Below are 56249 nucleotides of genomic sequence, written 5' to 3'. Positions count from 1 at the left end.
GGGAGCGGGCTTGCTCGCGAAGGGGCCAGTCCAGTCAGTGCAAGTTTCAGCCCAGCCCACTAAACTCCACCACCGGCATCGTCCGCTTCATCAACACCTTGCCCTCGCGCACCGAGTACAGCGGCAAGCCCTGGCTGCGGATCACTTCGTAGTCGCTGTCCGCCGACAGAATCAGCAGATTCGCCGGCCGCCCGCGCTCCAGGCCATAACGCTCGCCGAGGTTCATGGCCCTGGCGCTATTGTCCGTCACCAGGTCCAGCGCGCTTTGCAGGTTGCGATAGCCGAGCATGTGGCAGATGTGCAGCCCGGCCTCCAGTACCCGCAAGATGTTGCCGTTACCCAGCGGGTACCACGGATCGACGATCGAGTCCTGGCCGAAGCACACGTTCATCCCCGCTTCCAGCAACTCGTTGACCCGGGTCACGCCCCGGCGTTTCGGGAAACTGTCGAAGCGACCTTGCAGGTGGATGCTTTCAGTGGGGCAGGAGACAAAGCTGATCCCCGAATGCCCGAGCAAGCGAAACAGTTTGGCGCAGTAGGCGTTGTCGTAGGAACCCATGGCCGTGGTGTGGCTGGCCGTGACCCGCGAGCCCATGCCGCGGCTGCGGGCCTCTTCGGCGAGCACTTCGAGAAAGCGCGAATGCGGGTCGTCGGTTTCGTCGCAATGCACGTCCACCAGGCAGCCGCTGCGTTCGGCCAGGTCCATGAGGAACTTCACCGAGCTGACGCCCTGATCGCGGGTGTATTCGAAATGCGGAATGCCACCGACCACATCGGCGCCCATGCGGATCGCTTCTTCCATCAACTCGCGGCCATTGTGGTACGACTCGATGCCTTCCTGAGGGAACGCGACGATTTGCAGGTCGACCAGGTGCCGGCTTTCCTCGCGCACTTCGAGCATGGCCTTGAGCGCGGTCAGTTGCGGGTCGGTGACGTCGACGTGAGTGCGCACATGCTGGATGCCGTGGGCGGCGAGGGCCTGGATGGTTTTCTTGGCCCGGGCCTTGGTGTCTTCCTGGGTGATGGTCGCCTTGCGCTCGCCCCAGCACTCGATGCCTTCGAACAGCGTGCCGCTCATGTTCCAGCGCGGCTCGCCGGCGGTCAGGGTTGCGTCGAGGTGGATGTGCGGCTCGACGAAGGGCGGCACCACCAGATTGCCGCCGGCATCCAGATCGCCAGGGCCCAGGGTCGGGGCCTCGGTCTGGCGGGCGATGCTGCTGATCAGACCGTTTTCCAGGTTCAACTCATGCAGGCCTTCCTGGTTGCGCAGACGGGCGTTGATGATGTGCATCGGGCAGATCCTTTTGGCGAATCGTTTAGGCAATCTCCTTACGTTAGCTCGGTGGCGGCGGTCCCCGCCAGTTCAAAATGTGGGAGCGGGCTTGCTCGCGAAGACGGTGTGTCAGCTACATAGATGCCGGATGTGCTGGCGCTTTCGCGAGCAAGCCCGCTCCCACAGGGGGTTGGGTTTGTTCAGGTAGATAGTTGGAGGGGCAAAAAACGCAGCAGAGCGGCAACGACCGCTTCGGGCGCATCTTCCTGGACCAGATGACCGGCGTTGGCAATCGGATGAAACTGCGCGCCGGGAATCATCTGCTGCAAGGCCCGTCCGCGTTCGATGGGAATCCACTGGTCGTCTTCACCCCAGAGAATCTGCACCGGGCAGCGAATCGCCGGATACAAACGTTCGGCCTCGCGGGTATAACGCTCGTCCATCTGCGCGATCTGCCGATAGAACCCCGCTTGCCCGGGATCGCCCAGCCACGGCAGAACGTAGGGGGCGAGTTCGGCGTCGGGGATTTCGCGCTTGATCGCCCCGCGAATATAGGTCGGTACGATGGCTCGCTGAATGTAATCGGGCAGTCCGCTGAACGCCGCTTCATGCTGACGCACATGCTGCACGAACGGTGAACCCCAGGGCGTCAGCGCTACCGGGTCGATCAGCGTCAGGCTGCGGTAATCCTTGCCGTCGAGCAGGTGCGTGCGCAGGGCAGTAGCGCCGCCGAAGTCGTGGGCCACCACGTCGGGGCGATCCAGGCGCCAATGCTCCAGCAGTTGTGCCAACAACTGGTTTTGCACACCGAGCGAGACATCGGCGTCGGGTTGTGCCGACTGCCCATAACCCAGCAGATCGAAGTAGTAGACGCGGTGAGTCGCCGTGAAATACGGCGCGATCCGGTGCCACACGTAAGAAGAAAAGGGTGTGCCATGCACGAACACCAGCGGCGGGCCGTCGCCGTGTATGGCATAGCGCACCTGATGTCCATTGAAGGCAAAAACCTGATCCAGCGGCCAGTCAGTCATGGACCTGTCCTCTTGGAGGGGGGAGAGGGGAAAAGCATAGGCATAAAAAAACAGCCGATGAAGGCTGTTCTTTATTTCTCTGACCAACTGTAGGAGCGAGCTTGCTCGCGAAGAACGTCAACGATTACGCGTGGTATCTGGCAGCCAGCGGTGCTCTGGCGTCCATCGCGAGCAAGCTCGCTCCTACAAGGGGGCGGTGTCTTTATTCGCCGCGATAGATGCAACCGCTGGTGCACGTCTCGTGGATGCGGATCGCACTGAGCTCCGGCAGCAGGGGCTTCATCTCATTCCAGATAAACTTGGCCAACACTTCACTGGTCGGGTTTTCCAGGCCGGGAATGTCGTTCAGGTAGTTGTGGTCCAGGCGCTCGTACAGCGGCTTGAAGATTGCCTTGATTTCCGAGAAGTCGCGGATCCAGCCGGTGTGCGGGTCGAGGTCGCCGCTCAGGTGGATTGCCACTTTGAACGAGTGACCGTGCAGGCGCCCGCACTTGTGGCCGTCCGGTACGTGGGGCAGGCGGTGGGCGGATTCGAAAGTAAATTCCTTGAAGATTTCCACAGTGTTTTCAGCTCTGTTCAGGTGGCGTTCGCCGCAGCGATTCGGGCAGGCGGCGAGTTTACCAGCTTGTCCTGACTAAAGGGTCAGCAAGTGCTCGCCGAGGCGACCGTTGGCGGCCAGTTCGAGGAATTCGTCGCCCATGCGGCGGCTTTCTTCCATGGTCGTGCGCCAGTATTTCTGCCGGCTCGGGGCGTCGCCCATGAAGCGCTTGAAGTCGTTGCGGTCCGGCAGTTTGCCGTAGGGCAGGCGCGCCAGGTATTCCTTCGACGGCGCCAGCAGCAGCACGTTTTGCAGGCGTGTCGGGCAGGCGCGGCGCCACGGCAGGGTCTTGTCGAACCAGCCGGGAATCACCCGGTCGGTGAAATGCGGGTAAAGCACGATGTCGTTGCCGCTGTAAGGCAGGTCCAGGTGGTAATCCAGCAGTCCGCCGTCGCGGAAGGTGCCGGCGCCGGCGCCCGGCAGGTCGCGCACGCCTTGCATCACCATCGGGATCGAGCCCGAAGCCAGCAGGGCCTGGCGCAAATTGCCGGCATCGAGGGCGACGAAGCGCGACGGGAAGTCGTTCAAGGCGTCGACCGGCGGCGCCAGGCGCGGGTCGTGGATGATCAGGCGTTCGAAGTGCCGGGCCAGCCGCGCCCGGCCGCGCAGGTTGTCGGCGATGACCGAGGACAGGCCCAACCCAAGACGTCCGCGATGATCGTCGGCGAGCAGGCCGTGGCTTTTGACCACCATGATGTTCAGGCGGTAATCGCTGTTGGCCAGGATCGAGGCATCGCGACCGTCGAGCAGGTCATCGAGCATGCGCCGGGAGCTCTGGCTGATCTGCGCCATGGTCACGCCCTTGGCGAAATTCTGCTCGGTGTACAGCTGCCCGAGACGCCGGATGCCCTCGGCGGCGTCCGGCAGGCAGGCGCTGGCGAAGCGCCAGGAACCTACCGATGCACCAATCAGCGAGCGCTCCCGCGGTGCGGCTGGCAGCCACTCGCCGAACAGCGCCAGGTCCAGACCCTGAATCCCCAGCGCCTTCGGACCACCGGCCGCGCCAGGCAGGGTGCCGACCTCGGCGGCGTTCAAGCCGTTGTCCCGGATGCGCGCAAAGGCGCGTGGACCGGCCTTGAGGGTCAGGGAGGGGAACTTGATGTGGATGGCGGTCATTAAAGTCTCGAAGTCTGTTCAGCGGGCAGATTATGTGGGAGCGGGCTTGCTCGCGAAAGCGGTGTGACCGTCAACATTGATGGCGACTGACACGGCCTCTTCGCGAGCAAGCCCGCTCCCACAGGGGGTTGAGGTGTCAGCAATGATGGCAATTCAGTTTCAATTAAGTTCAGCGGGTTAAGGTGGCTCGCCTGGCCCCCCGACGCAACGCTGATACCATTGTGGTTTTCGCTCTGGAATTAGACCCGGTCATCGGGTAGTGACTCAAGGATCATCAGGATCGGTAATGAAGGTGTTTCTACTCAATCGATGTGTCGCACGCGGGATGGCGCTGCTGCTTCTGGCATTTTGCTCGGCAGTGATGGCCCGCGACCTGGATCAGGATGAAGCCCTGCGCCTGCGTCAACAGGGGGTGATCCTGCCGCTGGAGCAACTGTTGCAGCAAGCGATGGATCGCTACCCCGGCGCAAAACTGCTGGAAGCCGAACTCGAAGAGAAGCACAACATCTACCTTTATGATGTCGAATTGCTGACCCCCGAAGGCGTGGTCCGTGAGCTGCACATCGATGCGACTGACGGCCGAATATTGAAAGACAAGGAAGACTGATCCATGCGTTTGCTTCTGGTGGAAGACCATGTGCCCCTGGCCGACGAACTGTTGGCCGGCCTCAACCGCCAGGGTTATGCGGTGGACTGGCTGGCCGATGGTCGCGATGCGCTGCATCAGGGCAGTACCGAACCTTACGACCTGATCATCCTCGACCTCGGCTTGCCGGGTGTGCCGGGGCTTGAGGTGCTGGCGCAATGGCGCGCGGCGGGGCTGGCCACGCCGGTGTTGATCCTGACGGCCCGTGGTTCCTGGGCCGAGCGCATCGAAGGCCTCAAGGCCGGCGCCGACGATTACCTGACCAAACCCTTTCATCCCGAAGAGCTGTTCTTGCGCATCCAGGCGTTGTTGCGCCGCTCCCATGGCCAGGTCAACCAGCCGACACTCCAGGCCGCCGGATTGCATCTGGACGAAGGGCGCCAGTGCGTTGTCCGCGAGGGCGCGGATATTCAGTTGACCGCCGCGGAGTTTCGCCTGTTGCGGTATTTCATGCTGCACCCCGAGCAGATCCTCTCCAAAAGCCATCTCGCCGAACACCTCTACGACGGTGAAACCGAGCGCGATTCCAACGTGCTGGAGGTCCACGTCAACCATTTGCGCCGCAAGCTCGGCAAAAGTGTGATTGAAACCCGTCGCGGCCAGGGCTACCTGTTCGGCGGACAAGCCCGGTGAGATCGATCCAGCGTCGCTTGAGCCTGGGCCTGATCAGTGTGATGGTGGTCGTTGGCCTGGTGCTGGCGCAAACCAGCCTGTGGCTGTTCGAAATGGGTTTGCAGCGCTACCTCGAAGCCGGGTTGCGCAATGACAGCGAGAACCTGCTGGCGGCACTGGTGCGCGGGCCGCAGGGCTTGCAACTGGATGAACGACGTCTGTCGCCAGCCTATCAGCGGCCGTTTTCCGGGCATTATTTCCGCATCGATTTCGCCGACGGCCATTGGCGTTCCCGTTCGTTATGGGATCAGGAACTGCCGGCGCTCGATCAACCCGGCCTGCACGACAACCTGCAACTGGGGCCGGAAGGGCAACAGTTGCTGGTATTGCGTACGGACTATCGACGGTTGGGACTGCCGATTTCCATCAGCGTCGCCGAGGATTACACGCCAATACGCGAAAGCTTCCGGCGTATGCAACAGATCGGCTTGGGCCTGGGATTGGCAGGGCTGCTGCTGATTCTGTTGCTGCAACGGATCACCGTGCGCCGTGCCTTGCGCCCGCTGGAACAGGCGCGCGAGCAGATCGCACAGTTGCAACAGGGCCAGCGCTCGCAACTCGATGACCAGGTGCCGGTGGAACTGGAGCCACTGGTGGCGCAGATCAACCATTTGCTGGCCCACACCGAAGACAGCCTCAAGCGCTCACGCAATGCCCTGGGCAACCTCGGCCACGCCTTGAAAACGCCGCTGGCGGTGCTGTTGAGCCTGGCTTCAAGCGAGCAACTGGACGCGCACCCGAAACTGCGCAAAGTCCTCAAGGAGCAACTGGAGCAAGTCCAGCAGCGACTCAATCGCGAACTCAACCGCGCACGGTTGTCTGGTGATGCGTTGCCCGGTGCGCTGTTCGATTGCGCCGCCGAACTCCCCGGGTTGCTGGCCACCCTGAACATGATCCATGGCGAACACCTGGCGCTGAGCTACCGCGCTCCGACCGGCCTGCAATTGCCCTGGGACCGTGAGGACCTGCTGGAACTGTTGGGCAACCTGCTGGACAACGCCTGCAAATGGGCGGATGCCGAGGTTCGCGTGAGTGTGGTCGAAACGGCGGGCGGGTTTGAACTCAGTGTCGAAGATGACGGCCCGGGCATTCCCGCAGAGCGTCGCGATCAGGTGTTCAGTCGGGGAACGCGGCTGGATGAACAAACAGAGGGGCATGGCCTGGGGCTGGGTATCGTGCGCGATATCGTCGATAGCTGGGGCGGCAAACTGTCGTTGCTGGAAAGCGAGTGGGGCGGTCTGAAGGTCGTCATCGAATTGCCCAAACACACCTGAGGCCCCGCCGGGAACCCCACATAGAGCCTCTGCGCCTCAGGTGTGATGAATCTCCCGATCCTTGGTTTCCGGCATGAAGAAAATGCCCAGCACAGCCGTCATCACCGCAATGACAATCGGGTACCACAGCCCGTAGTAGATATCCCCCGTGGCCGCCACCATGGCGAACGCCACCGTCGGCAGGAAACCACCGAACCAGCCATTGCCGATGTGGTAGGGCAGCGACATCGAGGTGTAGCGAATACGCGCCGGGAACAGTTCCACCAACCAGGCGGCGATCGGCCCGTAGACCATGGTCACGTAGATCACCAGGATGGTCAGGAGCAGCAGCACCATCGGGTAGTTGGTCTTGGCCGGGTCGGCCTTCTCGGGGTAACCGGCGTCCTTGAGGGCGGTGGCGAGGGTGGCGGTAAAGGCGTCGTTTTTGGCCTTGAAGTCGGCGGCCGGCATGCCGGTGCCTTCGAAGCTCTCGATCACCTTCTCGCCAATGCGCACCTGCGCAACAGCGCCAGGCTCGGCGTTGACGTTTTTGTAGGGGATGGCCCGTTTCGCCAACACGGTCTTGGCCAGGTCGCAGGAACTGGTGAATTTGGCCTTGCCCACCGGGTCGAACTGGAACGAGCACTGGTCGGCATTGGCGACCACCGTGACCGGGTTCTTCTCCTGCGCAATGAACACGTCGGGGTTACCGTACTGGGTCAACGCATGGAAGATCGGGAAATAGGTCGCGGCCGCCAGAATGCAGCCGGCCATGATGATGCCCTTGCGCCCGATGCGGTCGGACAGGCTGCCGAAAATGACGAAGAACGGTGTACCGATCAGCAGCGAGCCGGCAATCAGCAGGTTGGCGGTCTGCGGGTCGATCTTCAGCGTCTGCAACAGGAAGAACAGCGCATAGAACTGCCCGGTGTACCAGACCACGGCCTGGCCGGCGGTGCCGCCGAGCAGGGCCATGATCACGATCTTGAGATTGTCCCAGCGGGCGAAGGATTCGGTCAGCGGTGCCTTGGACGCCTTGCCTTCGGCCTTCATTTTCAAGAATACCGGTGATTCGCTCAGTTGCAGGCGGATGTACACCGAGACGATCAGCAGCAGGATCGACAGCAGGAACGGAATCCGCCAGCCCCAGGCCTCGAACGCTTCGGTGCCAAGGATGGTGCGACAGGCGAGGATCACCAGCAGCGAGAGAAACAGGCCGAGGGTCGCAGTCGTCTGAATCCACGACGTGAAGAAGCCGCGTTTGCCCTTGGGGGCATGTTCGGCCACGTAGGTCGCCGCTCCGCCGTATTCGCCGCCCAAGGCCAGGCCTTGCAGCAGGCGCAGGCTGATCAGGATGACCGGCGCGGCTACGCCGATGCTTGCGTAGCCCGGCAGCAAGCCCACCACCGCCGTGGAGACGCCCATGATCACGATGGTGATGAGAAAGGTGTGTTTGCGTCCGATCATGTCACCCAACCGGCCGAACACGATGGCGCCGAAGGGCCGAACGGCGAAGCCGGCGGCGAAGGCGAGCAGGGCGAAGATGAAAGAGGTCGTTTCGTTGACGCCGGCGAAGAAGTGCTTGGCGATGATCGCCGCGAGGGAGCCGTACAGGTAGAAGTCATACCATTCGAACACGGTACCCAGGGACGACGCGAAAATGACCTTGCGCTCCTCCCGGGTGATCCCGTGGTTGGGCGCGCTGCCCGTGGTGGTGTTGTCGATGGCCGCCATGAGTGTTCTCCGTTGTTACTGTTGTAGGCCGGAGCACCTCTCAAATGTTGCCGCACCCTGGCCCTGGGGCTGATGTCGTCGGATTACGCAAAGCTTGCTTTGAAGTTGACGTCCCGGATTGTTGCCAGGTTCTCTGAAGCATAATCAGGTTCTGCTAGATATCCACTCGCCATCACTGTAGGAGCGAGCTCGCTCGCGAAAATCGTCAACGATGACGCGGGGAATCTGGTTCCCCGCGGCGCCCTCGGGTTTTTCGCGAGCAAGCTCGCTCCTACAGTTGCAGTTGCGGGTTTAAACGCGGAACTGATCCATCAAGTTCTGCTGCTGGTTCGCCAGGCTGTTGAGCGACTGGCTGACCCGCGCCGATTCATTGGCCTGGCCCGACAGCGACTCAGTCACGTCGCGAATGGTCGCCACGTTGTTGTTGATCTCCTCGGCCACCGCGCTTTGCTCTTCGGCGGCACTGGCGATCTGCATGTTCATGTCGTTGATCACGGTCACCGCGTCGCCGATCTGGCGCAGCGCCGTCACGGCCTGGCCAACCTGCTCGACACTGCCCTGGGCCTGACGATGGCTGTTGTTCATCGAACCCACCACCTCCTGGGTACCGTTTTGCAGTTGCTCGATCACCAGGCGGGTTTCTTCCACGGACTCCTGGGTGCGCCGCGCCAGGTTGCGCACTTCATCGGCGACCACGGCAAAACCGCGTCCGGCCTCTCCGGCACGGGCCGCTTCGATCGCCGCGTTGAGGGCCAGCAGGTTGGTCTGCTCGGCGATCGCGCGGATCACTTCCAGTACCGTGCCGATTTTCTCGCTGTTGGCTGCCAGGCCTTCGACCTGAACCATGGCGGCGCTCATGTCGGCGGCGAGGTTGCCGATGCTGGTGGTGGTGCGGTCGATCACGGTCAGGCCCTGACGGGTCGCCTGATCGGCATCCCGGGCGGCATGGGCCGCTTGCGCGGCGCTGCGGGCGACGTCCTGGGCGGTGGCGCTCATCTCGTGGGAGGCGGTGGCGACCTGATCCACCTGGCGGTATTGCTGCTCCATGCCGGCGCTGGTCTGGGTGGCGATGGCGGAGGACTGGTCAGCGGTGCTGCGGGCGTCCTGCACCGAGCGTTTCACTTCGGCAATGATCGGTTGCAGCTTATCGAGGAAACGGTTGAACCAGCCAGCCAGTTGGCCCAGTTCGTCCTTCTTGTCGTAGGCCAGGCGGCGGGTCAGATCACCTTCGCCGCTGGCGATGTCTTCGAGCATCAGCGCCACGCCGAGAATCGGTTTGGTCACGCTGCGGGCCATCAGCCACACCAGCACCAGGCCGAGCAGCGCGGCGAGTACCCCCAGGCCGAGTTCGACCAGCGTGCCGGCGGTGTTGCTGTCATCAAGTTGCTTTTTCAGGGCTTCGGCGGGGCCGACCAGGACTTTCTCCGGCACGTCGAGCAGCACGCCCCAGGATTTACCGCCGGGAATTGGCTGGAAGGGTGCCAACACTTTCAGTTGCTGATTGCTGTGCAGGCTGGCGGTTTTGCTGCTGGCGCCGAGCATGCGCAGCAGTTCGGCACCGTTGGTCTTGTCCACGGCGTCCAGGTGCTGGCTGAGTTTGCTGGCGTCAGGGCTGTAGCCGGCGAGGAGACCGGCCGGGCTGATGATGCTGACACTGGTCTGGCCGTCGTAGAGCTTCTTGCTGGCGCCCAGACTGACTGCTTGCAGGCTGTTGAGGTTGATGTCCACCGACAGCGAGGCGATGACCTTGCCGTTGACCATCAGCGGGAAAACGATGCTGGTCATCAGCACGTTCTGGCCGTCGATCTCATAGAAGTAGGGTTCGATCACGCATGGCTTGAGCGTGGTGCGCGGGCAAGTGAACCAGGCGTTGGCCGCTTCGCCGCTGGGGCCGGTGCTGGTGTCGGCCATGTCCTTTTCCGGCAGGGCCATCGAGGTCACCTTGCCCGGCGTCGGCTGCGACCAGTAGAGGGCGAAACGGCCCTTGTCGTTGCTGCCCAGTTCCGCTTGTCCGGCGAACAGTTCGTCCTTGCCGTCCAGGCCGTTGGGCTCGAACACCAGGGACAGGCCGAGCAGCTCGGGATTGGCCTGCAGGGCCGACTTGACCTGGCGGGTCAGGTCTTCGCGCAGGTCGAAGGCATCGAGAAAGCGCTTTTCGGCCTGGTCACGCAGAAACAGCACCTGCCGCGAGAATCCGTGGCCGTACTGATAGGCGTCCATGAACTGCTGGCGAATGCCCAGCGCCTGGTTTTCGCCCTGGGACTCGATTCGCGCCTGGGCGGCTTCGGTCAGCATCTCCATGCTCGAGGCTTTCACCAGCGCGGAACTGTGCTCCATGCGATACAGCGAAAGACCCACCAGCAGGGTCACGATGCCCGCCAGGCACAGCCCGGCCAGCAGGGTGATTTTCCATTGGATGGAAAGTTGTCTGAGCGACATGGAGACGTCCTTATTCGATAAATATCTGAGACTTTGCCCTGTAACGGCCGCGATCGGGTTTTCTTTATGTCATCAGCCAAAGCTTTTGTGGCGAGGGGGCTTGCCCCCGTTGGGTCGCGAAGCGGCCCCCTATTTTGTCCGGTCATACCGCGTTGTCTGGATCGCGACTGTTACGCAGCCGAACGGGGGCAAGCCCCCTCGCCACAGGTCATCACATGCAGATACATATCCCCATTGCCCACGAGCTTTGACACCGCGCCCACTCTGCGGCAAAGTGCGCGCCCTCTAATAAGACCCATTCCTTTTATCCGCTGGCGGCTCTCGCAGACTGCCGGCCGGACTCTTTTCGCTTGTCCAGAGGTATGACAATGAATGCAGTAATTGCCGCGGTCGGCATCATGCTGGTGCTCAGCCTGTCCCGCGTGCATGTGGTGATCGCCCTGATCGTCGGTGCGCTGGTCGGTGGTTTGACCGGCGGCCTGGGTATCGAGGCGACGCTCAAGGCTTTCAACAGCGGCCTCGGTGGCGGCGCGACGGTGGCGTTGTCCTATGCCTTGCTCGGCGCTTTCGCCGTGGCCATTGCCAAGTCCGGCATGGCCCATGCGCTGGCCGACAAAGCCCTGGCGATGGTCGATCGCCAGCACGCCAACGGCGGAAGCCAGGTCAAATGGCTGCTGATTGGCCTGCTGTGGGTCGTGGCCATCGCCTCGCAGAACATCCTGCCGATCCATATCGCGTTCATTCCGTTGCTGGTGCCGCCACTTCTATATGTGCTGACCAAACTGCAACTGGACCGTCGCCTGATCGCCTGCGTCATGACCTTCGGCTTGATCACGCCGTACATGTTCCTGCCGGTGGGCTTCGGCAACATCTTCCTCAATGAGATCCTGCTGGCCAACGTCGCCCGCAGCGGGGTGGACATCAGCGGCATCAATGTGACCCACGCCATGGGCATTCCGGCCCTGGGCATGGTGGCGGGCCTGCTGATCGCGTTTGTCAGCTATCGCAAGAAGCGTGTCTACGACCTGGCGAAGATCGAACAGGTCGAGCAAGTGGCGGTGCAATACAACCCGCTAAGCCTGATGGTGGCTGGTGTGGCCATCGCGGCGGCGTTCATCGTTCAGCTGTTGTTGGACTCGATGATTATCGGTGCACTGGCCGGCTTCCTGATTTTCTCGGTGTCGGGCATCGTCAAGTGGCGTGACACCGATGACCTGTTCACCGAAGGCATGAAAATGATGGCGATGATCGGCTTCATCATGATCGCGGCCTCGGGGTTTGCCGAAGTGATGAAGGCCACCGGTGAGGTGCAGACGCTGGTCGAGTCGTCGGCGGCGTACATCGATCACAGCAAGGGCATCGGCGCCTTGCTGATGTTGCTGGTGGGGTTGCTGGTGACCATGGGCATCGGTTCGTCGTTCTCCACCGTGCCGATCCTCGCGGCGATCTTCGTGCCGCTGTGCGTGCAACTGGGCTTCAGTCCGATTGCCATCGTGTGCATCGTCGGTACGGCCGGTGCCCTGGGCGACGCCGGCTCGCCGGCTTCGGACTCGACCCTCGGCCCGACCTCCGGCCTGAACATCGACGGCCAGCACCATCACATCTGGGACACCGTGGTCCCGACCTTCCTGCACTACAACCTGCCGCTGCTGGCGTTCGGCTGGGTGGCCGCGATGGTCCTGTAACCCGGAACCCCCGTGGGAGCGGGCTTGCTCGCGAATGCGGTGTGTCAGACAACCTATATAGTGACTGACACGCCCTCTTCGCGAGCAAGCCCGCTCCCACAGGGGATCTTCTGCGGACCTGATGACCGCGTTCAACTTTTGACCCAGCGTGCCGTTAAAGCGTTTAACCACGCCAACAAAATCAAAAGAGTGAACGTCATGCGCATGAGCCTCAAGGCCAAAGTCCTGTCCCTTGCCGTCCTCCCGGTGTTGCTGTTTGCGCTGGTCATCAGCCTGACCACGCTGTTCATTCTTCAGGATCAGGCGCGCAAGGAAGTCGAGCAGACCCGCGAGCGCCTGCTCAGCGATGCCAAGGCGACCTTGCAAAGCTACGTGGCCGTGGCCATGACCACGATCAAACCGCTCTACGACGCGGCCGCTCCCGGCGATGAGGCGGCGCGGGCCCAGGTGATCAAGCTGCTGTCGAGCATCACTTATGGCAAGGACGGCTACTTCTTCGGCTACGACTCCAACACCGTGCGCCTGTTCAAGGCCAACAGCCCCGAAGGCGTGGGCCAGAGCTTCAAGGACAACCGCGACCCGAATGGTGTCTACGTCAACCGCGACCTGGTGAAGGTGGCGAAGGACGGTACGCACTACCTGCAATACAGCTCGCCCTTGCCCGGCAACACCCAGGTGTTGGTGCCCAAGCTCGGCTACACCGAATACCTGCCGAAGTGGGACATGGCGGTCGGCACCTCGGTCAATCTCGACGGAATCGAAGCACAAGTGGCGGTGGTCGAAGCCAAGGTCCAGGAGCGCATGCAAGGCATGGTGCTGAGCATCGTCGGTGTGGCGCTCGTGGTGTTGCTTGTGATCGCCGCTGCCGGGATGCTGTTGGCCAACACCATTCTGCGTCCGCTGCATTTGATGAAAGCCAACCTCGACGACATCGCCGCGGGCGAGGGCGACCTGACCCGTCGCCTGACCATCACCAGCCAGGACGAACTCGGCGAACTGGCCGGCTCGTTCAACCGTTTCGTCGACAAGATCCACGGCCTGGTACGGCAGATCACCGAAATGACTTCGCAACTGACCGGGCTGGTGAATCAGGTGTCCGACCAGGCCAATCGCTCGGACCAGGCCATGGAACGCCAGCGCCACGAAACCGATCAGGTGGCCACGGCGATCAACGAAATGTCGGCCGCCGCCCAGGAAGTCGCCAAGAGCGCGCAGAACGCTGCGGTGGCAGCCCAGCAGACTGACGAAGAAGGGCAGGCGGCCAAGCGCGTGGTGGCCGGCAGCATCGAGAAGATCCATGCGTTGGTGGACGACATCCGCAGCAGCGGCGTGTCCCTCGACAGCCTGCAAAAAGACGTTTCGTCGATTGTCAGCGTGCTCGGGGTGATCCGCTCGATCGCCGAACAGACCAATCTGCTGGCGCTCAACGCCGCCATTGAGGCGGCCCGTGCTGGCGAGGCGGGGCGCGGTTTTGCGGTGGTGGCCGATGAAGTGCGGGCGTTGGCCAGCCGTACGCAAATCAGCACCCAGGAAATCCAGGGCATGATCGACCGCCTGCAGGCCGGCACCCAGTCGGCGGTGGAGGCGATGCGTCGTTCCAGCGAGGCTGGTGACGGCACCTCGGCCCAGGCCAACGAGGCGGGGGCTTCGCTGGACACCATGGCTCAATTGATCGCCACCATCAATTCAATGAACGCGCAGATCGCCAGTGCCGCGGAAGAACAGACCGCCGTGGCCGAAGAGATCAACCGCAGCGTGCATCAGATTGCCGTGGCGGTGGACAACGTCGCCGACGAAACTCAACTCGGCGCACAGACTTCGCGCAGCCTGGCCGACCTCGGTCAGCGCCTGGGCAGCCTGGTCGGGCAGTTCCGTATCTGAGGTCATATCGGGCTTTTGTGGCGAGGGGGATTGCCCCCGTTTGACTGCGCAGCAGTCACAAGCCCGGTCATTGCCATAAGTCAGGAACAACGCAGTTGCCAGGTTTTGGGGTCGCTGCGCAACCCAACGGGGGCAAGCCCCCTCGCCACAGGGTCGGGTTCGACGCAGCAGCTTTTGTGGCGAGCGAGCTTGCTCGCGCCGGGCTGCGCAGCGGCCCCAAAAATCTGTGAGCGCTACGCACTCAAGCGGGAGCAAGCTCCCTCGCCACAAAAGATCGCAACCTGCGGCAGCTCCTACACTTACGGTGTGCATATGAGCACTGGCGACCATACAAGAGGAGTCAGACCCATGATTGACCGCGAAAGTATCTGCGATTGTCCGAAATGTTCCTGCAAACTCGGTGAACATCCGATTGCCCGTCACGGCAAGCATTACTGCTGTGAGGCCTGCGCCAAGCACCATGAACACGGCGAGGAATGCACCCATAAAGGCTGCAAGTGCGCCCATGGCTGACAACCGCGAATGAAAAGTGGAGCCTAGTCCGGCTCCACTTCCAGCCTGAGGCTGTCATCCTCCAGGCGTTCGCTGTGGCGCACGGTGCCCTGCAAGCGCCGCCCTTCGACCCGCACCACCAGGGTCTTGGCTTGCTCCAGATGTTCCGGCAGGGGTGCGGGGACGCGTATGGCGAAGCAAAATGGGTCATTTTCGACCTGTTCCAGTCCGATCCGGCACTCGACGCTTGTGGTGATGCGGCCTGACGACGTGTCCAGACCGTAGTCCAGTTGCGCAGGGCTGCTGACGGGTGTTGCACTCATTTCCCTTCCCCCGAACCTGATGGTTGCCAGAGATTAGTTCGCCGGCCGCCACTTGACGTTTTCCACGCCGAACTTTTCCGCCATCGGCTTGCTGGTCTTTTGCACCTTCTCGCGTCCAAATCGGGGGATTCGCCCCACCCCCGCGTCACAGCTCGCCCAATGCCAGGCTTCTGCGTTATCCATTTTTTCCAGTCGGATAATGAATGACTTTGGCGCGCCATGGAGGGTGTACTCGATGACGAATAATTTTGCACTGTTCATAAAGCCCCGGTTCCTCCCTGTTGTACATAAAAGGATCGCGCGCCATCGGGAAAATTCACTCGAATTGTCGGAAGGCTGCGGTTGCTGGCGACAAGTTCCGTGCCTCGTTACCATGTGGCTTCCCTGATCCCCCAATGAACATAGACCATGGCCCTCGCTGTACCGCCCGACCTGAGTGACACCGATGTGCCGGTGCAACCGCTGGCTCGCACCTATCCGCGCGGGTTGTACATCGAGCCCCATGAGCACGTCTGGGGCCAGTTGCTGTATGCGATGAGCGGGGTGATGTGGGTCGAGACGCCGCACGAGGCGCTGGTGGTGCCGCCGCAGCGGGCGGTGTGGTTGCCGCCCGGCGTGCCCCACGGGATTCGTGTGGTGTCCGACCTGCAAATGCGCAACATCTACCTGCGGCCGTCCCTGGCCGAGACCCTGGATGACAGCGTTCAGGTGATCGAGGTCGGCGGCTTGCTGCGCGAGCTGATTGTCGGCCTGGTGGAGCAGGGCAACGACGGGCCGCCCGAGTACTACGACGCGCTGGTGGGCCTGGCGCTGCTGGAGCTCAAGCGGGCCAGGCGTTCGCTGCTGAAAATCCCGCTGCCGGACGATTCCGACCGACGGCTGATGAACCTGTGTCAGGCGGTCATGTCCGCGCCCTCGCTGGATATTCCGTTCGAACAACACGCGCAAACCGCTGGTGCCAGCGTGCGGACCCTGGCGCGGCTGTTCAAGGACGGTCTGGGCATGGGTTTCGCTGAGTGGCGGCGTCAGGTGCAACTGGCGACGGCGGTGGCCGAGTTGATCCAGGGCGTTCCGGTCAGCGCGATTGCCCGGGACCTGGGCTATTCGCCGAGCAGCTTCAGTGACATGTTTCGTCGTGAGCTGGGTATTGCCCCCTCGCAGTTTCCCGCGGCGCAACGCCAGGACTGAATTCGCCGGCACCCTGCTTTGGCCGAAATTCAGAAGTACTTGGCCGATGCTCAAAGGCGGCGCCCTCTAAACTCAGCGCATACCTCAATTGCCCTGGAGTCTGCCATGAACCTCCTCATGTCACTGGCCATCGGCCTGGGCGTCGGTCTGCTCTACGGCGCCCTGGACTTTCGTTCCCCCGCACCCCCGGCCATCGCGCTGGTGGGCCTGCTCGGCATGCTCGCCGGCGAGAAGCTCTGGCCGATGGGGCGCGAGCTGGTGGCTGGCTGGATCTCCTGAACCCTTTTTGACTCGATGGATACGCCCATGAAAGCTCTGCAATTCGATAAAACCGGTGATCTCTCGGCCTTGCGCTATGTCGAGGTGCCTACGCCTGTTCCTGGCGCCGATGAAGTGTTGGTCGAGATCAAGGCCGCGGGCCTCAACCCCAGCGATGTGAAGAACGTGCTGGGGCGCTTTCCCTACACAACCTTGCCACGCATTCCCGGTCGTGATTTTGCCGGTGTGGTCGTCGCCGGCCCGCAGGCGCTGATCGGCCAGGATGTCTGGGGTACGGGGCGGGAACTGGGCTTTTTCGCCGACGGTTCCCACGCGCAGTTCGTCAAGCTGCCGGCCAATGGCGTGGCGCTCAAACCCACGCACCTGAGCTTCGCCCAGGCCGCCAGCCTCGGCGTGCCCTACACCACGGCGTGGGATGCGCTGGAGCGCAGCCTGGTGACGGCCGAAACCCGTTTGCTGGTCATCGGTGGCGGGGCGGTCGGCACTGCCGCGTTGGCCCTGGCCAAGGTGCGCGGCGCCCGGGTGCTGGCGGCCGCGCGGCGTGCCGAGCAGGTCAAGGACTTGCAGGACCAGGGTTACCAGACCCTGCAACTGGATAAACCCGAAGACCTCGGGGCGCAGGTCAACGCCGTGTATGCCGGCGGTGCCGACGTGATCTTCGACACCACCGGGTTCTGGCTGCCGGCCTCGGTGCCAGCCCTGGCCACGTTCGGCCGCATCGCGATCATCGCGGCACCCGTGGACGGTCACGTGCAACTGCCGGCCCTGGCGTTGTATCGCAAGGGCGGCTCGGTGGTGGGGATCAACTCGCTGTTGTACGGGGTGCAGGCGTGTGCGGCGATGCTCGAGCAGTTTGGCAATTTCTTCGATCAAGACTTGCTGCCATTGCCCCAGGGCTTGTTCGAATCGCCCTTGTCCGAAGGCCTGGAGCGTTACGCCGAAGTGAACCAGGGCAGCGGCGACAAAGTGATTCTGCTGCCATGACCCATCCCCCTGTGGGAGCGGGCTTGCTCGCGAAAGCGGTGTGTCAGGCAATATTTATAGTGACTGACACACCCTCTTCGCGAGCAAGCCCGCTCCCACAAGGGGCACTGCTTACCAGCGCATCTCCTACAAAGGAAAAGGCGCGTTGCTGTAGGATTGGTTACCTAGACTCCAAGAGGTAACCCCATGAGCGAGCCGATTCGCCTGACCCAATACAGCCACGGTGCCGGTTGCGGTTGCAAGATCTCCCCCCAGGTGCTGGAAGTGATCCTGGCCGGCAGCGGGGCGCAGAACCTCGACCCGAAACTCTGGGTCGGCAATGCCTCGCGCGATGACGCGGCGGTGTATGCCATCGACGAAGAGCGCGGCGTGGTCTCGACCACGGACTTTTTCATGCCGATCGTCGACGACCCCTTCGATTTCGGCCGAATTGCCGCCACCAATGCCATCAGCGACATCTACGCCATGGGCGGCGATCCCTTGATGGCGATTGCGATTCTGGGCTGGCCGGTGAACGTGCTGGCACCGGAAGTTGCCCGGGAAGTGATACGTGGCGGTCGTTCCGTGTGCGATGCGGCGGGCATCCCGCTGGCCGGTGGGCATTCCATCGACGCACCAGAGCCGATCTTTGGCCTGGCCGTTACCGGTCTGGTGGAGAAGCGCCACATGAAGCGCAACGACACCGCCACCGCCGGTTGCCTGCTCTATCTCACCAAGCCCCTGGGTATCGGCATCCTTACGACGGCCGAGAAAAAGGGCAAGTTGCGCAATGCCGACATCGGCCTGGCCCGGGACTGGATGTGCACCCTGAATAAACCCGGCAGCCGTTTCGGCAAGCTCGATGGCGTGACCGCGATGACCGACGTCACCGGTTTCGGCCTGCTCGGGCATCTGGTGGAAATGGCCGACGGCAGCCAGCTCACCGCACGTATCGAGTATGACCGCGTACCGCGCTTGCCGGGCGTCGAGTATTACCTGGAACAGGGCTGCGTACCGGGCGGAACGCTGCGCAATTTCGACAGCTACGCCAGCAAGCTCGGACGCCTTCAGGAGCTGCACAAACGCGTGCTCTGCGATCCGCAGACCAGCGGTGGCCTGCTGGTTGCCGTGACGCCCGAAGGCAACGAGCAATTCCTTGCGGTGGCCGCCGAGCTGGGCCTGAGCCTGGAGCCGATCGGTGAACTGGTCGAGCGACAGACCAACGCGGTCGAGGTGTTTTGATGTCTGTCGACTGCACCGATTACCGCGACATCTTCATCAACGACCGGCCCATGATGGACGCCCGCGCGCCGGTCGAATTCAGCAAGGGCTCGTTCCCCGGCGTGATCAACCTGCCGTTGATGAATGACCATGAGCGCCAGCGTGTCGGCACCTGCTACAAGCAGCACGGCCAGCAAGCGGCCATCGTACTCGGGCATCAATTGGTGTCGGGCGCGGTCAAGGCCGAACGTATCCAGGCCTGGGCCGATTTCGCCCGGGCGCACCCCGATGGCTATCTGTATTGTTTTCGCGGCGGCTTGCGCTCGCAGATTGTCCAGCAATGGCTCAAGGACGAGGCCGGTATCGACTACCCACGGGTGGGCGGCGGCTACAAGGCCATGCGTACCTTCCTGTTGGACACCCTCGACCAGGCGGTTGCCCAGTGCGACTTCGTCCTGTTGGGCGGGATGACCGGCACCGGCAAGACCGAGGTGCTCACGCAACTGAACAACGCCGTGGACCTTGAAGGTCATGCCAACCACCGTGGCTCCAGTTTCGGCAAGCGCGCCACGGGCCAACCTTCGAATATCGATTTCGAAAACCGCCTGGCGGTGGACGTGCTGAAAAAACGCGCCCGGGGCATCGAGCAGTTCGTATTGGAAGACGAAAGCCGTGCGGTGGGCAGTTGTGCGCTGCCGTTACCGCTGTACCAGGGCATGCAGCAGTTTCCGATGGTCTGGCTGGAAGACAGCCTGGAAGGTCGGGTCGAGCGGATCCTGCGCGATTACGTGGTGGATCTGTGCGCCGAATTCATCGGCGTGCATGGCGAGGAGGGCTTTGCGCTGTTTTCCGAGCGGTTGCTGGCGAGCCTGAACAATGTGCAGAAACGCCTGGGTGGCGAACGTCATCGGCGCATGTTGATTTTGATGGAAGAGGCGTTGGCGGAGCAGGCCCGCAGTGGCGCGGTGGATCTGCACCGGGGCTGGATCGATGGTTTGCTGCGCGAGTATTACGATCCGATGTATGCGTTCCAGCGGGAGAAGAAAGGCGCACGGATCGAGTTTGCGGGGGAGCGGGGGGCGGTTCTCGAGTATCTGTGTGAGCGAGTGAATCAGAAGGGTTGAGGGTGTTTTTGCCGGCCCCTTCGCGAGCAAGCCCGCTCCCACAGTAGATCTTCAGTGATCACAGATCCAGTGTGGGAGCGGGCTTGCTCGCGAAGAGGCCCGATCAAACAATGCAAAATCTCAAGTCGGGCAGGTTTCAGCGCCGTTATCCAGGCCCTGCTTGTACACATTGCTCTGCAAGCTGGCCTTGCCGTTGTGCCAGGTCAGGGTCAGCACATACAGCGAATCGTAGTCGCTGGACTCCCAGTCTTCGGTAATGGACATTTTCTTGCCGGTGGCCTCTTCGGCGACCTTGTTGATCAGCTCCGGCAGGTAGCCGTGGGACCAGGCGGTGTAGATGACCGAGTTGTGATACTTGTCGTGGAGCAATTCATCGGCCAGGTCACTGGTGTCATTGGCGGAAAAATTAATGTTCACCGGCAGGCCGAGCTTGATGGCGCTGGGGCTGATGGTCATCAGGGGGCGGATGTAGCTGTAGGAGTTGTCGAACTCGCCTTCCTCGACGTTACGGGTCGGGTTCGCCGCAAACACATAGTTGGCCTTGCCGAATTTTTCCGGCAGCAGCGTGGCCAGGTCGATGGCGCGGTTCAGCCCCTGGCAATTGAGCTGGCCAAGGCCTCCGGCGGGTTTTTCTCCGTGGCGCAGGAACACCAGCGTCTGCGTGCCATCCATCGGTTGGGCGCGGCTCAGGCCGGACTCCAGCAACAGGAACGCCGCGCTGACCACCAGCAAGGCGGGCAACAGCAGGTAGGCGCGATGTTTAAAACGTTTGGCATTGTTGAACAGGGTCATGAATAAAAGGTTCTTCAGCGCAATTCGGTTAAGGCTGACAAACCTTTACACCACGATTTTCCCGCATCGGGTGTTTTCCATGTCGTTGAAACCGGTCCGTTCTCAAAGCGGTGGTCCTCAGAGTCCTCTGAGCCCGTTTGGTTCGATTCCGGTCGAGAGCGCAGCAATGTACCGGTAACCTTCAACGGTTTGCAGTGGAGGTTATCGACAGGATGTTGCGGAATTATGGACAGACTACACCTGATGGTGTTGAAACCGTCGTGATCTCTTTTGATCTCCTCTATCAGCGAGATTGATGGCTCCAGGGGATCGCTGAGCCGATATCTCCATTATGATCGTCACTCTCAATGTCTTCGTGGATCCAGCCCATGACCGATTTGTCCGCATTCCCCATCACCCGCAAATGGCCTGCCCAATACCCTGAGTGGATTCAGCTGTACTCCTTGCCAACTCCCAACGGCGTCAAGGTCTCGATCATGCTCGAAGAGATCGGCCTGCCGTATGAACCGCACCGGGTTGGCTTCGACAACAACGACCAGATGTCCCCGGAATTTCTTTCCCTCAATCCCAATAACAAGATCCCGGCGATCCTCGACCCCCACGGTCCGGACGACCAGCCGCTGGCGCTGTTCGAGTCGGGAGCGATCCTGATCTACCTGGCCGACAAGAGCGGGCAACTGCTGGCCCAGGAATCGGCGGCGCGCTACGAAACGATTCAGTGGCTGATGTTCCAGATGGGCGGTATCGGCCCGATGTTCGGCCAGCTCGGGTTTTTCAACAAATTCGCCGGCAAGGACTACGAAGACAAGCGTCCCCGTGACCGCTACGTCGAGGAGAGCAAACGCCTGCTCAAGGTGCTCGACGGCCGGCTCGAAGGGCGCGACTGGATCATGGGCGAGCGGTATACCATCGCCGACATCGCCACCTTCCCGTGGGTGCGCAACCTGATCGGCTTCTATGAAGCCGGCGATCTGGTGGGCATTCAGAATTTCCCTAACGTCACGCGGGTGCTGGAACGCTTCCTGGCACGGCCGGCGGTGGTGCGCGGGTTGCAGATTCCGAGCCCGGTCGCAGGTTGAACACAATCCACTGTGGGAGCGGGCTTGCTCGCGAAGGCAGTGTGTCAGTCACTATATATGTCGCCTGACACTACGCTTTCGCGAGCAAGCCCGATCCCACAGTGGATCTGTGTTGGATGCAGGGATTGTTGCCCAGCCTGCAAGAGTCTGTTGGTCACCCAGGGTTTGTGCCCCGCTCCACACAGGGCATAAGCTTCGCTTCCCTACGATTTTCGTCTTGTCCTCTGAGATTCAGGAATACCCATGTCCAGTCAGTTCCCCGAAGCACGCCCACGCCGTCTGCGCCGCAATGCGAGCCTGCGCAGCCTGTTCCAGGAGACCGAGTTCAGCCTGAACGACCTGGTGCTGCCGATTTTCGTCGAAGAAGAAATCGACGACTTCGTGCCGATCAAAAGCATGCCCGGTGTGATGCGCATTCCCGAGTCGAAGCTGGCCGGTGAGATCGAGCGCTATGCCCGTGCCGGGATCAAGTCGGTGATGACCTTCGGCGTGTCCCATCAACTGGACAGCAGCGGCAGCGACACCTGGCGCGAGGACGGCCTGGTCTCGCGCATGTCGCGCATCGCCAAGGACGCGGTGCCGGAAATGATCGTGATGTCCGACACCTGCTTTTGCGAGTACACCGACCACGGCCATTGCGGCGTGCTGCACAACCATGAGGTCGACAACGACCAGACCCTGATCAACCTCGGCAGGCAAGCCGTTGCGGCGGCCCGCGCCGGTGCCGATGTGATCGCCCCGTCGGCGGCAATGGACGGGCAGGTCCAGGCGATTCGCCGGGCACTCGATGACGCCGGGTTTACCCAGACGGCGATCATGGCCTATTCGACCAAATTCGCCTCGGCACTCTATGGCCCGTTCCGCGAGGCGGGCGGCAGTGCGCTCGAGGGCGACCGGAAAAGCTACCAGATGAACCCGATGAACCGCCGCGAAGCCGTGCGCGAATCGTTGCTCGACGAACAGGAAGGCGCCGATGCGTTGATGGTCAAGCCGGCCGGAGCCTACCTGGACATCATCCGCGACATTCGCGAAGCCTCGCGCCTGCCGCTGTCGGCCTATCAGGTGAGCGGTGAGTACGCGATGATCAAGTTCGCCGCCCAGGCCGGGGCCATCGATGAAGACCGCGTGGTGCGCGAGAGCCTGGGGGCGATCAAGCGCGCCGGGGCAGACCTGATCTTTACCTATTTTGCGATGGATCTGGCGCTGGCCGGGATCTAAGAACCAACACATTACCCTGTAGGAGCGAGCCTGCTCGCGAAAAACGCAAGGGCAACGCGATTACTCAGACAATGCGCGTTATCGTTTACGACCATCGCGAGCAGGCTCGCTCCTACAGGGGATCTGTGTTGAGTCAGGACGTGCCAAAAAACGAGCGGATCCCGTGATCGCGGAAGTACCGCTCGATCACTTTCGGGTCCGAGCACGTCTCGGCAATCGCTACATAGGTATCGGGTCGCAACAGATAAAAGCCGTTGCGCCCCAGGCCCGCCATTTCGAACGCCGGACGCCAGTCGAATACATGCAACGGCAGATGGTGTTCCTGGCACCAGGCGATCATCTCGTCGCTGGTGTCGCCATAGGCATGCACCTGCCAGGTCAGGCATTTCAGCGATTCAAAGTTATCCCCCTCACTGTCATGGGCCCAGGGCAGGCGATCACCGCCATGCACATGCCCGGCAACGCCCGTGCTCAGCGGCATTCCACGATAATTCAGGGTGATCTGCGACACCGTGCGAAACAGGAACTGGCGGGAGGTTTCGAACGAGGTCATTTTCGGTATCAGGAACGGGGCCAGGCGTGTACGCAGCAGATCGGCAATCGGCCCGTCGGCGGTGACGAAGGTGAAGACCCGGTCGGTGGTCGCCACCAGTTTGCGGGCAAACGCGATGCGCTCGGTTTCATAGGTATCGAGCAGTCTGGCCTCGGCGCCGCCGCTCAATACGGCCGCGAGTTTCCAGGCCAGGTTGATGGCGTCGCCAATCCCGGTGTTCATGCCCTGGCCGCCCGCCGGGCTGTGGACGTGGGCAGCATCGCCCAGTAAAAACGCCCGACCGTTGCGAAAGTGGTCCGCCACCCGGTGATGCACGCGGTAGGTCGAAAACCAGTTCAATTGCTCGATCTTCACCTTCATGTGCTCGATGGCCCGGCTGCTGACGTCCTCGAAACGCAGGGTCTCGGCGTGTTCGGCGCGCTCGTCGCGCACCGTGCCGATCAAGCGCGCGCGACCACTGCCTGCCAGCGGGAACACGGCGAGGAAGTCCGCCTCGTCGAGATCCACATGCAGTTCGCCGTTGAAGGCCGGGCCGCTGCCCTGCACGTCGGCGACGTAGAAAATCTGCTGGTAAGTGCCGCCGGGAAATCCGGTATCCAGGGTCTTGCGCACAATCGACCGCGCTCCGTCGCACCCGGCCAGGTAACAGGCCTGACAGCTTTCCTGCTGGCCGTCGGGCAGATGCAGCGTGGCCGTGATGCCGTCTGCGGTTTGCTCGAAGCCTGCCAGTTCGGTGTTGCGTTCCACCGAGATGCCGAAGGCTTGCAGGCGCTCGATCAGCAGCCGTTCGTGTTCGTCTTGGGGGAAGATCTCGAGAAACGAATAGGGCGTCAGGCCCTCGCCGATCTGAGACAGGGGCAGGCGCGCCACGGGCTCACCCTTGACCCAGAAGTTACCGGCCTTTACTTGATGGCCGTGTTGCACCACGGCATCGTCCAGTCCGAGCTGGCGATACAGCTCCAGCGTCCGCGCCTGGACGGCCAGCGCCCGGGACGTGGTACCGGGCGCCGAGGCCTTGTCGACAATCCGCACGCGAACCCCCAGTTTGCAGAGCCACAACGCCAGGACCAGCCCGGTCGGGCCGGCGCCGATGATCAACACGTCGCTTCTGTGCATGATCCTGTCCTCCTCGCTGGGTAGGACAAGTATGGTCCACTCTCACCGCTCAACGGGAAATCTGTAGGAGCGAGCTTGCTCGCGATGGACGTCAACGATAACGCGTACTTTCAGGATTAACGCGGCGCCCATTCGTTCATCGCGAGCAAGCTCGCTCCTACAGGTAAAGGTACAGGGCAGGGAGGACCTCAATCAGAAATCGATGGTCCCCGACAATTTCGCCGTGCGCGGTTCGCCCTGGGTCAGGTAACCACCCTGGGCCGATTCCCAGTAACTCTTGTTGGCGACGTTTTCCACGTTAAAGCGCACGGTCACGTCCTTTTCCTGGACCTTGAAGGCGTAACGCGCGCCGGCATCGAAGCGGTTCCAGGCCGGCAGGCTGAGGTTGTTGGCCGCGTCGGCGTATTGGCCGCCGGTGCGCAACATGCGTCCATTCAGGGCTACGCCGGGCACGCCCGGTACGTCCCAATCGACGCTGGCATTGAACTGGAAGCTCGGTACGCCGATGGCTCGATTGCCGTCGTTGAGGCCGTCCTGGGTTTTCTTCAATTCGGTGTCCATCACGGTTACACCGCTGAGCAAGCGCAGGCCGTCGATGGGCTCGCCGAACACATTGAGCTCCACACCCTTGTTGACCTGTTCACCGTCATGAATGAACACGGCGGTGGTGTCGTCGATGACCTGGGTGTAGCCGTCAGCCGGTTGTTCGATGCGATACACACCCAGGGTCGCACCATAGGTGCCCATGTCGACTTTGACACCGGCTTCAACCTGTTTGGAACGGGCCGGTGCAAAGACTTCATTGCCGTTGACCACGACCCGGTTGCCAGTGGTCGTCGGGGCCGTCGGCCCTTGGGCCAGGCCCTCGATACGGTTGGCATAGAACGACACGTGGTCCCACGGCTTGAACACGATGCCGTACACCGGCGTAGTGATCGATTTGTCGTAGTTGGCCGTTCGGTTCTGCGTGTTGTAGTCGTACCCTTGAACGACCAGCTGTTGACGGCGCACACCCAGGGTGACCAGCAGGCGATCATCGATAAAGCCCAGGGTGTCGGACACGGCGGCGCTGCGCATGAAGGTTTTGCCGGTGATGCCCGGATCGCCGAGGTCGCCGCCGGAGAAGCCGCCCGCTGGCGCCGGAACGTCAATCGGGTGGTAGATGTTGTTCGGGTACTGGGTCAGGTCGAAATCGAAGGCGTTGCGCTGTTGGGTCCAGATTCCGGCCAGGCCAAAGTTGAGTTTGTGGGTCACCGGACCCGTGGCGAAGCGGCCATTGAGACCGGTCATGGCACTGGTGTTGTCTTCAGCGTGGGGAATGAACGAGCCGCTGGTAATCGAGCTGCCATCGTTGCCCACCAGGGTAGTGGAGTCGTAGTTGCCGACTTCGCGGGTGTGCTTGGCGCCGGCAGCGGCATAGGCGGTCCAGCTGTCGTTGAGGTCGTATTCGGCGCGCAGCATGCCGAAGGTGTCTTCGATCTCGCTGAAGCCCCACTTCTGCGCGTAGTTGGTGTCGGCAGAGGGCGCATCGGGGATGTGCGTGGCGTCGCCAAGGTTGACCGAGCTGCGGCCGCCGTTGACGCGTTCCTTCGAATAGACGAAATCGCCGGACAGGCGTAGCGCATCGCCGCGGTAGTCGAGGCCGAGGGCAAACAGTTTCGAGCGCTGGTTCTCATCGTCGATGGCGGTGTCGCCTTCGCGTTGGGACAGGTTGAGGCGGGCGCCGAAGCGGTTGTCCTCGCCAAAGCGCTGTCCGATGTCCAGGTGTTCGCCGATACGCCCGTCGTCGCTGATGTCGGTGGTGAAGCGTCGCAGCGGCACGTCACCGGCCCGCTTGGGTTGCAGGTTGACGCCGCCACCGATGCCGGAGCCGGTCGGGGTGACACCGTTGATGAAGGCGTTCGGCCCCTTGAACACTTCCACGCGCTCCAGGGCATCGGTGGATATGATCTGCCGTGGCAGGATGCCGTACAGGCCGTTAAAGGAAATATCATCGCCGTTCAGGGGCAGGCCGCGAATCATGAAGGTCTGGGCCTGGTTGGAAAAACCGGAAGCCTGACGCACCGAGGAATCGTTGAGCAGCACATCGCCGACGGTTTCGGCTTGCTGGTCGCGGATCAGCTCTTCGGTGTAGGACGTCATGGTGAACGGAACGTCCATGATGTCCTGGTTGCCCAGGATACCCAGTTGACCACCGCGTGCGACCTGCCCGCCAGCGTATACCGGGGGCAGGTCGGACGGTGTCGGGGCCTGGGCGTTGACATTGACGTCGCCGAGCACCAGCGGTTTGCCCTGGCTCCCGGTTGTTTCGGGCGTTGCGGCATGGGCCGTCAAGGACAAGGAGCAAAACAGGGCAAGTAGCGTCGGACGAAAAGGCACGCGGAATCGGGCTGGAAGGGTCATGTTTCGTTCCTGGGCGGCGCGCGGCCGATGGGGAAAAGGGGCGGCGCGGGAACCCCTTGCGCAAATGCGACTCCAGGCACAAATGGTAGTCGTTCTCAGTAACATCGTACAATGCGTTTTCTGCAAGCCAGACAGGCATTTTCTGCCAGTGCAGATGTCGGATAACGGGGCTTCAGGGCTGTTTCAGCGGCCAATGAAAGCAAGCTGTGGTCACGGTCATAGCCTGTGCCATGCCATTGCTCGTATGGTTAAGCCGGACCAATGGACTAGATGGAACGACATGCAAGCCAATCGATTGATCTCAAGCATCGCCGCTTTGTTGGTACTGGCCGGTTGCGGCAGCCAACGGACCCAGGAACCGGCGGCGCGCAATCCGGCCCAGGTGAAGGCCGAGATTGTGCGTTTGCTGCCGGCGAAAGCTGCCGATCCCCAGGGTTGGGCCACGGATATCCAGGTGGCGTTCACCGCGCAAGATATCTCGCCGACCACGCAAAACCTGTGCTCGGTGCTGGCCGTGACCGAACAGGAGTCGACCTTCCAGGTCGATCCGAGCGTACCGGGGCTGGGCAAGATTGCCCGCGACGAGATCGACCGTCGCGCCGCCAGGGCTCACATTCCCGGGTTGCTGGTCAGTGGTGCGCTAAAGCTCGATTCACCCAACGGCAAAAGCTACAGCGACCGCCTGAATGCCGCGCGCAGCGAAAAGGAACTGAGCGCCATTTTCGACGACTTCATCGGCATGGTGCCAATGGGCAAGACCCTGTTCGGCGGCTTCAACCCGGTGCATACCGGTGGGCCGATGCAGGTCAGCATCGATTTTGCCGAGCAGCAGGCCAAGGGCTATCCGTACCCGGTGCAGGGCTCGATTCGCCACGAGGTGTTCACCCGGCGCGGCGGCATGTATTTCGGCATCGCGCATCTGCTCGGGTATCCGGTGAGCTACCCACAGCCGCTGTACCGTTTTGCCGACTTCAACGCGGGTTGGTACGCCAGCCGCAATGCCGCGTTTCAGAACGCGGTGAGCCGGGCTTCCGGTATCCCGTTGGCGCTGGATGGCGACCTGGTGCGCTACGGTTCGATCATGCCCGGCACCACGGAACTGGCCGTGCGTACCCTTGGCAAGCAACTGGACATGCGCAATCCGACGATCCGTGAGCAGCTGGAGGAGGGGAAAACTCTGGCGTTCGAAGACAGCAAACTCTATCGGCGGGTTTTCGAACTGGCTGAAAAGGCCGAGGGCCGGCCGCTACCCCGCGAGGTATTGCCGGGGATCGTGCTGCAAAGCCCGAAAATCACCCGCAAACTCACCACCGCGTGGTTCGCCAAACGGGTCGATGAACGTTACCAGCGCTGCATGGCGCGGGCAGGGAAGTAAGAGCGGCGGGAAAAAAAGGTTCATCACGGATTACCGCCAAACTGTAGGAGCCGGCTTGCTGGCGATGGACTCCAGTGCGCCGCGTTTATCCAGCCCACACGCGTTATCGTTAACCACCATCGCTGGCAAGCCAGCTCCTACAAGGGATCGCGTCCTGGTCGAAATGATGTGAACGCCAAACTGTAGGAGCCGGCTTGCTGGCGATGGACTCACGTGCGCCGCGTTTATCCGGTTCATGCGCGTTATCGTTAACGACCATCGCTGGCAAGCCAGCTCCTACAAATGAACGCGTCCGAGTCGAAATGATGTGAACGCCAAACTGTAGGAGCCGGCTTGCTGGCGATGGACTCACGTGCGCCGCGTTTATCCCGGTCACACGCGTTATCGTTAACGACCATCGCTGGCAAGCCAGCTCCTACAGGTGACTGCGTCCTGGTCGAAATGATGTGAACGCCAAACTGTAGGAGCCGGCTTGCTGGCGATGGACTCACGTGCGCCGCGTTTATCCGGTTTACGCGCGTTATCGTTGACGACCATCGCTGGCAAGCCAGCTCCTACAGGTGACCGCGTCCTGGTCGAAATGATGTGAACGCCAAACTGTAGGAGCCGGCTTGCTGGCGATGGACTCACGTGCGCCGCGTTTATCCGGTTTACGCGCGTTATCGTTGACGACCATCGCTGGCAAGCCAGCTCCTACAGGTGACCGCCTCCTGGTGGAAATGATGTGAACGCCAAACTGTAGGAGCCGGCTTGCTGGCGATGGACTCACGTGCGCCGCGTTTATCCCGGTCACACGCGTTATCGTTAACGACCATCGCTGGCAAGCCAGCTCCTACAGGTGACTGCGTCCTGGTCGAAATGATGTGAACGCCAAACTGTAGGAGCCGGCTTGCTGGCGATGGACTCACGTGCGCCGCGTTTATCCGGTTTACGCGCGTTATCGTTGACGACCATCGCTGGCAAGCCAGCTCCTACAAGGGGTCATGCCCACGTTGAAAATAACCAGTGAAAGCCCCCCAAAAAAAGCATAAAAAACCCGGCGGTGAGGCCGGGTTTTCATTGAGTCCTGCGGTCAAGCACTGCATTCAGACAGCGCGGCTTTCGATCAGACGATCCGAACCGCCTTCAGCGACGCGGTTTTGCAGCAGCTTGTCGGAACCGCCTTCAGCGACGCGGTTTTGCAGCAGTTTGTCGGAACCGCCTTCAGCGACGCGGTTTTGCAGCAGTTTGTCGGAACCGCCTTCAGCGATACGTTTTTCCAGCAGGCGATCCGAACCACCTTCGGCCACACGATTCTCGATCAAACGATCGGAACCACCCTCGGCCACACGGCTTTCAATCAGACGATCCGAGCCGCCTTCAGCGACCACAGGTTGAGCAGAGGTAGCGGCGAAAGCGTTAACTGCGAAAACCGAAAAAGCGATGCTGAGGAGGGTCTGGCGTTTCATGATGGTGTGCTCCGGGGTGCTTATGGGTTGGTATGGAGCAGATGTTACGCCGGGGATTTTTTAAGAGAACTTCATTGAGATGATGGTGAACATCGACGGCAATGATAGGTGTGAAGCCATACCTCTGGTGAGCGTGATGGTGCGGTCGTCGGATGGCCGCTGTGTGGCGGGCGGTGGCTTCTACACTGCATAGCTGGCGTGTACCTCTGCGGCGACGGTCGATGTGGCCCGGCAGAGATCGAGGTATGCAAGGAGACGTTTATGTACCAGCTCTACGGCAATCAGAACTCCGGGGCCGCGGCCATTGAAGCCGCCCTTGAACTCTGTGATATTCCTTATCGCTTCATCGATGTCGAAACGTCCGCGGAGGCGGCCTTGGCACTGGAGAAGCTCAACCCGCTCAAACAGATTCCGACCCTGCAGCTGCCTGATGGTGGCGTCCTGACCGAGAGCGCGGCGATCCTGATTCACCTCGGGCTGAGCTTTCCCGCGTCGGGGTTGTTGCCGTCCGACCCGACCGAACGGGCCCAGGCCATTCGCGGCATGGCGTACATCGTCAGCAATTGTTATGCGGCCATCGGCATCATGGATTACCCCGAGCGCTGGCTGGCCGAGGCGGATGAGTCATCCAGGCAGAACCTCATGGAGGGCGCCCGCCGGCGCCTGCACTGGAGCTGGGAGGTGTTTGCCGATCAATTCTCGGGCGAGCTGTATCTGGGCAGCGAAAAACCAGGGGCGCTCGACGTGCTGGCGGCAGTGATCTCGCGATGGGCGGGCAGTCGGGAACATTTGCGCAATGCGCGGCCAGGTTTTTTCGCCTGGCTGGAACGCATCGACCGCCACCCGGCGTTGGCACCGGTGTTTGCCCGGCATTGGCCAGCCTGAACACCCAAAACCCAATGTGGGAGCGGGCTGTGGCGAGGGGGCTTGCCCCCGTTGGGCTGCGAAGCAGCCCCAAAATTTCCGATGTATCGAAGATCTTGTGAGTGCTGCGCACTCAAACGGGGGCAAGCCCCCTCGCCACAGGTCGCTCCCACATGTGGAGTGTAAAGTGTCCGGACTTACTCCCCGCGAATGTACTGCTCCAGCTGCTTGATCAGCTCCGCCTGTTCGGCAATGGCTTCCTTGACCAGGTCACCGATCGACAGCAGACCGATCAGTTTGCCGCCTTCGACCACCGGCAAGTGGCGCAGGCGTCTATCGGACATGATGCCCAGGCAGGTATCCACGGTTTGATGGGTGTCGACGGTAATTACCGGCGACACCATGATGTCGCGCACCGGCGTGCCCACCGAAGAGCGGCCGTGCAGCACCAGTTTGCGTGCATAGTCCCGTTCGCTGATGATGCCCAGCACTTCATCATTGTCCACCACCAGCAAGGCGCCGACGTTTTTCTCGGCCATCTTCATCAGCGCTTCGAGCACCATGTGGTCGGGTTTGATCTGGTGCACTTCCTGGTTCTTCTGATCTTTGAGCTTGAGCAGTTGGGCGACGGTTTTCATGGTGGTTACTCGGGGGTTGTCGTTGTTCTTGAAGAATCGTAGACGCAAGCCTTCAGGGCAAGGGCGAAAGCGGCAGATAACACGCAAAAAACGCCATTCGGCAGTTTTTTTTGGCAATCCCCTCATTCAAGGCCGACGGATTACCTGTGGGAGCGGGCTTGCTCGCGAAAGCGGATTGTCAGCCAACAAGTATGTTGAATGTGCTGGCCCCTTCGCGAGCAAGCCCGCTCCCACAGGGGCGGTGTCTGCAAACGCGCTATCGCGACTGATGACGGGTAGAATCACCCTCTGAATCAGATTCGAGGTTTGCAGTGGTGGATTTACAGCAGGGCTTCGTCCTGACCCGGCATTGGCGCGATACCCCGGGCGGTACGGAAGTCGAGTTCTGGCTGGCGACCGACAGCGGTCCCCGGCGCATCCGCCTGCCTCATCAACCGTCGGTGGCGTTCATCCCTGTCGAGCAGCGTCAGGCGGCCGAAAGCGTTTTGCACGACGAGAAGAACGTCGAGCTAAAACCCCTGGCCCTGCTGGATTTCGAACATCGCCCGGTCCTCGGTCTTTACTGCCAGCAACACGGCCAGTTGATGCGTCTGGAAACCGCGCTGCGCCGGGCCGGTGTCGAGGTGTTCGAAGCTGACGTGCGGCCGCCGGAACGCTACATGATGGAGCGCTTCATCACCGCGCCGGTGCGTTTCAGTGGCACGCCGAATGCCGAAGGCCTGCTGCTCGACGCGCAGATGAAAGCCGATCCCGATTACCGGCCGGGCCTGAAACTGGTGTCCCTGGACATCGAGACCACCGCCCAAGGCGAGTTGTATTCCATCGCCCTGGAAGGTTGCGGCGAGCGTCAGGTGTACATGCTCGGTCCGCCCAATGGCGACGCTGACCAGGTGGACTTCCAGCTCGAATACTGCGATTCGCGGACCCTCTTGCTGAAAAAACTCAATGACTGGTTCGCCCGCTTCGACCCCGACGCGATCATCGGCTGGAACGTCGTGCAGTTCGACTTGCGGGTGCTTCACGAACACGCCCGGCGCCTGGCGGTGCCGCTGAAACTGGGGCGTGGCGGCGAGGAAATGCAGTGGCGCGAACACGGCAGCGGCAACCATTACTTCGCGTCAGCCGCTGGTCGCCTGATCATCGACGGTATCGAGGCCCTGCGCTCGGCGACCTGGAGTTTCCCTTCGTTCAGCCTGGAGAACGTCGCGCAAACCCTGCTCGGCGAGGGCAAGTCGATCGACAACCCGTACCAGCGCATGGACGAAATCAACCGCATGTTCGCCGAGGACAAACCGGCGCTGGCCAAATACAACCTCAAGGACTGCGAACTGGTCACGCGGATTTTCGCCAAGACGCAGTTGCTGACCTTCCTGCTGGAGCGGGCCAGCGTCACCGGTCTGCCGGCCGATCGCATGGGCGGTTCGGTGGCGGCATTCACTCACCTGTACATGCCGCTGATGCACCGTCAGGGTTTCGTTGCGCCGAACCTCGGTGGCAAGCCGCCGCAAGCCAGTCCCGGCGGTTTTGTCATGGATTCGCAGCCGGGACTGTACGAATCGGTGCTGGTGCTCGACTACAAGAGCCTCTATCCGTCGATCATCCGCACCTTCCTGATCGACCCCGTGGGGCTGATCGAAGGGCTCAAGCACCCGGACGGCAGCGAGTCGGTGCCGGGTTTTCGTGGTGCGCGCTTTTCGCGCACCCGGCATTGCCTGCCATCCATCGTCGCCCGGGTGGCCGAAGGCCGGGAAACCGCCAAGCGCGAACACAACGCACCGCTGTCCCAGGCACTGAAAATCATCATGAATGCGTTCTACGGTGTGCTCGGCTCCAGCGGTTGTCGCTTCTTCGACACGCGCCTGGCTTCGTCCATCACCTTGCGCGGGCACGAAATCATGCTGCGCACCCGCCAGTTGATCGAAGCCCAGGGGCATGCGGTGATTTACGGCGACACCGACTCGACCTTCGTCTGGCTACGCCGCGCCCATGGCCAGCAGGAAGCGGCGCAGATCGGCCATGCGCTGGTTGCGCACGTCAATCAGTGGTGGCGCGAGCACGTGCAACAGGAGTACGGCTTGCAGAGCGTTCTCGAGTTGCAGTTCGAAACCCACTACAAGCGCTTTTTGATGCCGACCATTCGCGGCGCCGAAGAAGGCAGTAAAAAGCGCTATGCCGGGCTGGTCACCCGGGACGATGGCAGCGACGAAATGGTCTACAAAGGCCTGGAAACCGTACGCACCGACTGGTCACTGCTGGCCCGGCAGTTCCAGCAAGAGCTGTACTCGCGGATCTTCCTGCGCAAGCCCTATCAGGATTATGTGCGTGACTACGTGCGCAAGACCCTGGCCGGTGAGTTCGATGACCGGTTGATCTACCGCAAACGCCTGCGGCGCACGCTCGATGACTATCAGCGTAACGTGCCGCCCCATGTGCGCGCGGCGCGCCTGGCCGACGAGTACAACGACCGCCAGGGCCGTCCACGGCAATACCAGAATGGCGGCTGGATCAGCTACGTGATCACCGTTGCCGGCCCTGAACCGCTGGAAGTACGCAGCGCGCCCATCGATTACGACCACTACATCACCCGGCAGCTGCAACCGGTGGCGGACGCGATACTGCCGTTTGTCGACGATGACTTCTCAACCCTGATTGGGGGGCAACTGGGCCTGTTTTGAGTCCAGCAGCGACAAGGTCCAGTCATCCAGGATGCCGTGGAAGTATTGGTTCAGGGCTTGCTGGAAAGGGCTGTCGGCGGCGGCGACCTGGGCAAACAGGGTCATCGAGGAGTGAAACTTCAGGTCGTCGGGGTGACCGAAAATCCCGGCCACCGAGCGCTCCCTGATGTTCAGCACTTCCTGGGTACAGGTGCGCAGGCGGGCGCCCAGCAAAGGATGCTCAAGGTAGGCCAGGGCTTCCTCCCGCGAGCGGATGGCAAAGTGGCGCGACATCTCGCTGCCGCCGAGCCCGGAAAACTGCGGAAAAATGAACCACATCCAGTGACTGCGCTTGTGCCCGTTGTTCAGCTCGGTTTGAACCCGGTCGAACACCGGGTCCTGAGCCTCGAGAAACCGTTGCAGGTTGAATGGATCCAGGTGGTCGGTGCTTCTCATGGCGAAGCTCTCTGACAGACTGCGGTGGTTCAGACCATGGCCAGCCGCTGCTTGCGTTGTGGCGCGTGAAACGCTTGGTCCAGCGCCTCCAGATCCCCGGCGTCAAGCTGCAATCGGGCAGCTTGGGCATTGAGCCGCACATGCTCGGGACGGACCGCCTTGGGGATGGCGATCACGTCGTCCTGACGCAGAATCCAAGCCAGCGCGACTTGTGCCGGCGTCATGTCGTGTCGGGCGGCCACCTGTTTGAGCGTGGCATTGGCGAGCATTTTTCCTCCCTGGCCGATCGGGCAATAAGCCATGACCGGTAGCCGCTGCTGTTGGCTCCAGGGCAACAAATCAAATTCTATGCCGCGCTGCTCCAGATTGTAGAGCACCTGATTGGTGGCGCAGGCGGGGGCATCCAGTTCCTGCAGGTCGTCGAGGTCGAAATTGGACACCCCCCAACGGCCAATCTTGCCGGCTTCGCGCAGGCGTTCGAAGGCGTCGACGGTTTCGGCCAGGGGATACTGGCCGCGCCAATGCAGCAGATACAGATCGATGTAATCGCTGCCCAGCCTGCGCAGGCTTCGCTCGCACGCCTGGGGAATGCCCTCGCGGCTGGCGTTGTGCGGGTACACCTTGCTGACCAGGAAGACGCTGTCGCGCTGACCGGCGATGGCATCGCGGACCACTTCCTCGGCACCGCCTTCGGCGTACATTTCGGCGGTGTCGATCAGGGTCATGCCCAGTTCGATACCCAGGCGCAATGCCGCGACTTCTTCGCTGTGCCGTGAACGGTCTTCACCCATCTGCCAGGTTCCCTGGCCGATAACCGGGATCTGGGTGCCAGCCAATTCAAGCGTGCGCATGCAAACCTCCTTCATGAATGCCGATGGTTATTTCAGTGGGCAGCAGAATAGTCCATCGGTTCCCCAGCAGGGCTTGCCGCGGGCTGCAATCCTTTGAGCCGCACCTTGCCAGTGATCGATTGCTCTGCGCCGAGACTGCACTTTTTCCAAATGTCCGGCTCTATCCCTGGCAGCCTGCGGCGATCCCCACCGTCGGCCCATGCCCAAGTCCAAGAACCCATGGCTCGAGTTTCACCCACGATCACCACAGAAATCCACCGTCTTTGCCTGTTGTTGGCAGGTCTGTCGATGTTCTTCGTCACCGGTTGCAGCCAGCAGCAAGGCGGCGACATCATCACCCAGATGCGCGAAGGCAAACCCCAGGAGTTCCTGCAAACCAGCGTCGACCGCATGGCCACCCTGACCATGCGCGACAACCTCGACAGTCTCTACCTGCTGATGGGCAAGCTCTACCTGCGCAACCCCGATGAGCTGAAGAAGTCCGGTTTCCTCGATGCCCGTACCGCCGGCAAGCAAGTGCGCATGGCTATCGAATTGCAGCAACCATTACCGACCCTGGGCGGGAAGAAGGACCTTGCGGCCCTGCGTTTCGCCATGAGCCCGGAGTTTCTCGGCGATCGGGTCGGGGCGTTCATCTATGCCATCGGCAGCATGCTGGTGACCGCCCATGGCAATCGCCTCGAGTTCTACATGACCGATACGATCAACCCGGTCTTCGTCAGCAACGCCGCGCGCAACATCGAGATCGCTACCTGGATCCTCAGCCAGCGACAGAACAAAGAGGGCCAGCCCTTGCTGTTCTCCAACGAAATCTCGGAGGAGGGCAGCAACCTGAGCTTTGCCGTCGAATTCGGCAAGATCGTCGCCCGGCTGGACCTGCTGACCCAGATGCTCGACGAACGCTACCGGCGCATCGGCCTGAATTATGCGCAGAGTTTGCTGTTCCTGAATTTCCTGCCGGTGCAGTGAACACGAGACCTATTCCCTTGTGGGAGCGGGCTTGCTCGCGAAGGCGTAGTGTCAGGCAGCATAAATATCGACTGACCCACCGCTTTCGCGAGCAAGCCCGCTCCCACAGGGGGGGATTGAGTTCAAGGCATAAAGATAGATCGTATCGATATAACTGGTTATAAGAAATATCGCTATGCTGCGGGCCAGATTTTCCCTGCGATCGTTGTGGACGTATTCATGGATTTAGTGAACATCGGGTTGGTCGTTGCCGGATTGGTGGTGGGTTTTATCGTCGGCATGACTGGCGTGGGTGGCGGGTCATTGATGACCCCGATCCTGCTATGGTTCGGCATCAACCCTGCGACGGCGGTCGGTACTGATTTACTCTACGCCGCCATCACCAAATCCAGCGGTGTACTGGTGCACCGCAAGAACAACAACATCGACTGGGCGATTACCGGTTGGCTGACCCTTGGCAGCGTGCCGGCGGTGGCACTGACGTTGTGGTTCCTGAGCAGCTTGCACTCCAGCCCCGATGCGATGAACGCGATCATCAAGCAGGCCCTCGGCTTTGTGTTGTTCGCCACGGCGCTGGCGATTCTGTTCAAGAAACGTCTGCTGGATTTCGCCCACAAACGTGCTGGCGGCAACTACAACCCCAGCGGGTCGCGCCTCAATGTCCTGACGGTCATCACTGGCCTGGTCCTCGGCACCATGGTCGCACTGACGTCCATTGGCGCCGGTGCACTGGGCACCGTGGCACTGTTCATTCTCTATCCGATGCTGCCGACCCGCCGCCTGGTAGGCACTGAAATCGCCCACGCCGTGCCGCTGACCCTGGTTGCAGGCCTTGGCCATGCGAGCATGGGCAACATGGACTGGCATGTATTGGGTTACTTGCTGGTGGGCTCGTTGCCGGGGATTTACCTGGGCAGCCACCTGACCGGGCGCATCTCCGACGAACTGCTGCGCCCTTGCCTGGCGACCATGCTGTTGCTGATCGGTTACAAGCTGGCGTTCTGATCCGGTTTGTTACGCCAGCCTCCTGCGCGGGAGCAATGTCCAGTCGGTGCCTGTCCGGCCCCTTGCCACCGGCTCAAGCCTTGCACTGTTCTGAACTCTGCCTGTCCTGAGATAACCCCGACCTGTTGCGCAATGACCGCCCTGACCTAAGCTTGGGACAAGGCGAAGAATATTTGCGGCACGTCACCCGGAACGATCGCCGTGATGCGCAATCATTAGAGCGTGGATATCAAAAAGGAGATGCGCATGCTCATCAGGTCACTGACCCTGGCTACCTTGCTGGCGATTGCCGGCCCATTATTCGCCGCTGATGGCGACTCACCGCTGGACATGGACAAGGGCAGGGCCCGACCTCTGATCGTCATCGCTCCGAGTACTGTTGATCCGGCCTGGGTCAGCCTGAAAAAGTCGCTGGATGAGCCGGCTAACAAAAAGGGTTTCACCGATCGCAGCATGGTGCTCTATACGGTGCTCAACCTGATGGGCCAGCGCGATGGCAAGGACATCGGGCCACAAGACACGGCGGCGCTGATCCGTTCGCTCAAGCTGGGTGCCGGTGCCAAGACCAAGGTGATCCTGGTCGGCAAGGATGGCGAGAAGAAACTGGAGCAGTCGGACACTATCAAGCTCGACGAGATTTTCAGCGCTGTCGATCAATTGCCGGCGGCCGAGAAAGAATTCACGGCGACCGTGGCCGCTCCCGTTACGACTCAAGCCGAGCCGGCTGCCAAAGGCACCAAACCGGCAAAAAACAGCAAAACGGCGAAACCGACCAAACCGCCTGAAATGCCGGATGATTGAACTGACACTGAATTTTGGCGGTGAGCAATTAACCTGTGGGAGCGAGCATGCTCGCGATAGCTGCGCTCAAGTATTCAAACCGACTGACCCTCGAAGGGCGTTGTAATGGATATCACCAGACTCAAGCATCACGGATGTCGGTCAGTTTGCCGATATGCACATTCCCGGCCACGGATTGATCCGATGCCGTTCGCAGGCTTGGGAGGTCCATTAGATACAACGGTTTCACCTGCATCACAACGGTCATGAGCAAAAAGGTGTTTGTAACTAGATGCTCAGAAAATCGAGCGTAGGCAAAGGACTTCAATCGCGTCGGAAATTTCCTGCATAGCGTGGCGCACCCCGTGAACTGGTGCCCATTGGGCCGTACCGATAATCTTCATGAGCCGCTGCAAATCAGCGGTCGGATGTGGAAGTCCGTTGGTTCAAGCCATCTACCTATGCCCCTAAAGCGCAAATCGACATTTTTTATGTCAACATCGCCGCGTTTTGGCGGCTGTGCGCGGGAGCACTTTCGAGTGCACCGGGTTTTGGTGGATTGACCTGGACTTCCACACCTGCGTACAGCTGCCACCCTCATGTGGAAGTGAGATGGGTAGTTTTCTCAATAATCCCCAATGGTACTTCTTCATGAAAAAGTTAAGTCCGAATCCCCCGGAATACCCATCCGACTCAGATTCACCACTGTCAGACATCACCGAACCCGCCGTCAGCGCTCGCTTGCGCAACCCCAAGAACACCGACCCGGTCAGCCACATCTTCACCATTCTCCCAAACGTCGACACCCCAACGCTGCTATGCCACGCCTGTGAAACCCTCGCGTCATTGAACGTTCTGGTCACTGATCTGGCCTGTAACCTGGAAAGCTCCAACCGCAATGTGGCGCTTTCGATTCAGCAATTGGCAGTGGTGGGCGAATTGTTGGTGAACCGCGCGCTGGACAATATCGACCCGCCCGAAGGTGTGCCGATAAATTAAAAAAGGTTCTTCATGCATTCCCGGAAAACTGTAGGAGCCGGCTTGCTGGCGATGGACTCAAGTGCGCCGCGTTTATTCAGTTCACACGCGTTATCGTTAACGACCATCGCCAGCAAGCCGGCTCCTACAAGGGACCACGCGGAAAATGAAGTGACCTCCAGGCCAGTGAAAGCCCCAAAAAAAGGCGACCTCTAGAGGTCGCCCTTATCTATGGAGAAGGTGGCAAGGCTTATTGAGTCAGTGCGTTCAAAATTTGATGAGCAATCCTGACCCGCTGCGCATTGGGATAATTCTTGTTAGCCAGAATCACAATGCCGATGTCCTTCGATGGCACGTACGCCACGTAAGCGCCAAAGCCACCGGTTGAACCGGTCTTGTTGATCAGCATGTCCTGCGTCTGCGCTTGTGGCGGGTTCAGCCATTGGACTTCATGCGCCTGCATGGCCATCGGCGTGGAGTTGCCGTCCAGCAGGCGATCCAGTGTGATCGGATAGCGATACATCTCCCAGCCCAGGCCCTGGGTCATATCGCCAACGGTGTAGTAACCGCTATGGGTCAAGGCGAGGGCTTGCTGCAATGGCTTTTCCAGAGACGCCGGTTTCATGTTGGCGTCGACAAAGCCCAGCAGGTCCGCAGCGCTGGTTTTCACCCCGTACGCCTCGGAATCCAGCGCACCTGGAGTGACCCGTACCGGTTTGTCCGCCTTGTTGTAGCCCTGGGCGTACAGCGCCATCTGGTCCGGCGGCACATGCACGTAGGTGTGCTTGAGGCCCAGCTTCGGCAGCAGGGTTTTCTCCATCAGCTGATCAAACGGCTGGCCCATGCTTTGCGCAGCAAGGTAGCCGAACAGGCCGAGGCTGGGGTTCGAATACAGTCGGTGGCTGCCGGGGGCGTAGAGCGGTTTCCATTGTTTGTAGTAGCCGAGCATTTTGTCGGCCGAATCAGCTTCAGCCGGGAATTGCAGCGGCAGGCCGCCAGCGCTGTAGGTACCCAGTTGCAGCACGCTGATGTGGTCGAACGCACTGCCGCGCAAGGCCGGCAGGACCTGGCTGGCCTTGTCCGACAGCGACAGCTTGCCCGTGGCCTGGGCGTAGGCGGCGAGGGTGGCGGTGAAGGTTTTGCTGACGGAGCCGATTTCGAACAGGGTGTCTTGCGTGACAGGGCTGCCGGTTTCTGTCGAGGCGACGCCATAGTTGAAGTAGTGCGCCTGGCCGTTCACGGTGACCGCCACGGCCATGCCGTGAATGCCCTCGGCTTGCATCACCGGTTGTACAGCGGCGTTCACCACTGTCTCGACATTTTCCAGGGCAGAACACGGGGTAGTAGCGAACAATGCTAAACATGCCGCCAGAATTGTTGGTCGGACGGTACCGGTTTGGTCCTTCTTCGTTGCATGGAATCTCATTGGGCTGACCGTTTTATTCAAAGCGGTCATTAAACCCCGTCGCCGATGACCAAGCCAAATTTCAGTGGGAGCGGGCTTGCTCCAGGCGGCGTTCCGACGAAAGCGGTCTATCAGTCACATTGATGCTGGACGTGTTGCCGTCTTCGCGAGCAAGCCCGCTCCCACAGGGTTGAACAGAAGACTAGCGCACCAGGCACGGCCGCTTGTTATCGAACTTCCAGCCGGGAATCAGGAACTGCATCGCCACGCTGTCATCCCGCGCACCCAGGCCCATGCCTTTGTATAGCTCGTGGGCCTTGGCGACCTGATCCATGTCCAGTTCGACCCCCAGCCCCGGTTTCTGCGGTACCTGCACGCAGCCGTCGACGATTTGCAGCGGGGCCTTGGTCAGGCGCTGGCCGTCCTGCCAGATCCAGTGGGTGTCGATGGCCGTGATCTCGCCCGGCGCGGCTGCCGCGACATGGGTGAACATGGCCAGGGAAATGTCGAAGTGGTTGTTGGAATGCGAACCCCAGGTCAGGCCCCATTCGTGGCACATCTGCGCCACGCGCACCGAGCCTTGCATGGTCCAGAAGTGCGGGTCGGCCAGGGGAATGTCGACCGATTGCAACTGGATCGCGTGGCCCATCTCGCGCCAGTCGGTGGCGATCATGTTGGTCGCGGTCTTCAGGCCCGTGGCCCGGCGGAACTCGGCCATGACTTCACGTCCCGAGTAACCGTTTTCCGCCCCGCACGGGTCTTCGGCATAGGCCAGGACGTGGTGTTGATCGCGGCACAGGCGGATGGCTTCTTGCAGTGACCAGGCACCATTCGGGTCGAGGGTGACGCGTGCATCGGGGAAGCGTTCGGCGAGGGCCGTGACCGCTTCGATTTCGGCATCGCCACTGAGTACGCCGCCCTTGAGTTTGAAATCCTTGAAACCGTAACGGGCATGGGCGGCCTCGGCCAGACGCACCACGCCTTCGGCGGTCATGGCTTGCTCATGCCGCACGCGGAACCAGTCGTTGTCGGCGTCCGGTTCGCTGCGGTAGGCGAGGTCAGTCTGCTGGCGATCACCGACATAAAACAGATAGCCAAGCATCTTCACTTCATCACGCTGCTGGCCTTCGCCGAGCAGGGCGGCCACCGGTACGTCCAGGTGCTGGCCGAGCAAATCGAGCAAGGCGGCTTCCAGGCCGGTGACGGCGTGGATGGTGATGCGCAGGTCGAAGGTCTGCAAACCGCGGCCACCGGCATCGCGGTCGGCGAAGGTCTGGCGTACCTGATTAAGGATCTTCTGATAGGTACCGATTGGGCTGCCGACCACCAGGCTGCGCGCGTCTTCGAGGGTCTGGCGAATGCGCTCGCCCCCCGGTACTTCGCCGACGCCGGTGTGGCCGGCGTTGTCCTTGAGGATCACGATGTTGCGAGTGAAAAACGGGCCGTGGGCGCCGCTCAGGTTGAGCAGCATGCCATCGTGGCCGGCGACCGGAACCACTTGCATGCTGGTGATGATCGGGGCTTTTGCAGTGTCTTGTGCGTTCATTTTCCAATCCTTAAAAAGCGCAATTCAGGCGTGGTTGGGCGTGGGCTTGCCCTGCGCCACGGCGGGTGCGGGCTTCGGTGTGTTGCGAGCGGCGAAGACGATGATGGCGGCGATGATCGAGGTCGCGGCCAGTCCGTACAGCCCGCCCTGAATGGAACCGGTGCGCTCTTCGAGCAGGCCGAAAGTGGTCGGCGCAACGAAGCCGCCGAGGTTGCCCACCGAGTTGATCAGCGCGATGACGCCAGCGGCAATTCGCGCATCCAGATAGGCCTGGGGAATCGGCCAGAACAGCGACGAGGCCGATTTGAAGCCCAGCGCGGCAAAGCAGATCGCAACGAAGGCGAAGACCGGCCCGCCGGTGGTGGACATGAACATCCCGGCGGCCGCAATCAGCAGCGCGGCGGCGACCCAGGCTTGCTGGTGTTTCCATTTGGCGGACAGGGACGCGAAGGCGTACATGCCGACAATCGACAGCAACCACGGAATCGAGTTGAACAGTCCGACCTGGATGTCGCTCAGGTCGCCCATCTTCTTGATGATGCTCGGCAGCCAGAAGGTCGCGGCATAGATGGTCAACTGGATAAAGAAGTAGATCAGGCAGAACAGGATGATCTGGCGATCCTTGAGCAATTTGCCCAGCGACGGCTTGATCGGCGTGGCGGCTTCACGGGCCAGTTGTTCGTCGTCGATGGCCTTGACCAGCGCGTCCTGCTCTTCGCGGCTCAGCCATTTGGCGTCATGGGGCCTGGAGTCCAGCCAGAACCAGACGAACACGCACAACCCCACCGAAAACATGCCCTCGATGAAGTACATCCACTGCCAGCCGTGCAGGCCCAGCCCTTCGATTTGCAGGAGCAACCCGGACAGCGGGCCCGAGATCAACGACGCGAGCGCTGAGCCACTGAGGAAGATGGCAATTGCCTTGCCACGTTCCACGCCGGGCAACCAGCGGGTGAAGTAGTAAATCACCCCGGGGAAGAACCCGGCTTCGGCCACGCCCAGCAGAAAACGCAGGATGTAGAAGTGGGTTTCGTTCTGGATGAACGCCATGCCCGCGGCGACCAGGCCCCAGGTCAGCATGATGCGGGTCAGCCAGATACGTGCGCCGACTTTTTGCAGGAGGATGTTGGAAGGCACTTCGAACAGCGCGTAACCGATGAAGAACAGCCCGGCACCCAGGCCGTAGGCGGCAGCACCGATACCCAGGTCGTGTTCCATATGGGCGCGGACGAAACCGATGTTCACGCGATCAATGTAATTGACGATGAACATGATGACGAACAGCGGCAAGACGTGACGTTTGACTTTGGCGATGGCCGACTTCAGCGCTGGACTGGCGTCGTCGTGCATCCCGGAGATGGATGTATTCACTGCGTTTTCTCCCACTCGTTATTTTTATGCGGGGTGAAGCTGAGTGCTGCGTTGTTGATAGACATCATACAACTAGATTTTTTCATCGTGCAACCACGTTGACCCAACAAAATAGTGCTGTATAGGTGGATTGTTATGCTTTGTGCTGTGTTGGTTGGCGTGTTTTGTGGCTCGAGATGGGCTTGTTCTTGAGTGTTGTCATACAAGCTGAGCGAGATTTTTCAGGATTCCCGGCAGGCGCGGTGCTACGATTCCATAGCCCTGATTTGCGGACACCCTCATGCAAGAACACCTCGAAGCACCTGCTCGCAAGCGCAGCCATAACCTGGCCCATGACCTGGTAGAGAAACTGACCCAGCGCATCCTGCTCGGCCAGATGCTGCCCGGCGACAAGCTGCCGTCGGAGAACACCATCGTTCAGGAACACGGGGTCAGTCGCACGGTGGTGCGCGAGGCGATCTCCAAGTTGCAGGCCTCGGGGCTGGTGGAAACTCGCCATGGCATCGGCACGTTTGTGATCGAGCGCGCGCCGGAGCAGGGGCTGCGGCTGAATGTCGATACCGCGTTGGGGGTGCGCAGCATTCTGGAGTTGCGTATGGGCCTGGAAACCCAGGCGGCGGCGCTGGCGGCAACGCGCCGCAGCGATCTGCAATTGGCGCAGATGCGTGAAGCACTGGATGACTATCAAAGCCTGCTGGCCAACAACGACAGCTGTGTCGAAGCGGACCGGCGTTTTCATCTGCTGATCGCCGAAGCCACCGGCAACCTGTGTTTCACCGAGATCATGCAGCACCTGGGCAATGCGATGATTCCGCGCACCCGGGTCAATGCCGCCGAGCGTGGCGCAGTGGACTTGAGCAAGCTCGGCCAGTTGGCCAACCTGGAGCACGAGGCGATCCTCAATGCCATCAAGCGCCAGGACCCGGACGCGGCGCGGGCGGCGATGTGGTTGCATCTGACTAACAGCCGTGACCGGTTTTCGGCTAGCTGAATTTGTCTGTTTTTCTGTGACACCGAGTCATCGTTCTTCGCGAGCAAGCCCGCTCCCACAGGTTTTGAGTCGTACTCAAGCACAACGGCATACATATAACCCCTGTGGGAGCGGGCTTGCTCGCGAAGGCGTCAGTCCAGGCAACAAACAGCATGGATCAGACCCGAGCAACTTGAACAACCACAGCCCGCCGCTCCAGATTCAACGCCAGCACACTCGCCAACACCACCAACCCGCCGACCACGATCATCAATGTCGGCCGTTCGCCAAGCGCATAGGACGCAATCACCATCGCCGTCGGTGGCGTCAGGTACAGCGTCATCGTCGCCCGGCTCAGGTCCACATGCGCCAGCACATAGGCCCAGGCCAGGTACGCGAGGGCACTGGGGAAAATCCCCAGGGCGATCACCGCGAGTTGCACGCGCATCGGTGCCTGGGCGACTTGATCCACCATGCCGGGCAAGAAAACCAGCAACAACACCGTCCCGGACCACACCGTGTAACACACCAGCGTCAGCCCGTCGTAACGCCCGGTGTGATGCTTTTGCAGGGCAAAATAGAGACTCCAGGACACCGCCGCCAGCAGGATGAGCAAACCGTGGGCATCAATACTGCCCAGGCCATGATCGCCCGCCACCACAATCACCACACCCAACAACCCGAGCAGCACACAACCCCAGCGCCACAGGCTCACCCGATCCTTGAACACGAAGCGCGCAATCAATGTGCTGAACAGCGGCGTGGTCTGGGCCAGGACGCTCGAAGCGCCAGCGCTGACACCCTGCTGCCCGAAGTTGATCGCCACGTGGTGCAGGCTTACGGCAAAGAAACCCAGGCCGAACATCAGCGGCAGATCGCGCAGGCTCGGCAGGCGTATGCCCTTGATTAACGCGACCACGGCCATGAATACGGAGGCCAGCAGGAAGCGCAGCAGCGCCAGATGCACCGGGTCGTAGGCCTGCAAGCCGATATGGATGCCGGTCGGGGAATAACCCCAGCACGCCACGACAAACGCCATGGCCAGGATGATTTTCCAGGGTGAAACGGGGGAGGGGGTGAGCGGCGTCATGGTGGTGCACCTGTAGGTGGATGCACCGAGTATCAGAAAGCGCATCGTTCTCCACAACTGACTTATAATGCGTAGATCGTTCACTCTAGGTGATGTATGGAGCTGGCACAGATTCGCATGTTCAAGACCGTGGCCGACGTCGGCAGCATCGCCCGCGCGGCTGAGGTGCTGCATTGCGTGCCGTCGAACATCACGGCACGGATCAAGGCCCTGGAGGCCGAACTGGGTGTCGCGTTGTTTCTGCGTGAGGGCCGAGGGCTGCGCATCAGCCCGTCGGGGCAGACGTTCCTGGCCTACGCCTCGAAAATTCTTGCCCTCACCGCCGAGGCCAAGCGTGCGCTCGACCCTTGCGCCGAACCCTCCGGCCCGTTGCGCATCGGCGCCATCGAGTCGTCGGCCACGGGGCGCTTGCCGCGTCTGCTGGCGAAATTCCACAAGCGTTTCCCTCAGGTGGCGCTGGAGCTGACCACCGGCACCTGGGCCCAGTTGCTCGACGACACGCTCAATCACAAGCTCGACGGTGCAATCGTTGCGGTCGACGTCGAGCGTTCGCACCTCAAGCGCACGCCGATGTACCGCGAAGAGTTGCTGTTGATTGCCTCGACCTCCCTCGGACCGCTGCGCGACGTGACGGACCTGCAGGACAAGACGATGTTCCTTTGGCCACAGGGCTGTCCGTACCGGGCGGCGATGGAGCATTGGTTATTGCGCAATGGGTTGGCGCTGCCGATTGTCAGCCTGGCCAGCTATGGTGCGATTGTCGGTTGCGTCAGCGCCGGGGCCGGCGTGGCGCTGGTGACGAAAGGGGTGTTCGATCAATACGCCAAGGGCGCCGGGTGCGTGGCGTTTGAGTTTCCCGAACTGACGGCCATCGAGAGCCTGTTTTACTGGCACGAAAACGCGGGGGTGCACCCGGCGCGAGAGGCGTTTGTGGCGATGCTCCACGAAGAGTTTGCCTAACGCAGAACTTGTAGGAGCTGGCTTGCCAGCGATGACGGAGAGTCAGGCGACATTGTTGTTGAATGTGCCGCCCCCTTCGCGAGCAAGCCCGCTCCCACAGGGGTTACGGCATGTTGATATCTCGCATTAGCAGGCCAAAACCTAAATCCACCGCATCCGGTATCGGCAAATACACCGTATGCCCATCCCCCGGTGCAACCTCGATCGCTTTACCCTTGGCGTTTTGTAACTGATGCAGGTCGAAGTGGAAGTTGCCCTTGGGCGTCATCAGCTCCATGTGGTCGCCCAGGCCGAAGCGGTTTTTCACCTTGACCTCGGCCAGGCGATCCCGGCGCTGGCCGGTCAGTTCGCCGACAAACTGTTGCCGCTCCGACACCGAGCTGCCGTTCTGGTAGTACTGGTATTCGTCATGCACATGCCGGCGCAGAAAACCTTCGGTGTAGCCGCGCTGGGCGAGGGATTCCAGGTCGGTCATCAGGCCGCGGTCGAAGGCCCGGCCCGCCACCGCGTCGTCGATGGCGCGGCGATACACCTGGGTGGTTCGCGCGCAATAAAAGTGCGATTTGGTCCGGCCTTCGATTTTCAGCGAGTGCACGCCCATGTGCGTCAGGCGCTCGACGTGCTGCACGGCGCGCAGGTCCTTGGCGTTCATGATGTAAGTGCCGTGTTCGTCTTCGAAGGCCGGCATCTGTTCGTCGGGACGATTGGCTTCCTGCAACAGGAACACCTGATCGGTGGGCGCACCAATGCCCAGGGTCGGCTCGGGGTCGAATGACTGGACGATTTCGCCGAGCTGGTTTTCCATGGCCGGTTGCGCCGAATATTTCCAGCGGCAAGCGTTGGTGCAACTGCCCTGATTGGCATCGCGCCGGTTCATGTAGCCCGACAGCAGGCAGCGCCCGGAGTAGGCCATGCACAACGCGCCATGCACGAACACTTCCAGTTCCATGGCGGGCACCTGCTCGCGAATCTCGGCAATCTCTTCCAGCGACAACTCCCGCGACAGGATGATCCGGCTCAGGCCTTGTTGCTGCCAGAATTCGACACTCGCCCAGTTCACCGTATTGGCCTGTACCGAAAGATGGATCGGCATCTGCGGGTAGTGCCGGCGCACCAGCATGATCAGGCCGGGGTCGGACATGATCAGCGCATCCGGGGCCATGGCGATCACCGGTTCAAGGTCCTTGAGGAAGGTCTTGAGCTTGGCGTTGTGCGGCGCGATGTTCACCACCACGTAAAAGCGCTTGCCCCGGGCCTGGGCTTCGCGAATGCCGAGGGCCAGGTTGGCATGGTCGAATTCGTTGTTGCGCACCCGCAGGCTGTAGCGCGGCTGGCCGGCGTACACGGCATCGGCGCCGTAGGCGAAGGCATAACGCATGTTTTTCAGGGTGCCGGCGGGGGCGAGCAGTTCTGGCACGGAGAGGGTCATGGCGGTGTCGGTCGCAAAAGCCGCACAGGGTAAATCGTCGGTGGCGAGGGTTTATTGACCTGGATCCATGTTTGTTCAACAAAGCCATGGCACTCGCGCGAGCCGTAGCGGACTAAACATCAGGGCGGAAGTTTTTCGCCCTCGCTGGCACGGACCGGACATGAAAGAAACGACCCTGCAAGACAGATCGCTGACGGTTTTGCTGGTGCTGGTGAGCGCCGCCTTCATCTGGATCCTGCTGCCGTTTTACGGCGCGGTGTTCTGGGCGGTGATCCTCGGCATCCTCTTTGCGCCGCTGCAAACCCGGTTGCAACTGAAGTTTGGCTGGCAACGCAACCTCACGTCGCTGTGCACATTGAGCATTTGCCTGGTGATTGCGATTCTGCCGGTGATCATCATCAGCGCCTTGCTGGTTCAGGAGGGTGTGACGCTCTACAAAAGCATCGAGAGCGGCGAGCTCGACATTGCCGGGTACGTGTCGCAGTTCAAGCACAGCCTGCCGCCGTATTTCCAGCACCTGCTGGATCGCTTCGGCATGGGCGAGTTGAATGGGCTACGGGAGAAAATCGTCAAAAGCGCGATGACCGGCGGTCAGGACCTGGCCGCTCAGGCGTTCATTTTTGGCCAGGGCACCTTCGAGTTCGTCGTCAGTTTTTTCATCATGCTGTACCTGCTGTTCTTCTTCCTGCGCGACGGTGCGGAGCTGGCGCGCAAGGTGCGCACAGCGGTGCCGTTGCAGGAACAGCAGAAACGCCGTTTGCAGCTCAAGTTCAATCGTGTGGTGCGGGCTACGGTGAAAGGCAACCTGTTGGTGGCCATTACGCAAGGCGCGCTGGGCGGTCTGATGTTCTGGTTTCTGGACATCCACAGCGTATTGCTCTGGGCGGTGTTGATGGCGTTTCTGTCGCTGCTGCCGGCGGTGGGGGCGGGAATAGTCTGGGTGCCGGTGGCGGCGTTTTTCCTGCTGACCGGGGCGATCTGGCAGGGCGTGGTACTGGGATTGTTCGGCGTGTTCGTGATCGGGCTGGTGGACAACCTGCTCAGGCCATTGCTGGTGGGCAAGGACACCAGGATGCCGGATTACATGATCCTGGTCTCGACCCTCGGCGGCCTGGCGATTTTCGGGCTGAACGGTTTTGTCATCGGGCCGTTGATCGCGGCCCTGTTCATGTCGAGCTGGGCCATTTTCATTGAAACCAAACCGCGGGTGCAGCTGCCTTAGGCGCTCAGTCGGCCAGGCTGGCCGGTGCCGAGGCGTTGCGACAGTTCCTGGGCGGCGGGCAGCGAGGTGAGCGGACCGCTGATCTGCACACCGTCCTGCACCAGGTACCAGCAAGCAAGCATGCCCAACTCCCTGAGCTGTGCAGGGACGGCGCTGCCGATAACGGACATGATCTGAACCTTGGACATGACAAGTACCTCCATCAATCTGTGGAGCTACTTTAAGGTCCGGGTGCCGTGAGGGGTAATTAACGCTCTCAATAGTGGTCATTGATGCCAGCGGGGGCAAACGACCGTTGGTCGGTCAGCTGACCACCTGATCGAGCATATGAACCACTTCCTGCTCGTTGAGCAGGCCCTTGCGCACCAGGCTTTGCGTCAGCAGCGAGAGAAACTTGGCGCTGCGATGACCTTCCAGGTGCTTGAGTTCGGTCAGTGCGTTGTAGACCTTGCTGGAGGTGCACAGACCGACGATGCGGTGCGGGTTCTGCGTTGGCATGTGGTCGTCCTTGTTGTTATCAACCTGTTTTCGACGGACAGCAGCGAGCTTGCGCAACTGTCATGACAAAAATATGACCGTTTAATGCCGCACGGCAGAAAACCGGTCGAGTCCATCTTGCCAATTTTCGCCACGCGCACTGTCCCGATAGCGACCTTGGCGAGATTTATCCAGACCTGTACCGACAGACGGCATAAAAAAACATTCTTCAGGCAAACCCTGTAGGAGCCGGCTTGCTGGCGAGGGACTCAAACACACCGCGTTTATCTGGATCACACGCGTTATCGTTAACGACCATCGCCAGCAAGCCGGCTCCTACAGGAGATTGCGTGGCCTTTGAACCAATGAAAGCCCGAAAAAAAGCCCCGCTGTATCAGCGGGGCTATATGAGTTCTTACCAGCGGCCGTAGTGAGGGCCGTAGTAGCCGCGCGGCGGACCGTAGTAGCCACGGGGTGGTCCGTAGTACACCGGCGCCGGGCGGTAGTAGATCGGTTGTTGCACGTAGACCGGGGCCGGCTGGTAGTAGACCGGCGGCGGTGGTGCGTAATAAACCGGAGGCGGTGCTGCGTAGACCGGTTGCGGCGCGACATAGACCGGGCGGTTGGCGTTGATCAGAGCCGAGCCAACAATGGCAGTACCGACGATTGCGCCAAACACCGCTGGGCCCTGCCAGTAATTACCACCACCATGGGCTTGCGCCTGTCCTGCGATAGCGAGGGCGCCGATCAGCAAGGCTACTGTGGGGATTTTACGGATCATGATAGTTCCTCGGTTCTTCAACCCGGCGCCTGTGTCTGCGATAGACCCAGGGATTGTCGCGGGGATACTTCTAAGACAGCGTTTTTTTGAAAATCGGCACGGCCGTTGGGTAAATTTTGTGTAAGGTCTGTACCGACTTTCTTACCGACCTGTGTAAGCCCATGTAATCAGGCTTATATGATCGATCAGAACCCGATGGAGGGCTAATCCCGTCCATCCGAAAAGTGCATTTGAAGGAGCTTTCCCATGCAGATGAACCCCAACAAAGACACCCAACTGTGCATGTCCCTCTCAGGGCGTCCCGGGAACTTTGGTCTGCGTTTTCACAATCATCTGTATGAACAACTGGGCCTGAATTTTTACTACAAGGCCTTTGCCAGCCAGGACCTGACGGGCGCCGTTGCCGGCATTCGCGCCCTGCGGATTCGTGGCTGTGGCGTGTCGATGCCGTTCAAGGAAGCCTGCATTGCCCTGGTGGATGAACTCGACGCCTCTGCCGCCGCCATTCAATCGATCAACACCATCGTCAACACCGAGGGTCATCTCAAGGCCTACAACACCGATTACATCGCCGTTGCCCAGTTGTTGGAAAAACACCAGGTGCCCAGGGACTCGACCTTTGCCCTGCGCGGCAGCGGCGGCATGGCCAAGGCCGTGGCGAGCGCCTTGCGCGATGGCGGCTACGAAAACGGCCTGATCGTGGCCCGTAACGAGCGCGCCGGGCAGGCGCTGGCGCAGTCATTGGGGTATGAGTGGCAGCTGGAGCTGGGGAGTCGTCGCCCGCAGATGCTGGTCAACGTCACGCCGATCGGCATGACGGGAGGGCCGGAGGCAGAGCAACTGGCCTTTGCGCCTGACGTGATCGAAAAAGCGCAAACTGTGTTCGATGTGGTGGCGATTCCCTCGGAAACACCATTGATCGTGCGTGCTCGTGCCGAAGGCAAACGGGTCATCACCGGGCTGGAAGTGATCGCGATCCAGGCGCTGGAGCAATTTGTGCTCTATACCGGAGTGCGGCCGACGGATGAGCAATTCCACAAGGCCGTGGCATTTGCCCGCAGCTAGGAGGTGGCCATGCATCCCCCCATTCTCAATTTGAACTCGGTCGAGCTTGAACCGCTGCCCGAAGCGTTTGCGCCGACCGGTGAAACCGCCGGTCGCTATCAGCAGCGCCTGGCCCGTGTCGGTCAGCAACTGGGGGCGCAAAAGCTGGGTTATCGCCTGTATGTGCTGGAGCCGGGCATGCGTGGCAGCCCGTTTCACAGCCATCGGGTCAATGAGGAAATGTTCTACGTCGTGGCCGGGGAAGGGGAGGTTCGCCTGGGGGCCGAACGCTTTCCAATCCGCGCCGGTGATGTGATCGCCTGTCCACCGGGCGGGCCTGAAAAGGCCCATCAGATCATCAATACCAGCAACGGCGAGTTGCGCTACCTGGCCGTCAGCACCCAGAAATCGCCGGAGATCTGTGAGTACCCGGACTCCGGCAAATATGCCGTGATGGATGACTTCAAGGTCGATGCCGAGGGTAATGCGTCAGGCTTTGTTGCGGTGGCCCGGCAAGAGGATGGGGTGGATTACTGGGACGGCGAGTAGCGGTACAGGATGGCGGTTACTTTGTGGCGAGGGGGCTTGCCCCCGTTGGACTGCGCAGCAGTCCCATTTTTTGGGGCCGCTTCGCGACCCAACGGGGGCAAGCCCCCTCGCCACATAAGCTCGCGCCTACAGGTTTTGTGCCAGGCAAACATCCAGGCTATTCCAGCCGAGCCAGCCTTTCTTCCAGCGCCGCAATCCGTGCTTCCAGCTCTTCGATGCGTTCAACCGAAACCCCACTGCTACCGCGTTCGGACGGGTTTTGCCGCGCGGCCATGATCGCTTCGATATCCGCCGGGTCGCCCAAGGCGTGGGTATAGCGGTCTTCGCGCTGGCCGGCCTGACGTGGAATCAGCACCGCCAGGCCCCGGGCAATCAGGCGTTCGAGTTGATGCACGACCTGTTCGGCGTCTTCGAACTCATGCATGCGGCCGCTGCGGGTCAGCAGTTCATTGACGGTCTGCGGGCCGCGCAAAAACATCAGCCCGGTCAGGATCACCTGCGCCGGCACCAGTTCCAGGGCCTTGTCGACCTTGTGTTCCCAGCGGTCGGCACGGCTGCCCATCACCAGCCTGGTGAAGCCGCGTCCTTCGAGCGCGCGCAGGCTCTGGCCGACCTGGCCCGGCGTCAGGTTCATCACAGGTTCGCGGCTGGTTTTCTGGTTGCAGGCAATCACCAGGGCATTGAGGGTCAGGGGATAGGTTTCCGGGCTGGTGGCCTTTTTCTCGATCAACGAACCCAGAATGCGGATTTCCGTACTGTTGAGCCGCGGCTCGTCGAAGGTCGTCTCTTGTTCAGTGCTCATGGTTGTGCGTCCTTACCCGGTTCATGATTTTCTCTCGCGTGGATGCACTTTAGATTGGCAGGCGCCAATGGCAACCGAATTCGTTGCTCCACCGCGCGAAAGGACAAAAAGCGCATGAAATGTTAACGCCATTTTTACAATTGGCCGGGCACCGTATGCGTGCCGCGCGAGCGCGGCTGTATTGACTGAATTTCGTTGGCACCAGCGCCCTGAAAAGCTGAACCCTGCATCGAGTCGGCCGGTGTACTACACCTTCATTCGCCTCTGATAAAAGAAATCCAATAAAGGCGAGAGACTCCATGAACCAAGACATTTTTGTATCCGTACTGATTCCCGCCAAGAACGAAGCGAACAACCTCAAGCCATTGCTTGAAGAAATAAGTGTGGCGCTGGCCGCTGAGTCGTACGAAATCATCGTGGTCGACGATGGCAGCACCGACGCGACCCTGCATGAACTGCGGCAGATTCGCCAAAACGGCTTGAACACCCTGCGCATCCTCCATCACGAACGTTCGCTGGGGCAGAGCACTTCGCTGTACCACGCCGCCCGTGAAGCCCGTGGGCAGTGGCTGGCGACCCTCGATGGCGACGGCCAGAACGACCCGGCGGACATCCCCGGCATGCTCGCGCTGGTGCGCGGCGAACCGGGCAAGGTCGATGTGCAACTGGTCGCCGGGCACCGGGTCAATCGCCGCGACACCGCGAGCAAACGCTACGCCTCGCGGTTCGCCAACAACCTGCGTCGGCGCTTGCTCAAGGACGCCACCCCGGACACCGGTTGCGGCCTGAAGCTGATCGAGCGCGCGGCGTTCTTGCGCCTGCCGTATTTCGATCACATGCATCGCTACATTCCGGCGCTGATCCAGCGCCATAACGGGCGCATGATCGTCCACCCGGTCAACCACCGGCCACGTACGGCCGGGGTGTCGAAGTACGGCAACCTCGACCGCGCGCTGGTCGGCATTCTCGATTTGTTCGGTGTCTGGTGGCTGATCAAGCGCACGCGCCTGAACACCATTGCCCAGGAGATCGAAGGATGAATCTCTCCCGCGAAGCCTTGTGGCTGATCGTCGGTTTTGTCGGCCAGATCGCCTTCACCGGGCGTTTCGTCTTGCAGTGGCTGTACAGCGAGTACAAGAAACGCAGCGTAATCCCGGTGAGCTTCTGGTACCTGAGCATCGTCGGCAGCACCTTGCTGCTGGCCTACGCCATTTACCGCGAAGATCCTGTGTTCATCGCCGGGCAGGCCTTTGGCTCCCTGGTCTATTTTCGCAACCTGCAGTTGATCGCCAAAAGCAAAAGCCTGAAGGAGTAGGTCATGCGCGGATCGTTATCGACCCGAAATATTACGTTGCTCGTGGTTATCGCGGTTGCGTTGCTGTTTTTCTGGGGACTGGGCAGCGTGCCATTCCTCAGTGTCAACGAGGCCCGCCGCGCCGTGACCGTGCGCGAAATGCGCGAGGCAGGGAGTTGGCTGCTGCCTTATATGAACGGCGACTTGTACTTGTCCAAGCCGCCGTTTTTCTATTGGGCCGGCCTGGTTTCGACCGCGGTGCTGGGCAGCTTGTCCGAGTGGAGCGTGCGCCTGCCTTCGGCGCTGGCTGCCGCCTTGTGCTGCGTTGGCACCTATCTGTACGGCGTTCGGCAGGCGGGGCGGCAGGTCGGTTTGTTCGCCGTGGTGTTCCTGGCCGCAAACGGTGCCTTCAGCCTGTTCGCACGGCGCTCGGAAATCGAGATGCTGTTGACCCTGCTGTGCTTCGGCGCACTGCTGGCGGCCTGGCAGTTCATTTTCCTGCAAGGCCGGGCTTTGTGGAGTCGGCTGAGCTACGTACTTTTAGGCTGCGCCCTGCTGACCAAAGGACCTGTTTGCCTGTTGTGGGTGACGGCACCGATCCTGGCCTATGCCCTGATCTACCGCGACGCCCGGGCCAAGGCTTACCTGTGCGACGGTTGGGGCTGGCTGATCGCCGTAGTGCTGGGCAGTTCCTGGTACGTGGCGGTGTCGATGAGTCAGGGCTGGGGCATCTGGGCCTCGATCATCAGCGAAGACATCGTGAAGAAGATCGACGGGCAGGGCGCCGAGGCCTGGTACGCCTACCTGCTGTACCTGGCCGGTGATTTCTTCCCGTTCTGGCTGATCGTGTTTGTGCAGCCACGCAAGTTCTGGGCAATGATCCGCTCGCGCCGCGAGGCCGGCATGTTGCTGTGCTGCAGCCTGTTGCCGCTGCTGGTGTTTTCCCTGTTCACTGAAAAGCATGGCAAGTACCTGTTGCCGGTTTATCCGTCCTTGGCGTTACTGCTGGCGATGCACTGGTCGGCGCTGCTCGATGATCTGAAGGGGCGCTGGCGCACGGTCCTGGCCGTTGTGCCCTACGTGATGCTGGCCGGGTTCGTGGTGTTCTACATGTTCGTCGAAGCACGGGTTTTGTCGCACCGGTTCGGTGGTCTTGAGCAGGTGGCCACGCTGGCCGATGGGCAGCCGGGGCAGAAGGCTTATACCCTCGGTGAGCCGGATATCCGCCTGGTCTACTACATGGGCCGGCCGGTGGCGCCGCTGACGGTGGCGCAGTTGCAATCAGAGTCCCGTCCGGCGGGGTTGCTGTTTGTGCAAGAACCCCTCGCACCGGAACTGCAAAACCTGGCGTCGTGCCAGGTCGGTGAAGTCAACCCGTACCTCAAGCCGCACCGTTCAGCGCTGCTGGTGCGCATGGGCGGAGACTGCCGCTGATCGGCTTCGCCGGCGAACACAGGCGCCAGCACATCACCCGTTCGGACTAGGCAGGGCTAACGATTCTGCCGCGTCCGGGCGGCGCCAAACTTCATGCTCAAAGGGGTGTTGCGCCACGCGCGCCCCGCCAAACGAGCAGAAGGCGCCGCGATGGAGTTTGCATTCAGCGACGAACAGGAAATGATCCGCGCATCGGCCGAGGGTTTCCTCGCCGATGTCTCGGATTCCGCCGCGGTGCGCGCGGCGATGGTCAGCGAACGGGGTTTCGACGAAGCCCTCTGGCAGCGTCTGTGCCAGGAAATGTACTGGCCGGCCATTCATATCCCCGAAACCTACGGCGGCCTGGGCCTCGGCTTTGTCGAGCTGACGATCCTGCTGGAACAGATGGGCCGGCGTTTGCTGTGCTCACCGTTTTTCGCCACCGCCTGCATGGCCACGCCCGCACTGTTGCTGGCCGCGAATGAAGAACAGAAGCAGCGCTGGTTGCCGTCGATCGCCGACGGCAGCGTGACCGCGACCCTGGCGTTCAGCAGTGCCAATGGCTGGTCCGCCGACGACGTCCAGGCAACGGTGGTGGCCGAGGGCGACGGCTTTGTCCTCGAGGGCACCCTCAAGCATGTGCTCGATGGCCATGGCGCTGACCTGTTGATCATTGCCGCGCGGCAACCCGCAAGCACTGGCGAAAAGGGCATCAGCCTGTTTGCCGTGAGCGCGGAGCGGGCCGGCATCGAGCGGCAGATGCTGCCGACCATGGACCAGACCCGGCGCCAGGCGCGGA

The 56249-nt window shown here is 61.2% G+C and carries 52 protein-coding genes and 3 pseudogenes (1 of these 55 cut by a window edge); 30 read left to right on the top strand and 25 right to left on the bottom strand.

Features of this window, described 5'->3' with window-relative positions; translation table 11 throughout:
- Positions 1-46: 46 nt before the first annotated feature.
- From codA to QMK54_RS21635, 4 genes are all read right to left on the bottom strand, one after another.
- Complete coding sequence (codA, locus tag QMK54_RS21650; RefSeq protein WP_223594957.1) at positions 47-1291, bottom strand: cytosine deaminase; 1245 nt, start codon at positions 1289-1291, stop codon at positions 47-49.
- A gap of 182 nt (positions 1292-1473) precedes the next feature.
- Positions 1474-2304: an alpha/beta hydrolase gene (locus QMK54_RS21645; RefSeq protein WP_320401311.1), complete on the bottom strand. Its 831-nt coding sequence runs from the start codon at positions 2302-2304 to the stop codon at positions 1474-1476.
- A gap of 202 nt (positions 2305-2506) precedes the next feature.
- Positions 2507-2863: a 6-carboxytetrahydropterin synthase QueD gene (queD, locus tag QMK54_RS21640; RefSeq protein ID WP_003223505.1), complete on the bottom strand. Its 357-nt coding sequence runs from the start codon at positions 2861-2863 to the stop codon at positions 2507-2509.
- A 75-nt stretch (positions 2864-2938) separates the two neighbouring features.
- Positions 2939-4018 (bottom strand): patatin-like phospholipase family protein, encoded by a 1080-nt coding sequence (locus QMK54_RS21635; protein ID WP_320401310.1) that lies wholly within the window; start codon positions 4016-4018, stop codon positions 2939-2941.
- A 286-nt stretch (positions 4019-4304) separates the two neighbouring features.
- Between QMK54_RS21635 and QMK54_RS21630 the strand changes: the two genes are divergently transcribed.
- Genes QMK54_RS21630 through QMK54_RS21620 form a run of 3 tightly spaced genes read left to right on the top strand, consistent with a single transcriptional unit; the run spans position 4305 to position 6610 of the window.
- Complete coding sequence (locus QMK54_RS21630) at positions 4305-4625, top strand: PepSY domain-containing protein (RefSeq protein ID WP_110661878.1); 321 nt, start codon at positions 4305-4307, stop codon at positions 4623-4625.
- A gap of 3 nt (positions 4626-4628) precedes the next feature.
- Entirely contained in the window at positions 4629-5297 is a 669-nt protein-coding gene (locus QMK54_RS21625) for a response regulator transcription factor (RefSeq protein WP_110661879.1), read from the top strand.
- Positions 5294-6610, top strand: coding sequence for a sensor histidine kinase (locus tag QMK54_RS21620; protein WP_223594950.1), 1317 nt, complete (start codon positions 5294-5296; stop codon positions 6608-6610). The genes QMK54_RS21625 and QMK54_RS21620 overlap by 4 nt, the downstream gene beginning before the upstream one ends.
- 36 nt (positions 6611-6646) lie before the next feature.
- On the opposite strand, the gene QMK54_RS21615 is transcribed toward QMK54_RS21620, so the two are convergent.
- The 3 genes and pseudogenes from QMK54_RS21615 to QMK54_RS31270 all read right to left on the bottom strand — a co-directional run.
- Positions 6647-8323, bottom strand: a complete 1677-nt coding sequence (locus QMK54_RS21615; protein ID WP_110661881.1) for an MFS transporter — start codon at positions 8321-8323, stop codon at positions 6647-6649.
- Positions 8324-8614: 291 nt separating this feature from the next.
- Positions 8615-9205, bottom strand: a pseudogene (locus QMK54_RS31275) (methyl-accepting chemotaxis protein); the annotation flags it as partial.
- 267 nt (positions 9206-9472) lie between these two features.
- A pseudogene (locus tag QMK54_RS31270) lies at positions 9473-10543 on the bottom strand (HAMP domain-containing protein); the annotation flags it as partial.
- 587 nt (positions 10544-11130) lie between these two features.
- Between QMK54_RS31270 and QMK54_RS21600 the strand changes: the two are divergent.
- The 4 genes and pseudogenes from QMK54_RS21600 (at position 11131) to QMK54_RS21590 (ending at position 14841) form a co-directional block, all read left to right on the top strand.
- Positions 11131-12447 carry a Na+/H+ antiporter family protein gene (locus tag QMK54_RS21600; RefSeq protein ID WP_320401308.1) on the top strand — a complete coding sequence of 439 codons (1317 nt, stop codon included), beginning with the start codon at positions 11131-11133 and terminating at the stop codon, positions 12445-12447.
- A gap of 198 nt (positions 12448-12645) precedes the next feature.
- Positions 12646-13470, top strand: a pseudogene (locus QMK54_RS31265) (cache domain-containing protein); the annotation flags it as partial.
- A 36-nt stretch (positions 13471-13506) separates the two neighbouring features.
- Positions 13507-14328 carry a methyl-accepting chemotaxis protein gene (locus QMK54_RS31260; protein WP_411741588.1) on the top strand — a complete coding sequence of 274 codons (822 nt, stop codon included), beginning with the start codon at positions 13507-13509 and terminating at the stop codon, positions 14326-14328.
- 348 nt (positions 14329-14676) lie between these two features.
- A complete protein-coding gene (locus QMK54_RS21590) occupies positions 14677-14841 on the top strand; it encodes a metallothionein (protein WP_103395323.1) in 165 nt (54 codons plus the stop codon).
- 23 nt (positions 14842-14864) lie between these two features.
- Here QMK54_RS21590 and QMK54_RS21585 read toward each other — a convergent pair whose 3' ends face one another.
- Both QMK54_RS21585 and QMK54_RS21580 read right to left on the bottom strand, forming a co-directional pair.
- Positions 14865-15143 (bottom strand): hypothetical protein, encoded by a 279-nt coding sequence (locus QMK54_RS21585; protein ID WP_223594942.1) that lies wholly within the window; start codon positions 15141-15143, stop codon positions 14865-14867.
- Between the two features lie 33 nt (positions 15144-15176).
- On the bottom strand, positions 15177-15404 hold the full coding sequence (locus tag QMK54_RS21580) for a DUF6555 family protein (protein WP_057714008.1): 228 nt from the start codon (positions 15402-15404) through the stop codon (positions 15177-15179).
- Positions 15405-15551: 147 nt separating this feature from the next.
- Here QMK54_RS21580 and QMK54_RS21575 point away from each other — a divergent pair, with 147 nt between their 5' ends.
- The 5 genes from QMK54_RS21575 to mnmH all read left to right on the top strand — a co-directional run bounded on the left by QMK54_RS21575 (position 15552) and on the right by mnmH (position 19918).
- Positions 15552-16331, top strand: coding sequence for an AraC family transcriptional regulator (locus tag QMK54_RS21575; RefSeq protein WP_223594940.1), 780 nt, complete (start codon positions 15552-15554; stop codon positions 16329-16331).
- 105 nt (positions 16332-16436) lie between these two features.
- Positions 16437-16610 (top strand): DUF1427 family protein, encoded by a 174-nt coding sequence (locus tag QMK54_RS21570; protein ID WP_085726949.1) that lies wholly within the window; start codon positions 16437-16439, stop codon positions 16608-16610.
- Between the two features lie 27 nt (positions 16611-16637).
- Positions 16638-17594 (top strand): quinone oxidoreductase family protein, encoded by a 957-nt coding sequence (locus tag QMK54_RS21565; protein ID WP_110662498.1) that lies wholly within the window; start codon positions 16638-16640, stop codon positions 17592-17594.
- A 186-nt stretch (positions 17595-17780) separates the two neighbouring features.
- Positions 17781-18815, top strand: coding sequence for a selenide, water dikinase SelD (gene selD / locus QMK54_RS21560; protein ID WP_110662217.1), 1035 nt, complete (start codon positions 17781-17783; stop codon positions 18813-18815).
- Positions 18815-19918 (top strand): tRNA 2-selenouridine(34) synthase MnmH, encoded by a 1104-nt coding sequence (gene mnmH / locus QMK54_RS21555; protein ID WP_110662216.1) that lies wholly within the window; start codon positions 18815-18817, stop codon positions 19916-19918. The genes selD and mnmH overlap by 1 nt, the downstream gene beginning before the upstream one ends.
- A gap of 120 nt (positions 19919-20038) precedes the next feature.
- Here the strand turns inward: mnmH and QMK54_RS21550 are convergent, their stop codons facing one another.
- A complete protein-coding gene (locus QMK54_RS21550) occupies positions 20039-20710 on the bottom strand; it encodes a histidine phosphatase family protein (protein ID WP_110662215.1) in 672 nt (223 codons plus the stop codon).
- Between the two features lie 368 nt (positions 20711-21078).
- Here QMK54_RS21550 and QMK54_RS21545 point away from each other — a divergent pair, with 368 nt between their 5' ends.
- Together QMK54_RS21545 and hemB are read left to right on the top strand one after the other, a co-directional pair.
- Positions 21079-21789, top strand: a complete 711-nt coding sequence (locus QMK54_RS21545; RefSeq protein ID WP_320401306.1) for a glutathione S-transferase family protein — start codon at positions 21079-21081, stop codon at positions 21787-21789.
- Between the two features lie 243 nt (positions 21790-22032).
- Positions 22033-23007, top strand: a complete 975-nt coding sequence (gene hemB / locus QMK54_RS21540) for a porphobilinogen synthase (RefSeq protein ID WP_320401305.1) — start codon at positions 22033-22035, stop codon at positions 23005-23007.
- 133 nt (positions 23008-23140) lie between these two features.
- Here the strand turns inward: hemB and QMK54_RS21530 are convergent, their stop codons facing one another.
- Both QMK54_RS21530 and QMK54_RS21525 read right to left on the bottom strand, forming a co-directional pair.
- Positions 23141-24676: an FAD-dependent monooxygenase gene (locus QMK54_RS21530; RefSeq protein WP_320401304.1), complete on the bottom strand. Its 1536-nt coding sequence runs from the start codon at positions 24674-24676 to the stop codon at positions 23141-23143.
- Positions 24677-24868: 192 nt separating this feature from the next.
- Complete coding sequence (locus QMK54_RS21525) at positions 24869-27079, bottom strand: TonB-dependent siderophore receptor (protein ID WP_320401303.1); 2211 nt, start codon at positions 27077-27079, stop codon at positions 24869-24871.
- Between the two features lie 280 nt (positions 27080-27359).
- On the opposite strand from QMK54_RS21525, the gene QMK54_RS21520 reads away from it, so the two are divergent.
- On the top strand, positions 27360-28454 hold the full coding sequence (locus QMK54_RS21520) for a DUF1615 domain-containing protein (RefSeq protein ID WP_223595544.1): 1095 nt from the start codon (positions 27360-27362) through the stop codon (positions 28452-28454).
- Positions 28455-29539: 1085 nt separating this feature from the next.
- On the opposite strand, the gene QMK54_RS21515 is transcribed toward QMK54_RS21520, so the two are convergent.
- A complete protein-coding gene (locus tag QMK54_RS21515; protein ID WP_110659368.1) occupies positions 29540-29902 on the bottom strand; it encodes a hypothetical protein in 363 nt (120 codons plus the stop codon).
- A 261-nt stretch (positions 29903-30163) separates the two neighbouring features.
- Here QMK54_RS21515 and QMK54_RS21510 point away from each other — a divergent pair, with 261 nt between their 5' ends.
- A complete protein-coding gene (locus QMK54_RS21510; protein ID WP_320401302.1) occupies positions 30164-30787 on the top strand; it encodes a glutathione S-transferase in 624 nt (207 codons plus the stop codon).
- 176 nt (positions 30788-30963) lie between these two features.
- On the opposite strand, the gene QMK54_RS21505 is transcribed toward QMK54_RS21510, so the two are convergent.
- Positions 30964-31404: a CBS domain-containing protein gene (locus QMK54_RS21505; protein WP_103395338.1), complete on the bottom strand. Its 441-nt coding sequence runs from the start codon at positions 31402-31404 to the stop codon at positions 30964-30966.
- Between the two features lie 314 nt (positions 31405-31718).
- Between QMK54_RS21505 and QMK54_RS21500 the strand changes: the two genes are divergently transcribed.
- Positions 31719-34079, top strand: a complete 2361-nt coding sequence (locus tag QMK54_RS21500; RefSeq protein ID WP_320401301.1) for a DNA polymerase II — start codon at positions 31719-31721, stop codon at positions 34077-34079.
- Here QMK54_RS21500 and QMK54_RS21495 read toward each other — a convergent pair.
- Both QMK54_RS21495 and QMK54_RS21490 read right to left on the bottom strand, forming a co-directional pair.
- Entirely contained in the window at positions 34044-34514 is a 471-nt protein-coding gene (locus QMK54_RS21495; RefSeq protein ID WP_110659365.1) for a DUF1810 domain-containing protein, read from the bottom strand. The genes QMK54_RS21500 and QMK54_RS21495 overlap by 36 nt on opposite strands.
- A gap of 29 nt (positions 34515-34543) precedes the next feature.
- Positions 34544-35365: an aldo/keto reductase gene (locus tag QMK54_RS21490; protein ID WP_320401300.1), complete on the bottom strand. Its 822-nt coding sequence runs from the start codon at positions 35363-35365 to the stop codon at positions 34544-34546.
- A gap of 219 nt (positions 35366-35584) precedes the next feature.
- Between QMK54_RS21490 and QMK54_RS21485 the strand changes: the two genes are divergently transcribed.
- The 4 genes from QMK54_RS21485 (at position 35585) to QMK54_RS21470 (ending at position 39118) form a co-directional block, all read left to right on the top strand.
- A complete protein-coding gene (locus QMK54_RS21485) occupies positions 35585-36334 on the top strand; it encodes a hypothetical protein (RefSeq protein ID WP_320401299.1) in 750 nt (249 codons plus the stop codon).
- Positions 36335-36553: 219 nt separating this feature from the next.
- Positions 36554-37339: a sulfite exporter TauE/SafE family protein gene (locus QMK54_RS21480; protein WP_110659362.1), complete on the top strand. Its 786-nt coding sequence runs from the start codon at positions 36554-36556 to the stop codon at positions 37337-37339.
- 246 nt (positions 37340-37585) lie between these two features.
- Positions 37586-38140 (top strand): DUF4174 domain-containing protein, encoded by a 555-nt coding sequence (locus QMK54_RS21475; protein ID WP_320401298.1) that lies wholly within the window; start codon positions 37586-37588, stop codon positions 38138-38140.
- A 630-nt stretch (positions 38141-38770) separates the two neighbouring features.
- Positions 38771-39118 (top strand): DUF6124 family protein, encoded by a 348-nt coding sequence (locus QMK54_RS21470; protein WP_320402939.1) that lies wholly within the window; start codon positions 38771-38773, stop codon positions 39116-39118.
- Between the two features lie 229 nt (positions 39119-39347).
- Here QMK54_RS21470 and ampC read toward each other — a convergent pair whose 3' ends face one another.
- The 3 genes from ampC to QMK54_RS21455 form a co-directional block, all read right to left on the bottom strand.
- Positions 39348-40523: a class C beta-lactamase gene (gene ampC, locus QMK54_RS21465; RefSeq protein WP_320401297.1), complete on the bottom strand. Its 1176-nt coding sequence runs from the start codon at positions 40521-40523 to the stop codon at positions 39348-39350.
- A 181-nt stretch (positions 40524-40704) separates the two neighbouring features.
- A complete protein-coding gene (gudD, locus tag QMK54_RS21460) occupies positions 40705-42048 on the bottom strand; it encodes a glucarate dehydratase (RefSeq protein ID WP_320401296.1) in 1344 nt (447 codons plus the stop codon).
- A 24-nt stretch (positions 42049-42072) separates the two neighbouring features.
- On the bottom strand, positions 42073-43419 hold the full coding sequence (locus tag QMK54_RS21455; protein WP_413787344.1) for an MFS transporter: 1347 nt from the start codon (positions 43417-43419) through the stop codon (positions 42073-42075).
- Positions 43420-43699: 280 nt separating this feature from the next.
- Here QMK54_RS21455 and QMK54_RS21450 point away from each other — a divergent pair, with 280 nt between their 5' ends.
- Positions 43700-44410, top strand: coding sequence for a FadR/GntR family transcriptional regulator (locus tag QMK54_RS21450; RefSeq protein ID WP_320401295.1), 711 nt, complete (start codon positions 43700-43702; stop codon positions 44408-44410).
- A 157-nt stretch (positions 44411-44567) separates the two neighbouring features.
- Here QMK54_RS21450 and QMK54_RS21445 read toward each other — a convergent pair whose 3' ends face one another.
- Positions 44568-45479 carry a DMT family transporter gene (locus tag QMK54_RS21445; protein WP_223595574.1) on the bottom strand — a complete coding sequence of 304 codons (912 nt, stop codon included), beginning with the start codon at positions 45477-45479 and terminating at the stop codon, positions 44568-44570.
- 96 nt (positions 45480-45575) lie between these two features.
- Here QMK54_RS21445 and QMK54_RS21440 point away from each other — a divergent pair, with 96 nt between their 5' ends.
- Positions 45576-46439, top strand: a complete 864-nt coding sequence (locus tag QMK54_RS21440) for a LysR family transcriptional regulator (RefSeq protein WP_110661054.1) — start codon at positions 45576-45578, stop codon at positions 46437-46439.
- A 103-nt stretch (positions 46440-46542) separates the two neighbouring features.
- Here QMK54_RS21440 and yegQ read toward each other — a convergent pair whose 3' ends face one another.
- The gene (gene yegQ / locus QMK54_RS21435) at positions 46543-47868 is read right to left on the bottom strand and encodes a tRNA 5-hydroxyuridine modification protein YegQ (RefSeq protein ID WP_320401294.1); all 1326 of its coding nucleotides are present in this window, start codon (positions 47866-47868) and stop codon (positions 46543-46545) included.
- Positions 47869-48028: 160 nt separating this feature from the next.
- On the opposite strand from yegQ, the gene QMK54_RS21430 reads away from it, so the two are divergent.
- Positions 48029-49090, top strand: a complete 1062-nt coding sequence (locus QMK54_RS21430) for an AI-2E family transporter (RefSeq protein WP_110661052.1) — start codon at positions 48029-48031, stop codon at positions 49088-49090.
- Here the strand turns inward: QMK54_RS21430 and QMK54_RS21425 are convergent.
- The 3 genes from QMK54_RS21425 to QMK54_RS21415 all read right to left on the bottom strand — a co-directional run bounded on the left by QMK54_RS21425 (position 49087) and on the right by QMK54_RS21415 (position 50348).
- A complete protein-coding gene (locus tag QMK54_RS21425; RefSeq protein WP_223594417.1) occupies positions 49087-49278 on the bottom strand; it encodes a hypothetical protein in 192 nt (63 codons plus the stop codon). The two genes, QMK54_RS21430 and QMK54_RS21425, sit on opposite strands and share 4 nt — an antisense overlap.
- A gap of 115 nt (positions 49279-49393) precedes the next feature.
- On the bottom strand, positions 49394-49588 hold the full coding sequence (locus tag QMK54_RS21420; RefSeq protein ID WP_008052996.1) for a hypothetical protein: 195 nt from the start codon (positions 49586-49588) through the stop codon (positions 49394-49396).
- A 394-nt stretch (positions 49589-49982) separates the two neighbouring features.
- Positions 49983-50348, bottom strand: coding sequence for a hypothetical protein (locus QMK54_RS21415; RefSeq protein ID WP_103395354.1), 366 nt, complete (start codon positions 50346-50348; stop codon positions 49983-49985).
- Positions 50349-50594: 246 nt separating this feature from the next.
- Between QMK54_RS21415 and QMK54_RS21410 the strand changes: the two genes are divergently transcribed.
- Together QMK54_RS21410 and QMK54_RS21405 are read left to right on the top strand one after the other, a co-directional pair.
- On the top strand, positions 50595-51413 hold the full coding sequence (locus QMK54_RS21410) for a shikimate 5-dehydrogenase (RefSeq protein ID WP_223594415.1): 819 nt from the start codon (positions 50595-50597) through the stop codon (positions 51411-51413).
- 9 nt (positions 51414-51422) lie between these two features.
- Positions 51423-51941 (top strand): cupin domain-containing protein, encoded by a 519-nt coding sequence (locus tag QMK54_RS21405; protein WP_320401293.1) that lies wholly within the window; start codon positions 51423-51425, stop codon positions 51939-51941.
- A 157-nt stretch (positions 51942-52098) separates the two neighbouring features.
- Here the strand turns inward: QMK54_RS21405 and QMK54_RS21400 are convergent, their stop codons facing one another.
- The gene (locus QMK54_RS21400) at positions 52099-52743 is read right to left on the bottom strand and encodes a YceH family protein (RefSeq protein WP_104447906.1); all 645 of its coding nucleotides are present in this window, start codon (positions 52741-52743) and stop codon (positions 52099-52101) included.
- A 299-nt stretch (positions 52744-53042) separates the two neighbouring features.
- Between QMK54_RS21400 and QMK54_RS21395 the strand changes: the two genes are divergently transcribed.
- The 4 genes from QMK54_RS21395 to QMK54_RS21380 form a co-directional block, all read left to right on the top strand.
- Positions 53043-53783, top strand: coding sequence for a glycosyltransferase family 2 protein (locus QMK54_RS21395; protein WP_320401292.1), 741 nt, complete (start codon positions 53043-53045; stop codon positions 53781-53783).
- Positions 53780-54058: a lipid-A-disaccharide synthase N-terminal domain-containing protein gene (locus QMK54_RS21390; RefSeq protein ID WP_110660501.1), complete on the top strand. Its 279-nt coding sequence runs from the start codon at positions 53780-53782 to the stop codon at positions 54056-54058. The genes QMK54_RS21395 and QMK54_RS21390 overlap by 4 nt, the downstream gene beginning before the upstream one ends.
- Positions 54059-54061: 3 nt before the next feature.
- Complete coding sequence (locus QMK54_RS21385; RefSeq protein ID WP_223594411.1) at positions 54062-55471, top strand: ArnT family glycosyltransferase; 1410 nt, start codon at positions 54062-54064, stop codon at positions 55469-55471.
- Positions 55472-55621: 150 nt separating this feature from the next.
- Positions 55622-56249, top strand: the 5' portion of a protein-coding gene (locus QMK54_RS21380; RefSeq protein ID WP_223594410.1) for an acyl-CoA dehydrogenase family protein. It continues 545 nt past the right edge of the window; 628 of the gene's 1173 nt are visible here — the first part of the coding sequence; it begins with the start codon at positions 55622-55624; its stop codon lies beyond the right edge, outside the window.

It is taken from the genome of Pseudomonas sp. P5_109, assembly GCF_034009455.1.
Lineage (GTDB): Bacteria > Pseudomonadota > Gammaproteobacteria > Pseudomonadales > Pseudomonadaceae > Aquipseudomonas.
Note: the sequence above shows the minus strand (reverse complement) of the source record. Positions and strands in the feature narration are given on the sequence as shown.

Coding starts and splice junctions, on each gene's coding strand:
- QMK54_RS21510 (WP_320401302.1), top strand. CDS start 30,164: ATGTACCAGCTCTACGGCAATCAGAACTCCGGGGCCGCGGCCATTGAA.
- QMK54_RS21430 (WP_110661052.1), top strand. CDS start 48,029: ATGAAAGAAACGACCCTGCAAGACAGATCGCTGACGGTTTTGCTGGTG.
- QMK54_RS21485 (WP_320401299.1), top strand. CDS start 35,585: ATGGCTCGAGTTTCACCCACGATCACCACAGAAATCCACCGTCTTTGC.
- QMK54_RS21505 (WP_103395338.1), bottom strand. CDS start 31,404: ATGAAAACCGTCGCCCAACTGCTCAAGCTCAAAGATCAGAAGAACCAG.
- QMK54_RS21415 (WP_103395354.1), bottom strand. CDS start 50,348: ATGATCCGTAAAATCCCCACAGTAGCCTTGCTGATCGGCGCCCTCGCT.
- QMK54_RS21525 (WP_320401303.1), bottom strand. CDS start 27,079: ATGACCCTTCCAGCCCGATTCCGCGTGCCTTTTCGTCCGACGCTACTT.
- QMK54_RS21645 (WP_320401311.1), bottom strand. CDS start 2,304: ATGACTGACTGGCCGCTGGATCAGGTTTTTGCCTTCAATGGACATCAG.
- QMK54_RS21635 (WP_320401310.1), bottom strand. CDS start 4,018: ATGACCGCCATCCACATCAAGTTCCCCTCCCTGACCCTCAAGGCCGGT.
- QMK54_RS21495 (WP_110659365.1), bottom strand. CDS start 34,514: ATGAGAAGCACCGACCACCTGGATCCATTCAACCTGCAACGGTTTCTC.
- ampC (WP_320401297.1), bottom strand. CDS start 40,523: ATGAGATTCCATGCAACGAAGAAGGACCAAACCGGTACCGTCCGACCA.
- QMK54_RS21400 (WP_104447906.1), bottom strand. CDS start 52,743: ATGAGCACTGAACAAGAGACGACCTTCGACGAGCCGCGGCTCAACAGT.
- QMK54_RS21630 (WP_110661878.1), top strand. CDS start 4,305: ATGAAGGTGTTTCTACTCAATCGATGTGTCGCACGCGGGATGGCGCTG.
- gudD (WP_320401296.1), bottom strand. CDS start 42,048: ATGAACGCACAAGACACTGCAAAAGCCCCGATCATCACCAGCATGCAA.
- QMK54_RS21585 (WP_223594942.1), bottom strand. CDS start 15,143: ATGAGTGCAACACCCGTCAGCAGCCCTGCGCAACTGGACTACGGTCTG.
- QMK54_RS21420 (WP_008052996.1), bottom strand. CDS start 49,588: ATGCCAACGCAGAACCCGCACCGCATCGTCGGTCTGTGCACCTCCAGC.
- QMK54_RS21600 (WP_320401308.1), top strand. CDS start 11,131: ATGAATGCAGTAATTGCCGCGGTCGGCATCATGCTGGTGCTCAGCCTG.
- QMK54_RS21530 (WP_320401304.1), bottom strand. CDS start 24,676: ATGCACAGAAGCGACGTGTTGATCATCGGCGCCGGCCCGACCGGGCTG.
- QMK54_RS21395 (WP_320401292.1), top strand. CDS start 53,043: ATGAACCAAGACATTTTTGTATCCGTACTGATTCCCGCCAAGAACGAA.
- QMK54_RS21445 (WP_223595574.1), bottom strand. CDS start 45,479: ATGACGCCGCTCACCCCCTCCCCCGTTTCACCCTGGAAAATCATCCTG.
- QMK54_RS21385 (WP_223594411.1), top strand. CDS start 54,062: ATGCGCGGATCGTTATCGACCCGAAATATTACGTTGCTCGTGGTTATC.
- QMK54_RS31260 (WP_411741588.1), top strand. CDS start 13,507: ATGACTTCGCAACTGACCGGGCTGGTGAATCAGGTGTCCGACCAGGCC.
- QMK54_RS21590 (WP_103395323.1), top strand. CDS start 14,677: ATGATTGACCGCGAAAGTATCTGCGATTGTCCGAAATGTTCCTGCAAA.
- QMK54_RS21475 (WP_320401298.1), top strand. CDS start 37,586: ATGCTCATCAGGTCACTGACCCTGGCTACCTTGCTGGCGATTGCCGGC.
- QMK54_RS21410 (WP_223594415.1), top strand. CDS start 50,595: ATGCAGATGAACCCCAACAAAGACACCCAACTGTGCATGTCCCTCTCA.
- QMK54_RS21625 (WP_110661879.1), top strand. CDS start 4,629: ATGCGTTTGCTTCTGGTGGAAGACCATGTGCCCCTGGCCGACGAACTG.
- QMK54_RS21515 (WP_110659368.1), bottom strand. CDS start 29,902: ATGAAACGCCAGACCCTCCTCAGCATCGCTTTTTCGGTTTTCGCAGTT.
- QMK54_RS21550 (WP_110662215.1), bottom strand. CDS start 20,710: ATGACCCTGTTCAACAATGCCAAACGTTTTAAACATCGCGCCTACCTG.
- QMK54_RS21470 (WP_320402939.1), top strand. CDS start 38,771: ATGAAAAAGTTAAGTCCGAATCCCCCGGAATACCCATCCGACTCAGAT.
- QMK54_RS21490 (WP_320401300.1), bottom strand. CDS start 35,365: ATGCGCACGCTTGAATTGGCTGGCACCCAGATCCCGGTTATCGGCCAG.
- QMK54_RS21570 (WP_085726949.1), top strand. CDS start 16,437: ATGAACCTCCTCATGTCACTGGCCATCGGCCTGGGCGTCGGTCTGCTC.
- mnmH (WP_110662216.1), top strand. CDS start 18,815: ATGTCTGTCGACTGCACCGATTACCGCGACATCTTCATCAACGACCGG.
- selD (WP_110662217.1), top strand. CDS start 17,781: ATGAGCGAGCCGATTCGCCTGACCCAATACAGCCACGGTGCCGGTTGC.
- QMK54_RS21425 (WP_223594417.1), bottom strand. CDS start 49,278: ATGTCCAAGGTTCAGATCATGTCCGTTATCGGCAGCGCCGTCCCTGCA.
- QMK54_RS21580 (WP_057714008.1), bottom strand. CDS start 15,404: ATGAACAGTGCAAAATTATTCGTCATCGAGTACACCCTCCATGGCGCG.
- QMK54_RS21405 (WP_320401293.1), top strand. CDS start 51,423: ATGCATCCCCCCATTCTCAATTTGAACTCGGTCGAGCTTGAACCGCTG.
- QMK54_RS21615 (WP_110661881.1), bottom strand. CDS start 8,323: ATGGCGGCCATCGACAACACCACCACGGGCAGCGCGCCCAACCACGGG.
- QMK54_RS21545 (WP_320401306.1), top strand. CDS start 21,079: ATGACCGATTTGTCCGCATTCCCCATCACCCGCAAATGGCCTGCCCAA.
- yegQ (WP_320401294.1), bottom strand. CDS start 47,868: ATGACCCTCTCCGTGCCAGAACTGCTCGCCCCCGCCGGCACCCTGAAA.
- QMK54_RS21480 (WP_110659362.1), top strand. CDS start 36,554: ATGGATTTAGTGAACATCGGGTTGGTCGTTGCCGGATTGGTGGTGGGT.
- hemB (WP_320401305.1), top strand. CDS start 22,033: ATGTCCAGTCAGTTCCCCGAAGCACGCCCACGCCGTCTGCGCCGCAAT.
- QMK54_RS21520 (WP_223595544.1), top strand. CDS start 27,360: ATGCAAGCCAATCGATTGATCTCAAGCATCGCCGCTTTGTTGGTACTG.
- QMK54_RS21565 (WP_110662498.1), top strand. CDS start 16,638: ATGAAAGCTCTGCAATTCGATAAAACCGGTGATCTCTCGGCCTTGCGC.
- codA (WP_223594957.1), bottom strand. CDS start 1,291: ATGCACATCATCAACGCCCGTCTGCGCAACCAGGAAGGCCTGCATGAG.
- QMK54_RS21575 (WP_223594940.1), top strand. CDS start 15,552: ATGGCCCTCGCTGTACCGCCCGACCTGAGTGACACCGATGTGCCGGTG.
- QMK54_RS21450 (WP_320401295.1), top strand. CDS start 43,700: ATGCAAGAACACCTCGAAGCACCTGCTCGCAAGCGCAGCCATAACCTG.
- QMK54_RS21440 (WP_110661054.1), top strand. CDS start 45,576: ATGGAGCTGGCACAGATTCGCATGTTCAAGACCGTGGCCGACGTCGGC.
- QMK54_RS21390 (WP_110660501.1), top strand. CDS start 53,780: ATGAATCTCTCCCGCGAAGCCTTGTGGCTGATCGTCGGTTTTGTCGGC.